A 57,671-nucleotide genomic window follows, 5' to 3' on the forward strand; every position below is an offset into this window, starting at 1 on the left:
ATCTAAAATCATTTCACTTGCGGCAACTAAGGTGTCTTGCCTCAATTGCATAGGTACAGTGCCGGCGTGACCTGCACAACCTGCCAAAGAAAACTTAAATCGCCTCGCGCCAGCGATTGCATTTACAATGCCAACAGGTAGATCGTTTGCCTCTAATACCGGGCCTTGTTCAATGTGTATTTCAAAGTAACCAAGAATATTGTGTGGTGACAACTCGGCGTTTTTTACATTGTCAAATGACAGGCCAAATGTCTGCAATGCTTGGGCGAGTTTAACGTTATGTACATCACGCAGCTCTGCCCATTCTGCTTGCCACTTTCCTGTTAACGCGCGGCTTCCAAGTAGAGTGGATCCAAAACGCGTGCCTTCTTCGTCACCAAAACCAATAACATCAATATGGAATGGAAACTTGATATTCTGCTGGTGACAATATTGTAAGAAAACTAGCGGTAAAACGACGCCCAACATGCCATCATACTTTCCGCCATTAGGCACAGTGTCTAAATGACTGCCAATTAAGAAACGGGGCGCATCTATATCGTCACATGGGTAGCGCGCCCAAAAATTGCCCGCAGTATCCTGCCAAGATTGCATACCTGCATTTCGTGCCCATTGTGCGGAAAGGTCGTTCGCTAGACGATGTTCTTGGCTCAAATAACGCCGGTCAATATAATCAATAGATTGGCTTATTTTGCCTAAGTCATCGCAATAATCCATCACACGCTGAGCTAATTCAGCATAGTGCGTCATTATTTCTCCTCATCTGTGTTTTTTGCTGTTGAATGTTCAGATGCATACACGGCATAAGCGTTGTCAACCGCTTCACCTAGTGGCATCGCGTGTCCATTTCTACGTAATACTGTTTCTAATGATTGTAAAGTTTGATACACAGCATCTGGCCTTGCGTTGTAGCCCATTGTGCCAATTCGCCATATTTTGCCTTGTAGAGGGCCAAAACTTGTACCAATTTCAATATTAAAATCGTGCAGCATTTGATGACGTATAGTTTCGCCGTCTACACAATCAGGTATATATACGCCCACAACATTGTGCATTTTGTGCGCCAAATCACCAAATGGCATTAGGTTTAGCGCTTTTACGCCAGCCAACATAGCGTCGCCAGCGACTTTGTGACGAACGATAGTATTTTCAATGCCTTCTTCAATTAAATTTATTGCGCACTCTCTTGCACAATAGAGCATCGACGCTGCCTCAGTATGGTGATTAAGTCGCTCGCTACCCCAATAATCCATGATCATGGGTAAATCAAAGTAATTTGAGCGGATACGAGAGGATTTTCCATTTTCATGATGACTGCTACGAATGCCAGCTTCGACATGACGACGCTTGCCCACTAACTCTACATAGCGTTCATTTAATGTGATTGGCGCACTACCTGACGGCCCGCCCAGACATTTTTGTAAACCAACAGACACGGCGTCTAGCTGCCATTTGTCAGTTTCGAAAGGGTTGCCGCCAATAGAGGCGGTCGCGTCGCTATAAAACAGTACATCATGGCGCCGACAAATTTCACCCAAATGTTCAAGCGGTTGTAACATGGTGGTTGATGTATCACCTTGCACAATGGCAAGCATTTTTGGCTGAACACGTTTAATCGCGTCTTCAATTTGTTCTGGGGTAAATACTTGTCCCCATTCTACTTCGATAGTGTGGACATCTGCGTCGCAACGCTCGGCGATTTCAGCTAACAAGTGACCAAAGCGTCCAAAAATAGGTACTAGCACTTTGTCGCCAGGTTCGATTGCAGACACCAGTACTGCCTCTATCCCAGCTCTTGAGGTGCCGTCGACCAAAAAGGTTTGTTTGTTTTGCGTCATAAAAACCTGACGATATAAGGCCATCACTTCGTTCATGTATCCGGTCATCACCGGATCATACTGACCAACTAACTGAGTCGACATTGCTGTAAGTACACGCGGGTAACAATTTATGGGGCCGGGTCCCATGAGCAAACGAGGGGGGGGAGATAATGTTTTCATCATTTAGTCCTATAAAAAGAGTTGGCCGAGCATACGTACACCAGTGATCATTAATACCACCGCAAATATTTTCTTTAACTTTTGCGCATCGAGTTTGTTGGCAAGAGAAGCCCCTAACGGCGCAAATAATACAGTCAGTGGCACGATACAAATGAAGCCGATAAGGTTTACTAGGCCAAAGGTGCCAAAAGGTGCGTCGATAGGCGTTGTGCCGACAACTAGCATGGTAAACGCGGCAGGAAGTGAAATAAGTAAACCAACGGCAGCGGCCGTCCCAACCGCTTTGTGCGCGGGGTAATTGCAAAAAGTGAGAATGGGTACAGTTAAGGTACCGCCACCAATACCAACAAGCGAGCTAAATAGCCCGACGTTTGTCGCCATGACGGATTGCCCTGCTGTACCAGGCAACTGTTGTACCAACGGTTTTTTGCTGCCAAATAGCATATTAAGTGCAGACAATGTGGCGATTACGCCAAATAACATGGTTAACCAGTTTCCATCTATGCGTGTCACTAGCCAGCTACCTACAAGCACGCCAGCAAGGATAAATGGTCCCCAGACTTTAAGTAAGCTAAAGTCTACGTTGCCTTTTGCACTATGCGCCTTAATGGAACTAACTGAAGTAGGAACAATTGTCGCTAAAGATGTTGCGGTAGCGATTACCATGGCCGACTCAGGAGATACACCGAAGGCCTGAAACAAAAAATATAATACTGGTACAATTACAATCCCCCCGCCTACACCGAGCAGACCAGCTAATAGACCAGCAAATACGCCGGTGCACATGAGCGCCAGTATGGTTGGGATATTTTCAATAATAAAATCCATTAAAATGCCTTATGTATTCTGCAATGTTGTTTGATTAAGTCCATCAGAGACAATGGCTTTACCATCACTTCGAGGGTCGCTAGCAGCGATAAGTTTGTTGTCGTTGATAGTGGTATCATCTAATCCGCTATCGTTTAAAATAATGGCGCCAGCATGCCCCATTAATTCATTACATTCTTCAACAGTGACGATGTCATGTCCTCTAACACTCAATTCTTTACCTACATACTCAGCTAAGTCACGTTCTACTTTTAAGTTATGTGACGCATCGCCCCAGGTTCTACCAAGTAACCAGCGACCAAGCGCGATAGCCTTGTCTAGTGGTTGGTTATGGTATACGTGTCGCGCAAATAGGGCAGCCTGAGTTTGTGGTTGGCCTTCACCACCCATTGTGCCATATACCATGCGTCTGCCGTCTTTAAGCGCTGCAAACGCTGGGTTTAACGTATGGAAGGGTTTGAGTCCGGGCCTAAGTGCCTGTTTGTTATTTCGGTCCAACGAAAATGAAGTCCCGCGGTTGTTCCAAACAATACCTGTCGACGGACTTACAACGCCGCTACCAAACTCCCAGTAAAGGCTCTGTATATAGCTCACCATTCGCCCGTTCCTATCGCATGCGCCCATCCATATGGTATCGCCATGTTTTGCCTGGTATGGCCAAGGCAGGGCTTTGGATGTATTGATGTTGCTGGCCAATTGTGTGATGTATTCGTCAGTCAATAAAGATTGTAAATCAATTTCCATTCTTGATTGATCCGTGACATATTTATCACGCAAGATAAATGCTTGTTTAGTGCACTCGATTAATAGATGCACCATGTCTGCATCGGACGAGACCTTAGCAACTAGTTTGTCGTAAATCGCAAGGGTTAATAATGACGCAATGCCTTGGGTCGGGGCGGGTAAATTGTATAATTGACCTTTGCTAATCGTTATCGACAAAGGGGTCATGAGGTCCGCTTTATAGTCACGAAAATCTTCAATGGTGATTGGTGAGCCAGCGGCTTGTAAGTCTGCTGCTAGTTTTTCAGCAATTTCGCCGCTATAAAAATCATTTAAACCGTTTTTAGAAAGCGTTTCTAGCGTATTTGACAATGCGCTTAGTTTTAGTATTTTGCCTTTTTTGAGTGCTTTACCTTTAATTAAAAATGGCGAAAAATGTGGGTCAACTGCCAAATCATCAAAGGTCTTAACGCTGGCATCCGACAAGCTCTGTGTGACTTCTATTCCCCATTTTGCCTGGCTAATCGCAGTGTCTAATAGTTTTGATAAAGCAATGGGTGTTTGCCACTCTTTGCTTATGGACAAGGCTTTCTCCCAACCGGCAACCGCACCTGCCATGGTGACAGCAGCGTTTGCACCTCTGGACGGAATTGCATTTTTAATATTCTGGTTAGCGTAGTACTCGATGGTCGCATTTTTAGCGGCTACGCCACATGCGTCAATAGCAATGGGTTGTTTGCCGGGCTCACTAATTAACCAAAATCCGTCGCCGCCTAAGCCATTCATGTGCGGATATTCAACTGCAATAGAGGCTGCTGCAGCAACCATTGCCTCGATTGCTGTACCGCCTTGTACCAATATTTGATTGCCTACACTTGCAGCAGCAAAGTGCGGTGCGGTAAAGGCTACTTTAGATGTCTTCATTATTTAATTCCATCCAGTAATTGCGCCATTTTCATTAGTGTTATATCGCTATGTTTAGGCCCAATAATTGATACGCCACATGGTGCTTCGTTATATATAAATTTGGGGAGATGAATTTGTGGTAAACCTGCCAATCCAGCAAATGCAGTTAAATTGAGTAATGTATTCCGATATGCAGCAAGGCTATCGGCAGACGCATTCAACAACGGCGCTATACCTGGTGTCGTCGGTAATAAAATAAAATCTATGTTTTCAAATGTTTTCGCAAGGTATACGCAAAATGCGTTTTGGCTTATTTTTGCGGCCTTCACTTGCTCGGCAGTGATTGTACTACACCAATCAAAGCGTGACTTGATATCTGGGGCAATATTGGGTTGCTGTTCAGTTAGCCAATTTCCATGTTGTTGCCAAATCTCTGCGCCTTGCAACACTTTAAATGTGTCTGATAACGGATACAAATTTAGATCGATATCGATTGACGAGCATGCAATATTTTTATCTGAGAGTTTGCTTAACCATGTGTTTATCTGATCGCGGTGCTGTGCTGAATCAACGAATGCATCTACGACACCAAATTTAACATTAGTGATATCGGCTTTTATTCGAGCATCGCCAACCTTAGATTTTGTTTGATACTCATCGCTTATTTGAATAATGGCAGTCATTACGTCTTCCAAGACTGCCAATTCCTTACTCATTATGCCGACGGTGTCAAATGATGGCGCTAACGCAACCATGTTATCTGTGGCGATAACGCCATGTGAAGGGCGCATGCCATATAAGCCGTTGTAACTTGACGGTACACGAATAGACCCACCGGTATCTGTGCCTAAGCCAATGTCAGCTTGATTACTGGCAACAGCGACGGCTGAGCCACTCGATGAGCCGCCTGGTAGCCTGTCGGGGTTGCTCGGGTTGCTTGGTGTACCATAATGGATATTTTGACCATTTAAACTGTATGCCAACTCATCTGTCACTGTTTTACCTACATATCGTGCACCTAAACTTAGTAGTTTGAGCACACTACTATGTGTCTGCTGCGGAATGTCATGACTTTTTAACCAATCAGGGTTACCCGCACTAGTTGCTTCTCCGGCCACGTGAAATAAATCTTTGACGGCTAAACGTAAACCATAGAGTGTTTGGTTTTTATCTACGCTGGATGTTTCAAGCGCAGGTGCATGTGTGACAAAAGGAGATGCCATGTTATTTGAGTATCCTACAGTGTTTAGAGTCTGTTAATTGTACTGAATTTGGTACTGCTACTTTTAGTCAAGTAGGCGCAAAGTAAACGTAGAAAACGAAACCTTTAGCATTATATGCATATGAAACAATTGTTTCACTTCAATGTCAAGTGAAACTTGACTGTTTGGTCAATAAAATAATAGCGATGATCATTGCATGAATTCAAAACATGCGTGATGTGTGGACTATGACAACTCGTCAAATTCGTTGTAGAGATCGGATATCGCCGCTGCGCGTTGTTGCCCTTCGCCTGCACAGTATTTAAATACGCGATTGCATATCAACGAAATGACGGCCATCGGCGCAGCGTAACTATCGAATGGCTGAGATTGGCCCAATTGACACACAAACAAGTGAGAGACTTGTTGATTAAATACTTGACCACTTGGATCCGCTAACAACAAGGTAGTTTTGCCATTTAATTGCTCAACCAGCTTAGGAAAAATTCTAGGGCGTCGTCTAAAGCCGAGCAAGATAATAAAGTCATCGTTGGTGAAGCCAACGACATCTTCGGAAATAGTCTGTCCAGGTTGAGGTAACAAAAATACGTTTTCACGCAATTGTTTGAGTTGTTGGCGAAAGTTAATAGCCATCGGATACGAATTCCGATAACCAAATATTATCACACGTTTAGCACTGGATATCTTTCTGGCTACATCGTCAATTTCGTTATCTGATAAGCCTTGAAAGCTGGATTCCAAATTCGCTATTTCTTGAGAGAAACTGTCATTTTTGTTACCCGCTTGAGCGACGGGAAAGCCTTTGTCACGTTTTTGAAGCATGGTGCTTTTTGCATCTTGATGCGATTCGTAACCAAGTTGTCTAAAGAATCTGCTGACCGTTGCTTTTGAGGTTTTGGACGCTGCTGCAATATCGGCAACGGACATAGTAATGACCGCTAAGGGGTTTTGTTGAATAAAGTTAGCGATATTTCGGGCATTGGGTGAAAGGCTTGCATATTGCTTTTCAATTAATTTATTGATGCTCGTTGATTTAGGCAAAGGCTTTCTCTGTCGCAATAATGAAATACTGTTTCATTCTATATAAAAATGAAACAGTATTTCAAGCCATTACTACTCATCAGCGCAATGTATCATTTAAACTAGGCTTATATGCGTTTTATGAATAACTATCTTTTTGTCCTTATATAACTGACCAATAGCCTTTTTGTATGCGTTTTTGCTTACGTTAAAGCGATGTTGAATATCTTCAGGACTACTTTTATCCGTTAAACTTGAAATGCCGTCATGCGCCTGTAAATCATCTAAAATTTGGCTAACAAGATCTTTTCTCCCGCCTTGATCTTGACGCTGTAATTGCAGATCAATCTTACCGTCGCTGCGTATTTGCTTAATGAACCCAGTCATTGATTGACCTATCCGTACTCGTTTGAACAATTCACTTTTATACAGCAAACCAGCATATTTTTGATCGACGATAGCCTTAAATCCAAGGGGGGTTTCTGCGTAAATGAGTAAATCTACTTGTTGTGTGTAGTCCCAGTTTTCGGGTGCATCAGCCAAGTATTTCTCAATTTTGCTGCTTGCGGCTAATTGTTTTTTGTACGGATCATGAAAGAGGGTAACGATCGTTTGCATGTTTTCTTGTACTTTACTGTGTAAATGGTCTCTTGGCATGAAAAGATCAGGCTTAATCCCCCAATCTATAAATGCACCCGCTCGGATAATCGATTTAACCTTTAGGGAAACAAATTGACCCATGCTCAATTTTACGTTGTCGCATGTGCCTTGCAGCTCGCCGTCTTCGTTGTAATATACAAAAGCCTGAATTATTTGGCCTTCAGTATAGCTATCACTAACATACGGAATAAATACCTTGTCTTCTGAATCTTGTTCGTTGTCGATTGCGTATACGCCCATTGGCAGGGTTTCTAGGACTTTCAGTTGGTTATATTTACCGGGAGTTAGCATCTATTTCATCTCATGTTAGTATGCGCGCAGTATATCAATGATTGAGCAAGTAGCCACAATGAAATTAAATGCAGATTTAGGCGAGAACTATGGCAATTGGCAACAAGACGTTGACGCTGATGTCATGCCATATATTGACCAAGCGAATATTGCCTGCGGGTATCATGCTGGCGATGCCAAAACGATGCAGGCTACGCTTTCATTGGCGAAACAATATGGCGTTGATATTGGGGCACATCCATCGTACCCAGATTTGCAAGGGTTTGGGCGACGTAGTATGAGCATTCCAAGAGAAGATTTAGTACCAATTATTCACGCACAAATTGCTACATTAGAAGGGATGGCAAAATGCCAAGGTTTGCATGTTAAATATGTAAAGCCTCATGGCGCTTTGTATAACGATATGATGAAAGATACCGAAGTATTTGAAGATATTGCGGTTGCAATACATGAATACCACACGCAATACCCTCTTATGATTCAGTCGTTAGCTAACAACGATAGGCAAATTGAAATTGCTGAAAAATACAATGTGTCGTTGATGTATGAGGCCTTTGCAGATAGACGGTATACAGCCTCTGGTCGACTGCAATCACGTCAAGGCGCGGGGGCAGTCTTAAATGCGCAACAAACGCTAGCCCAAGCAAAAGCGTTAATAGACTCGGGGACAGTTACCACAAATTCTGGAGAGCAAATACACCTGAAGATAAATAGCCTATGTGTGCATGGGGACAATCCTGAAGCCCTAAGTGTTGTAAAAAAGATCCGCATGTTGTTGAGTGATTAGGGCGTTACATGTTGCACAATGACCTTGAATTGCAGGTAGTAGCAGAAGATGCTTTGTTAGTTTGTTTTGCAAATGCTAAAAGTTGTGTCGGTTTGCCTGAACAGAGCCAACATACGACATTGTCATTGAACGACAAAAATGCCATGATTTCGAGTATATTCAACCATATACTTAACGCTAAACCTACATGGTTAATCGACTTAACGCCAGCATTTGAAACACTCTTAATTACCTATAACATATTTTTGGCTGACCAGTGGCTAGTCAAAACCTATGTTCGCGAAACACTAAATGAATTGAGCAAAATAGGTATGAGTGATACCGGGCGCAGTCCAAATGCTCTCATTCGTCGTATTCCGGTGCTTTATGGTGGTGATGACCCATCGAGACCGCATGACGTAAGTGCTGTATGTGATTTGCATAACATCAGCGAATCTGCCCTCGTAACTTTGCACAATAGCTGTTCCTATAAGGTATATGCCGTTGGCTTTTTGCCTAATTTTGCCTACTTAGGAGAATTATCCGATAAATTGAATACGCCGCGTTTGTCTTCGCCCAGAACTAAGGTGCCGGCAGGTGCGGTGGCGATAGCAGATAAGCAAACGGCAATATATCCACAACAATCTCAAGGGGGATGGCATATTGTTGGCTACACCCCACTTAGTCTAGATTCATCTATTAATAAACAGTCTCATCATCAAAATTTGCATGACCAAGTTGCTAAGATCACCTTTAAAGTGGGAGATACGGTCGAATTTTTTGCAATTGATGACGATGAGTTTGTTGAAATTCAGCAACGAGAGAACACATATTGTGCTGTTAAGTAGCGTTATTCTTTATGTTTAGCATTGAGCAATGTGGTTTTCATATTCAGTTGGTAGACAGCGGACGGAAGTTTTGCCAATTTTTGGGTAACACTCAGTCTGGTCCAATGGATTGGGTCAGTTATCATTTAGCCAACGCGATTGTGAATAATTTACCAGAGGAGAATAGTGCAGCGCTTGAGTGTATAGGCGAGCTTACCCTATTTGCAGAGTCAACAACGACATGCTCGGTCACTGGGGCGTGTGACGACGTTTTCATCAATGACAGAAAACATAAAGCGACAGATTTACTTGAACTTAAGGTAGGTGATAGGTTACGCGTACCCTCTACATCTTTTGGATTACGATATTATGTCGCATTTTCTGGTGGTATAGATGCGCCTAAATATTATGGAAGTGTATGTGATGTGTTTAAAGAACAGACAGGGGGCTTAAGTGGTTTTGGAGAAGGTTTAACCGTTGGAAGCCGTTTCACGCTATTAAAACCTAGCTCAGACCGTCGTTCACATGTTCGCGAGGCCACGTTGAACTCCAGCAAATTGAACGCCAGAAAACGAGACGCGCTTATCTTACAATACTTGAATATGGCAAAACTCTTTTCATCGCCAATAAAAATCCCGTTGATATTGGCTTATCAAGATGCACGTTTTACCTTAGCGCAAAAGAGTTTGTTTTTTAGTGATACTTACCAAGTAAGTCCACAACATAGCAGAATGGGCATTCGCATGTCTGGCAGAGCCCTTCATTATGCTGAAAAATCTTTGTATTCTGAAGGCATAAGTAACGGCAGCGTACAAATTGCTGGAGACGGTCAGCCGATGATTTTATTGGCGGATAGGCAAACCATTGGTGGATACCCTAAAATTGGCAGTGTTGGTGGGTACGGATTAGCTAGACTGGGGCAAGTGAAAACTGGTGATAAGATTATTTTTTATCCAGTAAGTGCTGAAGAATGCCGCCAACAACGCTTAATCAGTATGGAACTACTTCACCAACTTTAAAAAATGCGTATTATGTGCTTAATCACATAACAACGTTTAAGCAATCGTCATGACGGATCAACTTGTATATCTGAATGGTAACTTTGTGCCAAAGACTGAAGCCACTATCTCGCCTATGGACAGAGGCTTTTTATTTGGAGACGGCATCTACGAAGTTATTCCATGTTACGAAGGAAAGCCAGTAGGTTTAGCATTGCATTTGGCGCGTATGCGTCAAGGGTTGGCTGCCTTGGACATAAACTACAGCTTAAACATCAATGAATGGTCAAGCAATATCGACGCGCTGATTGCTCCGTTTGACGGGGATGCAAGTGTATATTTGCATGTGTCTCGTGGTACTGATAACAAACGCTATCACGCTTATCCTTCAAATATACAGCCAACGGTGTTTGCGTATGCTTTTCCTATCGCACCATCTCAACCCTTAGACAAAGACGAAGCAAAGGTGTTTAAAGTAAAAACACAAGAGGATTTGCGCTGGAAGCGCTGCCATATTAAGTCGACGTCTTTGCTTGGCAATGTAATGCATTTTCAGCAAGGGCAGGATTCAGGTGTAGACGAAGTACTTTTATATAACCAGCAAAACGAATTGACCGAAGCGGCAGCATGTAATCTGTATGTTGTGAAAAATAATGTGGTAGCGACACCGCCACTAGACAATCAAATACTGCCAGGTATTACTCGACATATACTGTTGCATGCGATGCGTGACTCAGGTGTCTTAGAGGTGCAAGAGCGTGTTATTAAAAAGGACGAATTGACTGTGGCGGATGAAGTATGGATTTCGAGTTCAAGTAAAGAAGTAGCGGCTGTTGTTGAAGTAGATGGGAAGTTAATTGGTGATGGGCGACCTGGTGATGCATGGCTGGTCGCCCAGAGTATATATAACGACTACAAATTTAAAATGTGACTTAGTTTGTGATGCAAAACCTTAATCGGTATCGTTTTCGCAGTTTACTTTAGTGCATTCACCATAGAGGTACAAACTATGGTTGGTGAGTTTAATGCTATTTTCTTTGGCGATCGATTCTTGTCGCTCTTCAATAACATTGTCTTCGAATTCGATGACTTTCCCACAGGTTAAGCAAACTAGATGGTCGTGATGCGCCTTTTGGCTAATTTCAAACACCGACTTTCCACCTTCAAAGTGGTGGCGATTCAAAATGCCAGCATCATCAAATTGATTTAATACTCGATAGACCGTCGCCAAACCAATTTCTTCTTCCATGTCGATAAGTTTTTTATACACATCTTCTGCACTGATATGCTGATTTTCAGGCTCTTGAAGAATTTCTAAAATCTTTAAACGAGGTAGCGTAACTTTTAGGCCGGCTTTTTTTAATTCTTTGTTTTGGTCCATGAGTGTCCTAAGGTTTTTGGTCTGTTGTCTATTATAAGTAAGATTTAAAGATTTAGCATCATTTGCCGTCAATATAACTTAGAACAATTAGGGCTTGTGATTCATTTCTGCTGCTTTATCACTTCCTTCATGTAGAATAACTACACGACAGTCGTTCTGCATTGCATAAATGAATCACAAACCGCTGCAAAATTGTACAACAAAGATCAACAAGCCCTAATATTTTTTTAAATTAATTCGAGAAAAACCTACAGTTGACTGTCGTTAAAAAAATGGTGGTGGGCTTCGTAATTTTAGCGCTGTCATTCTTGTTGGGTGTAGATACTACTCACCAAGTAAGTGACTAAAATACTATTCAATCAAATTAAATAAGGCCGAGAATGATCGCGGCCTTATTGTTAATTACGCATTCACTTAGTGCGAAAGGTGTGAGCTTATTCTTGCCAAGAAGACAGGCCAATAATTTCACCATTGGGTCCAGTGAAAAAGGTGTATAAATCGTTCACATAATTATCGTTTTCTAATACGTAACCTTCTTCTTTAAGTCTATCGCCGATTGGCCCGATGTCATTCACTCTTAGCATGAAGTGATTATGGTTTGTATTTCCAACGGGGCCTAAAGAACCCATGTGTTGTGGCGGTGTGACCGTCAGCGTCATCATGTAGTCACCCGCTTTTACTTTTAGTACCAGCATGCCTGCTAGTCCACCGCCTAATACTTCGGCATCCACTAGTTCAAAGCCAAGAATTTCTCTGTATAGCTTCATGGTTTTTTCTAGTTCTAGTACGTGTACATTGTTGTAACGTAAACCAATGACTTTCGCTTTCGTTTTACTGCCTTCAGCCTTTGTTTCAGCCATAACGCTTGAACTAAATGCCGATCCCGCTATCAGCGTTACTGCCAAAAGGCAATATCGTAAAAATACTGTCGAGCGAGAATGGTTATTTTTGTTGCGACTATTAAGTGTAATCATAAATATTGTAAATCTCATAAAATAGCGGTTGAGAAAAAGTGTGAGTGTTTTTCCATAAAATGAATCAATACGGACAAATAAACCGTGTTATACGTTTAACTTATTTAAAACGTTCGCTAAGGAGACAACATTTTGTTAACACAAGTCAATAGCTACCTTTTTAAAGATTTTAAATTTCACTGAAAGCCTTGTTATCATTGATGATATCGCTAACATTTATTTTGAGTTTTTAAAACAATGTAAAATGAGTGAGCATGCGTTGAAAATACTGTAACTATATAATTTGCATCACTATTTTTGTAAATTTTTATTTTCTGTAACGGGAGAGCATTCACCTTGTTTGCTCAAAAGTATTCGAGCAAGTTTCAAGGATTGTTCTTGTATATTAATTAATTATATTACTGCAGTTTTAGGGTATAAGCTTGAGGTGTGTGGCAATGATGAATAGTGTAGGTTGAAGTACAACACGATCCGTTTTTAGCGCTGCTAGAAGCTATTATTTCTCAAGCGTTTGGGCTAATTAATACTATATTCAGTTCTATTACGACCTTTGTTCTTTGCCTCATATAACGCAGTGTCGGCCCTTTTCATAATCTGTTCAAACATATTTTTCTTTTTGATATCTCGCGAAGTAAGGTGAGAAACGCCAATACTAATGGTGATATTTGTCTGATAAACAGTTATGTTTTGCATGTTTTTGTGAAGGCGATCGCAAAACTGTACTGTGTTATTCGCATTTGAGTCGTATAAGACAATTAAAAACTCTTCACCTCCCCATCGACAAACAACGTCAGTATCTCTGCAAGATTGACCAAGCACATCAGACACTTGTTTCAATGCGTCGTCTCCCTGAGCATGGCCAAATTTGTCATTTAGTGCCTTAAAGTGATCTATATCAATTAAAATAAATGCCAGAGGAATGAATTTCCGTCGGCTTTTTGAAAGCATATCGTTTATGTCTTCATTTGCCGCTCGTCGGTTAAGTAACTGGGTTAAGGGATCTAAACGGGTTAACACTATTAACTCTTCGGTTTTTTGTTCTAACCGATCTCTCGAATCAATAAGCTCTTGGTATAATTTATCTCTCTCTGTCGCAGAAAAAATTGACCAATGTAAGCAGCCATCTTTTAAAATAATGTTGGCGACTGCAGGCAGCTTTTCATTGAGTCCTTTAATCAAGGTAATTTGTACTTCTATACACTCTCCACTATCTAAAATCAGTGGGCGAATATAGCTTTCAAACAAAATAAGTGTCGCTTTCGATAAAAAATCACTAATAGACTTGTCGAGTACTTCGTTATGTTTCGTGCATAACATTGTTTCAACATATTGATTGCAAGATTTTATCCGATTACTTTCTAAATCTGTTACGAGCAGCAAGCAAGGAAAAGCGTCTAAATTAATGAGTGATCGTTGTTCTCTCAGCAACAAAACGTCCTTATTTTGTCCGCGACAATACTAGGCCTAGTCATATGTAAGCAATGACCATATGCTTGTATTATTTCCATCGTTGATTGCCTGATCTTGTTCTGCATATAATGCCCTATATCGACAGATGCTAAGGAGTCATTACTGCTCTGCAAAATTAGTGTTGGATGTTCAAGTTTGTCCAGAGCACTTCGATGATCTGAAAAGAATGTTGCTTTAGCAAAAGGTTTTGCGAATTTAGGGTCAGTTGAGCAGAAGCTAGATGTCAGTTCCCTGGTCAACTCGGGAGAATTATTGTCGCCCATGACCAAGGGCGCTAAATAATTGGCCCAGCCGATGTAGTTTTTATCCATCAGATTGATGAGCTCTTCTAAATCCTCTCTTTCAAAACCACCAAAGTAGTCTTGAGGAAGGTTTAAGAAGCAGGGGGATGGGCAGATCATGACTAATTTAGAAAACCGCTCTGGTATTTTGTAGGATGCCAGCATGCCAATAACACTGCTTACTGAGTGTCCAACAAAGATAGCATCGACGACATTTAAAGCGCTAAGTATTTCTTCAACGTCCTCTGCATAGCCCGCTAAGTTTTGGTAGCGCTGTTTTTTGTAGGCGGATAAGTCTGACTTCCCGCAACCCACGTAATCAAACAAAACTATACGAAAATCAGCATCCAGTAAAGGCGTTAAAAATCGCCACATGTTTTGGTCACAACCAAAGCCATGCGCTAATATCAAGGTAGTGCTCCCGTTACCAATGACTTTAACATTATTTCGGTGCAGTATTTCTTGAGACGCGCTCATAAGCATATAAATTAGCAAATTTTATGGTTGTGATTAGGTTTGGAGTGTCCTAGGATAACTCGAGTGTACCCATAATGTTTCACCTAAAGAAAGCAATTCACATTGCGCAATAATGACTTTCTTCCATGTCTTACCATTGTCGTCAGAACCATAATGGTTACCTGCAGACACGTCAACTCTAACGCGTTTAGTCATATTGTCGTATGTCGTTCTGGTTGTTAGTTCGTTTTCCAGCGCTTGAAGTGCTTGTTGGCCTTCAGTAGCATTTAAAACTGCTCTTGTCGCCAAAATGGCTGTCTGCTTATCTTTGTATATTGATTTTCCCGCTTCATGGGTGCCGTTAACATGTCGAAAAACGTGGCCCACGTCTTTTGCTCCCGGATATTGAAGGTCTTGGGGTAATGACTTGTCTCGGTGCTTGGGCTTTATGTTTTTCTGAGAAAAGTGTTGATTAGAAATATCGTTTCTTACCATTCTCATTTGATTAATGTTGGCATTGTCGGCTCTGTCTATCGCTGCTTGTGTTTCAGCGATGGTGTAAGTCTTCTTGAGTGGCATTGAGGGTCCCTTACATGAACTATCAAAGATCAACTGCTACTAATAATGCGCTAGATTTTGTATTTCGTCTAGGTTTTGCTCAAATCTATTATGCTAGTATTGTATGGAAGTGATTTATTTAAGCCATTTATTCAGAAAGCCTAAGTGAACTTACTAGTGACAAGAGATAGAGCCAATTAAGGGGTAAAGAACTGTTAAAGAGGGGTAGAGCGTCACGTAACCGATAAGTTTGGCTACGTAACGATAGATATATACAAGTGAAAAGGGAAAGGCGCTTACATTATTCTAATTCAGAAAGGCACATTTCTTCTTTAATTTGTGCGCACCATGCCTTTACTCTGTCGTCAGTGAGTTCAGGTTGTCGATCTTCATCAATCCCCAGGCCGACAAAGTGATCGTCGTCAGCTAAGCCTTTAGATGCTTCAAAATCATAGCTTTCGGTAGGCCATTGGCCGATGAGTATTGCGCCTTTGGGTTCTACGATATCACGCACCATGCCCATGGCATCTAAAAAGTATTCTGCGTAATCTTCTTGGTCGCCACATCCGAAAATGGCGACTAGTTTATCTTCAAAGTCGATTTCTTCTAGATCGGGAAAAAAGTCATCCCAATCACATTGTGCTTCGCCATAATACCAAGTTGGAATGCCAAACATTAGCAAGTCGAATTCAGCGATTTGCTCCTTTGTACTTTTTGCAATGTCATGCACCTCAATTAGGTTTTTACCTAATTCTTTCTGAATCATTTTAGCGACGTGCTCAGTATTACCTGTATCACTACCAAAAAATAATCCAACACTTGCCATTTGATTTACTCCAATTTATGTTTAAACGCCGCTAGACATCCAGAATATTTGAATAAGGCCTTTGGCGACAAAACCCAGAGCACCAAGCCCGAGTACGCCATAAGCGACATAACGCCCAATCATCGGGACGTTATTTTTTTTCATCACATCGTGAACGGCGAAGAACATTAACGCAAATAAAGCCACTAGCGCAAAATTTAATGCTACAGATTCTATTTGTTGAAACGTCTCCGGCGACATTCATTTAACCTCTAAAAATAATTGCGCGAATACTATCATAGTTTGTTGTTGATAATTAAGCCTTCGCCAAGCATTCGAGCATATAGACAGAATAATTAGTTTACACGTAAAAAGTTTGTAATAACCGAGTTAACTATTTGTGGTTTTTGAGCGTGTAACCAATGTCCTGCCTGCACAATTTTCGCTTTTGCGTTGGGAAACATGGGGCTAATCACTGACTGATGCTCAGCCAACAAGTAGTCAGAGTCAGCTCCCTTTATAAACAGAGTGTTGCCTGAATATAGTTCACCTGAATACTGCCAATCACTGAGCAAAGCGTAGTTTTTTTGGATACCTGCCAAGTTAAATCGCCAAGACCATTGCTTGTCTGTATTTTGATATAAACTTTTAAGTAAAAACGCTTGAGTACCGGCATCAAGTACGTGTTCGGCTAATGCCACTTGTGCATCTTTTCTGGAGGAAATACTTGTCAAATCAATATTGTTTAAACCTGCAAACACCTCGTGATGACGAGGGGAATATGCGACAGGAGCGATATCTAGTACGACAAGTGCATTTACTATATGAGGGATTTTGTGGGCGACGGCCATTGCTACCTTGCCACCAAGTGAGTGGCCGAGCAAAATGACGTTTGCCAAGCCATGCAGTTTTAGACATGCAATAACACTGTTGGCATAAATCTCGAAAGAAAAGGTTTTAGTATGAGGCGATAAACCATGGTCTGGTAAATCGATACTGAGTATTTGATAGTCGTTTTCAAAATGTCTGCGAATCATAGACAAGTTGTCGAGATTACCAAATAAACCGTGAATCAACACGATAGTTTGCTTGTTTGAGCTGTTCTCAACGTCATGTTGAACACCGTGTATTACGCTGTTTAATGCTAGTGTTTGCAATCATTTTCCTAAGGTCGTATTTATCTTAGGCATTATAAAACATTTTTGATAGAAAAATCAGATTTGGCAGACATTAACATTTCGACACAAATTTTCAGGTATTTCTTACGGTTATTTAGCGGAAAGACATAGTTTTGTTAGGGGGTTTCGACGTATACTTTTGACCAATAAAAACACAATAATAAGAGTCATCAATGAGAAAAGTAGGCATTCCAGTATTAATTCTCGTTGCCGCGGTGGTTGTCGCAGCAGTGCTAATCAGTATGAAACCGAAGCCAGAGAAAAATGAAGTTGAAACGCCTGAGTTTCTTGTTGAATCAACGCCGATTACGTTTGAAAATGTTGAGTTTCTTGTTTATGCACAAGGCTCGGTTCAACCCAAAAATCGCACGCTTTTAAGTACACAGGTGAGTGGCAGAATAGTTGGTATCGCTTCAAATTTTGTAGAGGGTGGATTTTTTCGTAAAGGCGATGTTTTAGTCACATTAGAAAGTGATGATTACGAGACAGATCTTCTTTTACAAGAAGCTGAGTTAGCAAGAGCTCAGGCCGCATTAGATGAAGAAATAGCCAGAGGCGAAGTGGCTCGAAAAGAATGGAAATCGGTGAATTCTGGCACACCACCAGAGCTCGGTTTACGTAAACCTCAGTTGGCAAGAGAACAAGCAAACGTAAAGGCCGCAAAGGCAAATTTGCAACGCGCAAAACGAAATCTGGGACGTACCAAAATACGCGCCCCTTACGACGGACTGGTAAAGTCTCGCAATATAGATTTAGGCCAATTTTTACCTTTAGGCGGGCAGGTGGGTGAAATTTTTTCTACTGACGTGGCTGAAGTGCGTCTTCCTTTGACTGATAACGATGTCGCCTTTGTTGGTGATATTCGCGCTGAGCAGCCGACGGTTAGTCTTCGCGCGAGTGTTGCTGGTAAACAAACATACTGGCAAGGGCGTTTAGTTAGGGATGAAGCGGTACTCGATGAGAATCGGCGGGTCATTTATGGCGTAGTAGAAGTCAATGACCCTTATAACCTGCAAGGTAATCAACATGATACTCCGCTTAAGTTTGGTCGCTTTGTGAGTGCTGTTATTTCTGGTATTGATGCAGATGATATTGTCAAACTTCCGCGTTACGTGCTGCGTTTGGATGGTACAGTGTTAAGTGTTGATGAAGAAAGTAAGTTACGCATTAATGACGTCGAAGTGGTGCGTACAGATGAAGAATACGTGTACATTAGTGAAGGTTTAAAAGCCAAACATGAAGTGATACTAAGTGCGGTGTCATCGCCCTACGACGGCATGTCTGTTAGACAAGTTGAAGAGCCAAACCAAACTCCTCCTGGGCAAGAAAATGAAGACGAGGGTAGTTTATGAATGATCCTAGTATAGATACTAAATCTGGCATTATATCTTGGTTTGCGCGCAATAGTGTGGCCGCAAACTTACTGATGATTATCATCATCATTGGTGGTTTGTTTGGCGTATTGCAAGTACAAAAACAAGTATTTCCGCAACTTGTATTCAATGCGATATCAATTCAAGTCCCCTATTTAGGTGCTGCGCCACAAGAGGTTGAAGAGGGCGTTGTCCTCAAGGTTGAAGAAGCAATTAAGGATCTTGAAGGTATTAAAAAAATGACCTCGGTGGCTAGAGAAGGTTTGGCGTCTGTATCAATTGAGGTGGAAGATGGGTATGACACGCAAACGCTATTAGACGAAATTAAAGTGCAGGTCGACGCAATTCCTTCTTTTCCTGAAAATACAGAAAAGCCTGTTGTATATAGGGCAAAAGCACAACAGAGCGTACTGTGGTTGTCAGTTTACGGAAGTGTAAGTGAGCGTGAATTAAAAGAAACAGCACAGTCATTACGCGATGATATTGCAAACTTGTCAGGTATTTCGAATGTGAATGTTGTAGGCGATAGGGACTATGAAGTGTCTATCGAAATAGCTGAGCAAGAGTTACAGGCGTATGACTTAACCTTTGACGACCTAGTGAGAGCTGTTAGGCAAAGCTCGGTAGACATACCGGGAGGCTCAATTAAAACTGAAAATGGCGATATATTACTGCGGGCAAAAGGGCAAGCTTACACCGCGTATGAGTTTGCCAGTATCCCGTTAATTAGTCGCCCAGATGGCACGCGCTTATTGGTTGGCGATATTGCAAAGATTTATGACGGTTTTGTTGAAGACAATCAGTTTGCGTCGTTTAATGGCAAACAAGCTATCAGCATACAAGTGCAAGCGGTAGGCGACCAAAACGCGTTAGAAATTTCTAAGTCTGTCAATGCTTATCTCGAAAAGAAAAAATCTGAGTTACCACCTAATATTCAAGCAGATTCGTGGGGCGATTCATCGTTTTACTTGGCGGATAGATTAAATATGATGTTATCAAATATGGTACTTGGTGCCTTACTTGTATTTATCATCCTCACGATATTTTTAAATCTTAAACTCGCTTTTTGGGTGATGGTGGGTTTACCTGTGTGCTTTTTAGGTACATTAATGTTGATGCCACTTGATAATGTTGATGTCTCGATTAATTTGTTGAGCCTGTTCGGGTTTATTCTGGTACTCGGGATAGTGGTGGACGACGCCATTATTATGGGTGAATCTGCGTATGCGGAAATTGACGAAAATGGACACAGTGTTGACAACGTGATCAAAGGTGTGAAAAAAGTGGCAATGCCAGCAACATTTGGCGTCTTAACGACAATTGCTGCATTTTCGCCGATGTTAATGGTTTCAGGTACCTTTGGTGTGATTTGGAAAACGATTGCGATTGTGGTGGTATTTTGCTTGATGTTCTCGCTCGTCGAATCAAAATTAATTTTGCCTGCGCACTTAGCAAACATGAAAGTACCTAAAAAAGGAGAGCGAAAAAAGACAAAACTCCAAGTGTTGCGTGACAGGTTTAATGCAAAGCTTCAGAACTTTATTCACCAAAAATATAAGCCGTTTTTAGCGCGAGCCGTGCAAAATCGATACACCACCTTATCTGTTTTTATTGCCATGATTATCTTAACTATTGGACTATTTAGTGGTGGTATTGTTCGGTTTGTGTTTTTCCCGACAATCCCCAGTGACTTTATGAATGCCCAAGTGGAAATGGAAGCCGGCAGTTCGTTGCAGCAGCGAGATAAGGTGTTAAATGCCTTACTCATTGCAGCAGATCAAATGAACGATGAAACGGCTGAATCTTCAGGTGAAGGGGTTATTAAACATATATTAGCGTTTGACAATGGACCGCTTGCTGGACAAATACTCATTGAGTTGACCAAAGGCGAAACGCGAGAATTGGCAGATACTGACATTCAAGAAATTTGGCGAAAATATATCCCTGAAATGGCCGGTGTTAGATCATTGACGATTGGCAATGCCGGTGGAGGCCCCGGTGGAAACGACCTTGCCTTGGAGTTTAGCTCAAAAGATGTGGATGCACTGCGTGCCGTTAGCCGAGAGTTAAAGGCATATTTAGAAGGTTATGACGGCGTATCAGAAGTTAATGATAGTTTTAGTGGCGGGAGTGACGAAATCCAATTGGCGTTAAAGCCGCAAGCAGAAGCCTTAGGTATTTCGCTCTCACAATTGGCGCAGCAGGTACGCTTTGGATTTTTTGGCGCTGAAGCGCAACGCATTCAACGAGATGATGAAGAAATAAAAGTCATGGTGCGTTATCCAAAAGAAGAACGTAATTCGGTTGGTCATTTAGAGAACATGCGGATAAGGGCGCCAAATGGCGATGATGTCCCGTTTAGTCAAGTAGCTGATATCACCTTAGCTGAAGGATATTCTGCGATTCGTCGAATTGATGGTGAACGTGCTATTACGATCACCGCTAAGCTGAATACTGATATTGTTGAACCTGGTGAAATCATCGGTGAAGTAATGACGAAAGTGGCCCCAGAATTATTGGCCCAATACCCGCAAGTAGATTTTAAGTTGCAAGGTGCTTCAAAAGAACAGCAAGAAGGTTTAGTGTCGTTGCTTCAAGGGTTTATATTTGCCATGCTGGCGATATATGCGCTGATGGCTATCCCACTGAAATCCTATAGCCAACCTATAATCATTATGTCTGTCATTCCTTTTGGTGTCGTTGGCGCCATTATTGGTCATTTAATCTTTGGAAAAGATGTAAGTGTTTTGTCATTGATGGGGATTATTGCTCTATCAGGCGTTGTCGTGAATGACTCATTGATTATGGTTGACTTTGTAAATCGCGCGAGAGCAGAAGGTAAAGCATTACTCGATGCTGTTACTAGTGCCGGTACTCAGCGTTTTAGGGCGATTATTTTGACCTCACTTACTACATTCTTTGGCTTGGTGCCAATTGTATTAGAGAGAAGCCTACAAGCGCAGATTGTGATTCCAATGGCAATTTCATTGGCCTTTGGCATATTGTTTGCGACGGTGATTACCTTACTACTCGTACCTTCGTTGTACATGATTTTAGACGATGTTAAGCGTTTGTTTAAAGGTAAAAAGAGAGAAAATGATGAAATGCGTCCCCGCGATACGCTCAACGATACAACAGATGGCACTGAGACCGTAAGCGACTGATTGCTGCTGCTGTCGAATATTAACTTACTTTGCGCTGTAGACGGCGTAAAGTAAGTTTTCCCATCGCAATCGCATTGCCCACTAATACGAGCAGGACGCCTATTAATGAAGACACTGTCCAGATATAGTTTTCGAAGATCGTCGATATGATAAGCGCCACAATAGGGTAAATAAGGACAACATAAGCGGCTTTGTCTGAGCCTATTTGTTGTACCAAACGCATATATGCACCAAATGCGATAACCGACCCAAAAATCGCTAAATACAACAGTGAATAATAGTAACTTGCCTTATTGGGCACTACGAGTGGCACGTTCGATAGCATGACAATACCTAAGGTCACAACGACACCGTAAAGCATAGCCCAGAAGTTCATTTGCAATACCGACACTTGGGTATCCAATATTTTTTCAGATAAAACGTTACCAATGGCCGCTGAAAAAAACGAGCCTAAGGCAAATAATAGCCCCGCAGCTAATCCTTGTGTTGCTGACATACCTTGTAATTCGGGTACAAAAATTAAACATATTCCGATAAGCCCAACGGTCGCACCAGCAACAACTTCAATGCGTATTGGCTTTTTTAAAACAAAGCGTCTTAAGACAACATTAAAATAGATAACCGCACTACTTAGCACAGCGAGTAGTGCACTGACAATATGCTGTTGAGCCGCATATAATAACGAATAGTCCAAGCAATATAAGAATACACCTGCCATTGCCATTAGTTTATGTTGATGTAGTGTCAGCTTAAATGATCGTTGTTGGATTACACACCAAATACCAATCAACAAAGTGGCAATAGCGAAACGAATACCGACTGAAAGCATTAAGGTTGTTTCGTTTACCTGAAATGTAATGGCGATCCAAGTGGACCCCCATACCAGTACACAAATAGAAAATAGGAGCGCATTCGCGTTTATTAGCGATTTTTGTTGATTTTTCGACGACGATAACAATCTGTTTAACTATCTTTTAGCAATGTTTAAGAACTTGATAGTAAGAATATTACAAAGAGAAAGCCAGTCTTAATATAGGGATTACATTGTTTTGTGCAGATGTATTTCATTTACAAGGTCGATCAACTGGAGAATTTTAATATTAGACAGCTGACGGTAATCAAAATATGGACATATGATTAAGCGCATCTGGTCATTTATTGCAAATTCATGATTTACCCATGTCACGCTTGTGGGCAGTGATAAACTTTTGCCATACGTTTTACCCATTACGATATGTATATCACCATTGGTACGCCTATCAATATTGGTATGTGCGTCGCTATTAGCAACAATTGCTGGCGGTGAATAAAGAAGGGCTGTGTCGCTGTTTGCTTGAAGGAGGGCGTTGTCCCGATAGTCTTGCCAGCTCGAAAAGCGTTGCGTGTTTAACTGTGGCAACGACAGTGCGTATATAAATTTGGCGTAAACGTTAAATACTTTACGCCAACCATTGCCACACGCTTGTCCACATTGGTAAATTTCATTTTTTGTTAACGGATAAATGCCACCTGATTGGTGCTTAAACATAAAATTGGGGGTATTAGCGATGTATATCTTAATGTAAGCATCTTCATCACCAATACCTACCAATTTGCATTTAGCGGTCATGCTGCTGAATAGTTTCCATGAAATCCAAGGGGCAAGTGATAAGGCAGCCAAGCACGTGTGATAGGTCCATCTGATAGCTTCGCAACATTAAAAATGTTAAGGCATGTACGTTTACTCGGCACATGTAAGGCGGTACCAATAAGGTAGCCATTATTTTCATTGTTGTCTTGTGCTATTGGAATGTGTTCTTCCACTATATACTCTTTGCCATAATCGTAACTCTCAACCGTATCATTGTGCCAATCAACGCGGTAAATGCTGTCGCTCCATAAGCCGTCATGCGTGTTACCTACATGGTAGAGATAGCGGTTTTTTAGACCCGTCAAATAGTTACTTACACGAGGAAATTCACTGTTTTCTTTTAGTCTCTGATAGTCAACACTGCCGTTTGCTTTAAGGTGGTAAAGGCAGGTATTGCTCGTTGCTGGTTTTGCGATGTGTTTTCCCTGCATTATGTGACTCATTTCATGTAAGATTTTGACATCGGAATATAAACTTGCGTCGAAGTATATACTGCCATCAGCCTCCTCCCAAGCATTTCCGAAATGAAACGCAAAACCTGGTGGCAATTCGTATTGTCGCGCCAATTTAAGTGTGTTTTTATCTAGTACCATTACCTTCATTGGCTGATGTTTATTAAAACGAATACTCGTAAACATACCATGCGCAGATGCATCCTTTGTAATTGACGGTAAAATCAATAAGATGTGTTTATGTGTAATGAGAAAATCATGCAGCATGCCAGCACGAAAATCGGTGTTGATTAAGCCCACATTTTTTGTTTTGCCTTGAGCAGATAAGTGATACAAGACGATGGTACCGGCAGCATTGTAACCAAAGTTCCAAATATCACCATTTGCTTCAATTTTGGGGTGTGCCGAAAAGGGCAGCCTTTTTAACTTATCTCCGTATTGGCTGTTTTCGCCCAAGTTAGCAAAATTTTTAAAGCTCAATGAGGCTTTGTCAATAACGCTAGCCGACCCTCCTTCCCATAGTGCCCATAAATCATCGCCAACCGGTATGATATTCGTATTTGCGGTATTGATCGTGTCTGCATGAGCAACCGCAGAAGATACTGTTAATTTTGTGTCTGGGCCATCAAACATGAATCGTTTCGCACTTTCTTCGTGTGCGTATTTTGGGGTGTTAACAAACTTCCCAATATGTTTGATTTTTCCTTCGCCAATGGCAAACCGCTGTAACATACCATCGCCTTCAAATAGATGCTGATAGCGTTGTTCACCGCGCTCATGCTTGGCTGGGCCGTTACGATAAAAGTAGCCATGGATATCCTTGGGTAATTTCCCGTCTATCTTTAGGCTCTGTTCTGTATAATTTTGCTGAACGTCGGCTAAACCGATTAACGCATCGTCTTTTTGTATGGCTTGGTTAAACAAGTGTTTTACATTGATAGTATTAGATACTGCCGTTTGTCCGAATACATTCGCATGCGGAAGTGACAAACCGGCTCCTACGGCGGCCATCGCTTTCAATAAATATCGTCTTTGCATGAGTTGCTACCTTAATATTCTCGAAATAGGTGCTAATAGTTCACTGTTGAGCGATTGACTATTTTTGTATTTTCGTCACTAACAGAAAATTTAATATCGCTATAATTTGGTGGCCCAAAGTTAGCTTTCGCGTTATTCGAAAAACCATAACCTTCAGTGGGTATACCTAAAAAATTAGTATCAAATTGACCATCATTGTCTTCGTCATGAAAGTAACGCACTGCATACTCACCTGCGCTTAAGCTGTTAAAGTTCACTGAGACTTGTCCTTCTTTTGCATCAACGATACTCGCTGCGGCAGCAACACCATTCTTGAAATTGTCTTCACCTTTAAATAGTTGAATATAAATTTTCCCTTCATTACTGCTAATGCCAGCAATTTCCACTTGTAAGTCTTGCGCCTGACTTGCAGTAGAAGCGAACACTGCAATGGTTAAGAATGCGGCGGATAACGGTTGTTGAGCTACTTTATTGTCAAAGATGGTGTTAAATGCGCGAGTTAGTTGTATTTTCATTTTTTTGTTTCCTTAGAGGTTTGACTTAAAAGTAACGCCACTAATTGCATGGCGGTACTCGTTTTACGCTGCTAAAGGTAAATTGGAAATTATGTATTTCGAAGCAAACTTTCGTGAATTATGTCAATTTATTCGTGAGTGGTAGACGGCTTGATTGATGTGTATTTCGCGAATCGTGAATTTGTAGTCTTGGAAAGGTAGATGGTAAGGGAGCAAATTATTGGAAGGGCATATAGCAATGCGCTATCTGCCCAAGATAAAAATGTATGCCCAAGATGAAAATGTGTGTCTGTGGCTACTAAGTTGCACCTAACGAGGCAAGTTCACGTGTAGCAGCACTAGCTAAACAACTCACTGATACTATGAATTTGTTCCTGCAATTTTAGGCTGGTTGAATGGGGCATTATGCTTGATTCAATTTTTCCCAGTCTAATTTGCTTCATAACTTCTTTAGCTTCAAAGTCGTAGCCGTAGGTTTTTCTTTCGTCTACAAATTTGTCTACGCAATCATCTCCATCGTATAACTCACAGGTAGTTGCTCGTGAGAAGTGGGGGATAGCGATGATGCCTTTGTCGCCAATGATATGCGCGGCATTCTGTAAATTTGATTTAAAAGACGCTGCAAGAGATGCCTTTGTATCACCACAATCGGCAATAATAATTACGTCTTGGTCTACGCCATTTGGTGCGTTTTCATTAAACACGTGTAAGTTGCTTAAATCCTTCTCCAATAAAAACCAGGCCACTGCTAGTGGATATATTCCCATGTCAAACAAGCAACCGCCGGCAAGCTCTGCGCTGAACTCACGAGAATCGGGTGCGTACGCCATTGGATAGCCAAAATCAATTTTAATATGATGCACTTTGCCAATTCTTCCTTGTGTCAGCCATTCTTTAGCTTTTTGAATGGCAGGCAGAAAATATGTCCACATAGCTTCCATAAGAAATACATTTTTTTCTTTTGCAAGGTCACACAATGTTTTGCATTGAGCTGGTGATACTACTAGAGGTTTTTCACATAGTACGTGTTTACCGGCGAGTATCGCGTCTCTGGCGTTTTCAAAATGTAAGGTGTGTGGTGTACCTATATAGACAACATCGATTTCAGGATCGTCAAACATTGTTTGATATCCTTCGTAGGCCTTTTTTATGCCGTATTGTTTCGCAAATTTTTCTGCACTGTCTAAATTACGAGCCGCGACAGCAACTATCTCTGCATCTTCAACATGTATTAGGTCGCTACAAAATTTGCTACAAATTCTTCCGGCGCTAACAATGCCCCACTTAATTTTTTGCATAGTTTATTTCCCTCAATATGCTTGAGTATTACGTTTAACGTATAGCTATTCGATTGGTTTTTCTTAGATGTTAAATGCCGAATTAACGACAGTTAACATCTCTACGTTGATGAGCAAGTCTCTATATCAGTTTGGCACTGCTTCGGTCGTCGCCTTTTCAGTTTCATTGACTTCAAGCGGCACAGTTAAGGGGCGATTGAAACGTTCAGGATATAATGAAGTATTAAAATCCTTTGCCATGTTTATCATTTCTGGATAAGGGACGTCAGCGGTATTCACAAAGCCGACATTATATGATTCGCCGTCAAAGGCTCTACCGGTTAACGGTGAGTCGATGTACTGAAACCAATGCGCACCGACAAAGTTATCGTGGCCTGAGACACTATCCATATATACACGGTATTTACGCGCTCTGTCAGACTGGTCACTTGCAAATACTAGACCAGGATGGGTCAAACCATTATCACTAATGGCGCCAACATGAAATTCACCGATAACCGCAGGTAAATCCACTTCACGTAAAAACTCCCAATCAAAAGGTTGTAAACCTTCGTCATAAACGTTAAAGCTCAATACGTCAGTGTAAGTCGTTGCCGCTTCAATGGTTTCTTGAGGCATACCCCATGTCGCCATGCGCACTCCCATATACAAATGGTTTGGTAATACTTTTTCCAATGCGTCGTGCACGACTTTAAAATAGCGATTTGAAAGCATTAATAGCATATCAGACAAATCTGCCTCTAGTGCAGCGTTATACTCACTGAAGGTAACGCCTTTCTTTAATGCATCTAAGCTCTCGATCGTGGTTCCCCAGCGTTCATTCATCGTATCAATCGTTTTGTATTTGCCGATTAGATGTTCACTGAAAGCGGCTTTCGCCGGACTTTCTGCTGCATCCATTCCCATTGCAGCCACCGACAAGAAGTAACGACGTTCAACAGGGCCAGTGCGGTATCCCCATGTTTTCTCATTGTCGACAAATACCCCGACACACCATGGTGAACCTTCAATTTCTTTTGCGATTTGCGCAATCGTTAAATCTGCCCGGCGTTCAAATTCAGGGTCGAACACATCTGGCATTGCATGCCATATTTCGTTGCCTGTTTTTATTTCTTTGAAATCACCGATGATCCAACCATTTGCAAAGTAGGGGACTTGTTCGTTGGGGTAGAATGCTGGATCAACCCAGTTTCCCATTGAAGTGAAGCCCCAATCTAACATACGAGTTAAGGTCTTTTCTTGCCAGTCTTTCAAGAACGAATTTTTTGTTGTTTCGCCAAACTTTCTCTCAAGATTTGCGCGGTAAAAACTATACGTTTCACCATGAGGTAAAGGACCACCATGGAACGAACGGCGGTAGCTGTAGTGGTTACCCAGTGGATCATCGTGCTCCGGTAACCAGTTAAACATATTGCGTCGAACATCACTGGCTAAATAACGTGTTGCCAATACCGCTTCAGGAATATCGATAGCGCCAATAGAATCTTCAGGGGTTAATTCTTCTGGATCTCTATAACGAATACTATCATCTTTAAAATCCATACCAGTGACCGTAAACATGTTAGCTAAACGCACATTGGCAATGCCATGCGAGAAAAACAAGTAGCCTTCAGGGTCGACCATCCACCATTTACCCTCTACTTTTTCTGCACGGAAAAAACCAGTTGCGTCTAATTTTGGACCATCTTTCCAGCCCCCAAATCGCGAACGATCTGGCAGTGGTTTACTTTTGTCTAATGCCGCAATTTCTTTGTCATGCACTGACCTGAACTCTTCCATAGAGTGTATTTTTGTGGGGAAATCTACGTTTGCATTTTGCCCATATTCGTCGACAAAATCATGTAAAAACGTTTCATCATATTCTTGATTTTTTCGTAGGCGAATATTGTCAACACGTAAATGTTTGTTAGCCATATTTGTCCGTGTATTCAATGATATACGGGTAACACTGTCATTCGACATAAAATAGTTACCATAGATGAGAATAAACATTAGCTCATCTGTACTCCATGGCTTAGGGTTTTCGCGAAAACCTGAACCAATATTCCAAAACACACCGTCAACTGGCGCAAAAATTGTCATACGTTCACCAGTGGGGATTGCAATATGACGATGCAGTTCAGAACCAGCAGAGTTAATCGAAAGAAACAATTGAATACTTTCATCACCTGTATTTTCAACATCTAGTGCGACATGGTATTCATTATATTTTGTCCAATCCTGAGGCGTTTCGAAATCGAGATGGACACCACTGAATCGGGCAGTGTTTAGGAACTCGATATCTAATTCATTTCCATCTTTGCCTTCGATAACTTTAAAATTAGCATTTTCAGCACTTAAATCTAAATGCACGTCATCAAAATTTGTTAATACAGAAAGGGTTTCATATTCGGGCGTTGAAGAGGATGGTTTATCTATATTTTTTGGCTCAGATGCTTTATCGGAGGAGCACCCGTTCAATAAGAGAACACTTGTCAAAGCGACTACGGGTATAAAGCAACGATTTATTGGTTTCACAAAAATGACTCCGGTTTATCAAATCTAATAAATAACGTAAACATTCAGCGGCTAATTATTGGCAGCAGTGGGCTTACGTATGTACACATAACGAATACAGCAAATACTATTTGCCGTATGTAATTAAATCTGGCAGTAGTTTAAATAACCTCAGTTGAGGTTTTTAAACGCTAATGTAACCAGATGTTAACGTTAATATCTGTCTTCTATTTGTCAATTAGCCTATTAAATTTTGAATAAGAAATCGGAAAAAATTACAACAACATCAAAGTTTTACCTGATGGTTGATAACGGGCTTCTTATTTCATATAACGCAAAACTCAACATTTATATTGACAAGTATGTTTCCTATTTGTAAAAATTAACAACATCTTATGATAGCGTTATCATAGATTTGCATTGAATAAATTGCAATGAATTTTAGTAAGTAAAACAATCTTTATACTTGTTGCATTACAGCAATTCAAGCGTGTTTATTGGCGTTGTACGTAATGTAATCAAATAAAGTAAATGGATGAAAGGTCGCTAAAGGCCTGATGACGTCTGGGTTAATAGAAAATTTAACGTAGATCTCTAACAACGATTTAAAAATACATATAGGTGTTGCATAGCGGCTAGAAGGCGTTTACTCTTTCGGTTAAATGTTAACAATGCGTTTATCGCTTGTTTATTTTTATTTAGTTGTCATTAATTAATGTACACAATCGATTCCCAATATAGGTATCTCAATGAATAAGACTAAGCATTATAAGTTGGCAGTATTATCGACTGCAGTGTCTGCCGCTTTACTTGTCTCTGGTTGTAACACCAGCGAAGTCAGTGAAAAAACGGAAGAAAAGAAATCTCACAAAGAGCACGAAGTATTAGAAATGCTCTATACATTTGATGGTGATTCAATCCCATCCGATGTCAAGTTCACGGATGCAACCGGTGAGCTTGTAGATGATGGTAGCGGTAAGTCAAATGCGCTACGCATAAAAATGGACTCAGCAAGTAAAAAGTACACAAACGTATACTTCCAGCCTGAAACGCCTTGGGATTGGAGCAAATACGATGATTTTAGTATTGCGTTTGATATCAGTAACCAAGGTAAAGTGTCGACACAAGTTTACTTAGACATGTCGGATAAGAATGGCGGTAATTATACACGTTCAGTCGCGATTCCCTTAAGTGACTTATCAGAAAGTAAGACGTTTTATGGAAAAATGCGTGGTCATGACTTAGGTACTCCCGACGGTGACGTGAACGTTGAGCTTAACTTTTTGTCTGGTCTACGTTCTAACCCTGATACATGGGAAGGCTATGACGATGTGCAGTTCATATCAATGTGGGGCCTAAAGAATTTAGATATTAAGGGAATTACGCAAATTTCTTTTAGCGTAACAAACGTCTTGCTCGACAAAGAAATAACCATAGATAACATCCGTCTAATAAAGAACCCACCAAAATCACCTAATTTTCTTGTTGGCTTAGTTGATGAATTTGGTCAAAACGCAAAAGTCGACTTTACCGACAAAATAAGCAGTGAAGCTGAGCTTTTGGCTTACCGTGACGCTGAATTAAAAGAGCTTCAAGACGGTAAGAAAATGCCTGACCGCTCTAAATATAGCGGCTGGTCTGAAGGGCCAAAGCTTGAAGCAACAGGCTATTTTAGAACTGAAAAAATCGGTGGAAAATGGTCACTCGTCACGCCTGACGGATATCTATTCTGGTCGAGCGGTATTGCGAATATTCGTTTAGCGAACACGACGACACTGACAGGTTATGATTTTGATCAGAACTATATTGTGCAACGTGAGCCAGGTGATCTTACGCCAGAAGATTCAATTGGTATGAATAAGGCGAGTGATGAAGCGGTGAAAACACGCTTTGTTGAGTCAGATGTACGTGCAAAAATGTTCGTTGATTTACCGTCATATGATGAGCCAATGGGCGCGCATTATGGGTATCGCCGTGAAGCACATTCTGGTCCACTAGACCGTGGTGAGGTGTATAGTTTTTACCGTGCTAACATCGATAGAAAATATGGTGACATGGGTGATTTTCTTGAGATGTGGCGAAAAGTCACCATCGATCGAATGCTAAATTGGGGCTTCACGTCATTCGGTAATTGGGTTGACCATAAGTTTTACGACGACAACCGCATTCCGTATTTTGCTAACGGTTGGGTAATCGGCGATTTTAAAACTGTATCAAGTGGTAACGACTTTTGGCGGGCACTGCCTGATGTTTTCGATCCGAAGTTTAAAGAGCGTGCAGATGTTACGGTTAGTCAAGTCGCTGAGGAAGTAAATAATAACCCTTGGTGTGTTGGTGTATTCATTGACAACGAGATGAGCTTTGGTCGTTCTGAGACAATTCAAGCGACGTTAGGTATTCCTATTCACACCTTAAAACGTGATGGTGCTGATGTCCCAACAAAAGCTGAATTTACGCGTTTAATGAAAGAAAAATACGAGACAATAGAAGCGCTTAATAAAGCGTGGGACAAGTCAATAGCGAGTTGGGCTGAATTTGACAAAGGCTTCGATTCTACGTTGAACACTAAAGTACAAGAAGAAGATTACTCTGATTTACTGCATGCTTATGCGAGCCAATACTTCAGCGTTATTAGTACTTCAGTTAAACAGTTTATGCCAAACCATATGTATTTAGGCTCTCGCTTCCCTGACTGGGGTATGCCTATAGAGGTGGTGCGTGCTGCGGCCAAATATGCTGATGTGGTAAGTTACAATTCTTATAAAGAAGGCCTAAGCGAAAACACTTGGAAATTCTTGGAAGAAATTGATATGCCGAGCATTATTGGTGAGTATCACATTGGCTCAACTGACTCTGGTTTATACCACCCTGGACTAATTCATGGTGTTGACCAAGAAGACAGAGGGCGTATGTTCAAGGACTACATTCGTAGTGGTATTGATAACCCTTATTTTGTTGGTGTGCATTGGTTCCAGTACTTAGATTCGCCAATTCCTGGCCGTGCCCATGATGGTGAAAACTACAATGTTGGTTTTGTCAGAACGACGGATATTCCATATAAGCCCTTGGTTGACGCGGCAAAAGAAGTACACAGCAATTTATATGAGAGACGCTTTGGCGAACTCAAAAAATAGAGTGATGTGTTAAAACAACGAATAAAAAACGGTCAGCGATAAGCTGGCCGTTTTGTTTTGAAGGCCTTTTTTCCGCATTTTCTGCAATTTCGTTGTTTGCCACTCACATGAGTTGAGATAACATTAGGACAGAAATGGGCAAGTTGTTAATTGTGCGTGGTCAACGAATATGCGTTACACCTCTAATAAGCCCAGCGAATCGGTATTCAGAGTATGTAGTTTCAAAGGGGATCTATTTGTTCGACAAGGATTTGCTATTTAAGAAGTTATTGCATGACCTCGCCATTTTGGTTGGTGTTGGGACGTTTATCGGCTTGTTATCGCCTTTTGGTATGGATGACAACCCGCTTTATTTATCGGTGTTTTATTGGGTAAGTTTGTCCATATTTGGGTATATGCTTTTTGCACCGAGTATTCACGTAAGCGAACATTGTTTAAATAAACACGTCAATTCATATTGGATACGTATTAGTATTGGTGCATTCTTTGCGAGTATTGGCATGAGTTTTTTTGTGCCTATATTGACTTGGTTTTACATGGGTTACCCAATTGACTTGTTTGGTAATTTCTTCCTAATTTTCCCTAATGTGTTAATTATTGGCGCAGTGATTACGCTAATTTATGTGCTGGCTGAAAAATACAAAGATAAAGATGCTGCGTTGACTGTCTCACAGGAAATGCTCCAATCTCAACAACAGGCTTTAAGTGAGGCTAAACAAGAGAATTCGACTCAGCTTATCGAAAAGTTACCAGTGGAAAAACGTGGTGAACTAATTTGTCTAGAAATGTCTGACCACTATGTAAAAGTGTATACCGATAAAGGGCATGAGATGTTGTTGATGCGTTTTAAGGATGCCTTAAATGAATTGAATGGTTATGCCGGTATACAAACGCACCGTTCATGGTGGGTAGCTACTTCCGCAGTTACTGCAAGTGCAAAGCAAAACCGCAAAATAATGCTGACACTAAATAATGGCTTGGAAGTGCCTGTTTCTCGCACATATATAGATAATGTAAAGCGCGTAGGGTTGATTTAAGTTTCAATTGGTCAATTCACACTATCTGCATAATCTTTAGCTTGTTTGAGTAAACGGAGTACGTTGTTTGACCATATGTCGGCTAAATCTTGTTCTGAATATCCTTCATTTAACAGTCGCTCAGTGATTAGTGGCAGGGTAGATATATCCATCATTTCTACAACACCTCCACCGCCATCCCAATCAGCACCAACGCCAACATGTTTAGGTCCTACAACGTTTAGAATATGAAGAAAGTGTTGCATATAATCTTCAAATGAAGCTTTTATAGCAGGATGTTTCTTATCCAGCTGGTAGCGAGCCTGCTTAAGGGCTTGCCATGTTTCTGTGTCAAACGTTGACCAATTGCGCCCAAATTTCTCAAACAGATCTTGATAGGCTTTTTGCCTTTCGGGATTGTTTGGTAGTTTAGTTAAATAGGCGCTATAGGCATTTACATGAATAACGCCACCGCTGTCGGCTAGCTTTTTTAACAATGTATCGTCTATGTTTCGCGGATGGTCATAAATGGTTTTGGTCCCAGTATGCGATAATATTACCGGTGTTTTTGATAGATTAATGAGATCTTCAAGGAGCAGATCATGACCATGCGAGCCGTCGAGTACTATGCCTAAGCGGTTTGCTTCTGCAACCAGTTGTTTGCCTAAAGGGGATAAGCCGCCCCATATACTACCTTGCGGATCAGTAGAACTATCGCCAAATTGATTGTTTTTAAAATGCACAGGCCCAAGCATTCTCAAACCCAGTTTATAAAAGGTGGTAAGTAGTGATAAGTCTTCGCCTAAGGGATAGGCATTCTCCATACTTATATACACTACTTTTTTCCCGATATTGGTAATACGATGCGCATCTTCTGCCACTGTCGCTAGTTCAAAGGTATCTGGATTCACAGAAACCATTGTTTGAATAGCCATTGCGCGTAGTAACGCTGTGTCTCGATTAGATTTGTATGCATCCGCATTGAGTGGCCCTTGAGGCGTGTATATCACCCAAAATCCCCCATCAAGACCGCCTTTTTCCATTCTAGGCCAGTCTACCTGAGAGAAATCGTGGTCATGACTATGCTCTTGCATGATGTCAAAGTCAGGTCTAACTAAGAGGGCAGGAGTATCTAAGTGAGCGTCTAACGTTAGTAGTCTATTGTGGATGTTTACCTTATGTTGCTCAGTGTGGCTTGCGCAAGAGATACATAAAAATACAACTAGCTTAACTATGACAAACTTGAACAAAATACATACTCCTGTTTGTGTAATATGTGACGATATATATTCGCAATGTTGGAGAGCAGCAGTAAACATCGCCGTGATCATAGATGACATAATCAAGAGGTATGCCATAAAGATAGATTACGTTTATTTGGTTGACTAAGTATTCAGTATGATGAACGAAAATAAGTGAATCTGCGGGTGATAGCTGGTGCTATCAAAAATATTTAAGTAGGTAGGCATACTTTAAAGTATTTTTCTTGCGTGAAAAATATCGGTTTTGCGCCAAATGAGGACAATATGACGTTCCTTATCGGTGCAACTAGCAGTATGATTAAATTACGTTGACTCTTGCGGTGTCAAATAACGCTTACGTTTTTTATCAGTTAACATCTCTAAATCGGCAACTATTAGGCCATCAACGCAATATTCGAAGTCTGGATCTACATTAAACGCTGAAAAACTTACACCACCTGGCTTATAAGTTTCGGCATATTGCTTATAAAGGGTTGGAACTGTAACTCCCATTTCGGCGAGCAAACTCTTGAGTAGCGCAAAACCTTCTTTGTATGCTAAGTGTTTAAATGTATTGATAGTTTCAGTAGATACTGCATATTGAATTTTAGGCGCAGCAACGGTTTCTTTGGCAGGAAAGTAATTTGAGTAAAATGCCGCGATTAATTCAATTGCGGTGTTTGGGTACCTATTACTAATAGATACTGGGCCGAACAAATACCTAAATTCAGGATGTTTACGTACGAATGCGCCTAAACCTTGCCACAGGTAGTCTAAACTGCGTTTTCCCCAGTATTTTTTTTGAACAAAACTGCGACCAAGTTCTAAACCATTTACCAGGTATTTTTCCATTTGGTCGTTGTAGTCAAACAATGAAGAGGAATAAAGCTTATTCACATCTTGAATGCCTTTCACATGACCAAATCGGTATGCACCTGCTATTTCTAAGTCCTTTTCATCCCATAACACTAGGTGATAATAATCTTTGTCGAATTTATCGATGTCTCGTCGCTTATTGGTCCCTTCGCCTACCGCTCTAAAGGTAATTTCTCTTAAACGTCCAAGTTCTCGCATGATTACCGAGCCTTGCTGATACCTAAATAAAAATATTGATTTACCGTCACCGGTTTTACCGAGCATTTCTGCTTCGTGTTCAAATGCTTTTACTAGTAATCGTCGATCTTCTGGCAGCGCAATTGCCGCTTGTGTCGGCATTAATGGCGATTTGTTTTTTGCCAGGCGATAAAGATGACGTTTAAACAGTTTTACTTGCTCTTTTAAACTTAGTTTAAGGCCAGCGTATCCTTCATGTGGAATTACTTCACCAATTTTCATTGGTATACTTTTTTCTTTCTGATGCCACATTTGTTTTACCAGGAGCGCGGTTGCTGCTGGTTTAAACAACATGGATACACCATAAAATAGAGGTGAATTTTTTGCGTCAATAAATACTGGAAGAATAGGACTTTGATTAGCTTTTGCAATGCGTAAAAAGCCGGTATGCCATTTTGTATCGCGTATACCTTGCGGACGGAGTCTTGATACTTCCCCAGCTGGGAAAATAATGACGACACCTTCATTTTGCAAATGTAAGTCGATATTTTGAAGATTCTCTTTTTTTGTGCTGCCAGACATGTTGTTAACAGGCAATAAAATATCATGTAAAGCATCGATGGCCATCAACATGTCGTTGGCTATGACTTTTATGTCGTTTCGCGTTTCACGAATTAGTTTGATAAGTGCTAAGCCATCCAATGAACCAATAGGGTGGTTGGCGACGATTACTAATCTGCCAGATTGTGGTATGCGCTCTCTGTGATTGTCTGATACCGAATAACCAAAGCTAAAATACTCTAGCACTTGTTCTACAAAATCAAATCCTACGAAATGAGGGTACTGTGCCGTAAAGTCATTAATTTCCTTTTCACACAATAGACGTTTTAGTACCGCAGTAGTTGGTTTATTAAGTAGCTTGTTTTGTGCCACCTTGGGAAAATGTTGTTCGATGACTTCTTGCGTGTTTAACATTCAATCCACCTCTTGGTTGCGCCTATTATGCTGGCTAGGGTAGGTGAATAAGGTGACAGTTACTTGATCAATTGGTGAAGCTAATATGACAAATGCATTGCAAATTTATTGCAATGCATTTGAGTCTTTAGTTTAGGTCGTGTTTTGTGAGTGTATTATTTACTATACAGTTGCATTTACAATACAGTCGCAATTGCTTGTGCAAGTGCTTCAACATTCTGCTTGTTGATACCTGCAATATTGACGCGACTTGAATCCACAAAATATACACTTTTATCATTTCGCAAGGCTTGCACTTGTTCTGGCGCAATACATAAAAAGGAGAACATACCTTTTTGTCTATTGATAAAGCTGAAGTCTTTGTCAACGCCCTGAGCAGCAAGATTTGATACTAACAATTGACGAAGCGTAATCATACGTTCGCGCATTTCTGTTACTTCAGCGTTCCATTGTGTGTATAACGATGGCGTATTTAAAATAATGTCTACAAGCGCACCACCATAAGACGGCGGCATAGAATAAATACCACGCGCAACAGATTGAATTTGCGATTGGGCGATACGTTTAGTTTCTGGATTTTTAGTAATAATAGCGGCTAAACCAACGCGCTCACGGTATAAGCCAAAGTTTTTACTGCATGAGGCTGCAATGACCATTTCGTCGACGGAATCTGCTAACAAACGTAATCCGTAAGCATCTTCATCAAGGCCTTCACCAAACCCTTGATACGCAATATCAACAAACGGAATAAAGCCTGTTTTTTGCGCCAATTCAGCAACGGCTTGCCATTGAGACTGTGTGAGATCTGCACCTGTTGGGTTGTGACAGCAACCATGTAATAACACGACGTCACCGGCTTTAACCTCTGTCAAACAGTCCATCATTTCATCAAATTTAATACTTGCTGACGCCTTATCAAAGTATGGATAGGTTTTAAGCGTTAAACCAGCATTACCCAATAATGGAATATGGTTTGCCCAAGTTGGATCGCTTACCCACACAACGGTATCTTTGTTACAGCGCATGAACAATTCAGCTAGGATACGCAAGGCACCGCATCCGCCCGGCGCTTGAACAGCAGCGACTCGTTGATCGGATAGCACTTTACTAGAAGCGCCTAGCAATAGGGTCAACATACCATCAATAAAGCCCTGATGACCTTGCGGCGTAATATACACCTTAGAGCTTTCTTTTTCCTGTAAAATGGTTTGAGCTGCTTTTACTGCGTCGAGAATAGGTGTATTGCCATTTTCATCCTTGTAAACACCAACGCCTAAGTCAATCTTATTTGAATTAGTGTCTTGCTTGAATGCCGCTGATAATCCAAGAATTGGGTCTGGAGCAAGAGGAGATAAAGTCTCGAACACGGTAGTCTATCCTTCATAATGTGAGGTTAATAAAAACGTGCACATTATGCCTGAAACTACCAAGAATTCGAGGTTTTTTATGATGAATATTGCTGATTTAACATAGAAGAATTAGCGCTTGTATATATTCCTTTTAATGGCAAATTGAAAATCACATCGATTGGTTTCAATACCATCAGGAGCAAACGTTCTTTCTTGCCAGTAAACGTCTTTGTTGTTGTCAATGAGCAATACAGTGCTTGAACGTGTGCCGTAATCGACTGATTTGATAAATATTGAGGATAATAGTCGTTCTCGTTCGAGCGGTACTCCAGTTTTAGGTAGGATTTCGTCTTCGGCTGGGCGGTCATTTTTCAATAGCTCGAAGAGGTGCTCAACGTTGAGTGGCGTTGGCGCGGAACAATAATCTGCAAGCGCTTGTTTTCCTTTATCAATCTTGGGCCAAGGCGTGTTAAGCATTGCATTTGATAAACCATATACGCCTTTGTTTAGGGACTCATGATGGTCTTCGTAGTTGTTATATACATGCAGGTTATCTAGTTCACCATATAGCAAGTTAAACCCATTGTAAGCGTCTTTGTTCGCAGAAATTTTGGCTAGGTAATTGTCGCTGCTATAATCTTGTTGCAAATAATCGATAACGAGCTCGCCGCGGGTAACAGCATCACTTCGGTCTCTTCCTGGGGCTCGAATATTTGTAAGTGCGGCAATTTTTCCGGTGTGGGTAATGCCCATCCAGCTGCCATTTGCACTTACATCTTTGCCTGCAAGCAATTGATTTTCGGGCGCCCAAAAAGTAGACGCTAAGGTTGGTCGTTGATGAAATTCATCTCTATTTGCGGCTATGATAAGGGGATAATCAGGGTGCTGTTGTACGGCTATAAACAATATACACATTAGTTTTACGTTGGCTTTTTTACAATAAGATATGTCATTTGGCTGGGTATACAATAAGGATTAGTTCGGCTAACATCAAATCAAATTTTTATCACAAATATATCACCACAGGATTTTAAGAGTGAAGCAGTACGCTTTAGATACACACCTAGTACATACCGACCGACTAGTTAACTCGCCTGAAGACGGCGCAGTGCATACCCCTACGTCAAATTCAGTGTTATTTGAGTTTGAAGACGTAGCGGATTTAGAAGCGGTTTTTCAAGGTAAAAAAGCGGGGCATGTTTATTCTCGTTCGTCCTCTGGTTCGGCGGTCGCCTTACAAAATTTGCTCAATGAGCTTGAAGGCGGTGTTGCCGCAACGGTTTTTTCTACCGGAATGGCGGCCATCAGCGCCACATTCTTTAGTTTATTGCGCGCAGGTGACCACATCGTTGTGAGTCAGTTTTTATTTGGTAACACGCGAAGTTTTATGCAGGCACTTGAAGGTTTTGGTATCGAGATAAGCTTTGTCGATATTAGTGATGCTGATAGTGTCGAAAAGGCAATGAAAGAAAATACAAAACTAGTGTTTTGCGAGACGATTGCAAACCCAGTGACGCAAGTTGCCGCAATGTATGAAATTGGTGATATTTGCGAACGAAAAAACGTTCTTTTGATTGTCGACAATACGATGACACCTTTCGTGATGTTTAACTCGAAAGCGGTAAAATCTAGTTTAGTCATTACGTCACTAACTAAATACATTGCTGGCCATGGCAGTGTACTGGGTGGCGTGGTAGTAGACACTGGACTTTACAATTGGGAAAATTACTCAAACATAAGTGAAAAATACAAAGTACCTGATAGCAACTTGTGGGGCATGACCCAAATTCGTAAACGTGGTTTACGAGATATGGGCGCGACGCTAGCTCCGAGTTCTGCTCATGCGATATCTGTTGGTTTAGAAACGCTTAAGCTCAGAATGCAAAAATCTTGTGAGAACGCAATGGCGATCGCGCAATATATGCAATCATCAGATGAATTTAAACGCGTTCATTATCCCGGGTTAAATGTCCATCCCCATCATACGCGCGCGGCTGATATTTTTGGTGGGCAATTTGGCGCCATTTTAAGTTTTGAATTAGCTGACGGTTTAGATTTTAGAGCGTATCTAAATAAATTGAATCTGGTGATTAACGCGACTCATTTAGGCGACACTAGAACCTTAGCCCTGCCAGTGTCTACCACTATATTTTATGAAAATGGCCTGACGCAACGACAGCAAATGGGGATTTCGGAGAATTTAATTCGTTTATCCGTTGGCATAGAGGACACCAATGATTTATTGGCAGATTTTAAGGCTGCTTTTTCATAGGTTTTTTTATAAATAGCTATATTATTTATCAATAAAATCAAATGTTAACCAACAAATAAACAAAATCAGTAAAATATATTTAGATTTTTAATGAACTAATTGGTTAGGTAATGGTACTAATAACTACATCTGATTGATGCTTCCTATCATTAATCAGGGTGTGTTCCTAGTTGAGTGTGTTGATGGCCCCGCGAAAGCGGGGCTTTTTTATGGCTGACTTAAAAATCACTTGGGATTAATTGCTTGATTTATATCTTTTATGAAGTCATCGTCCAAGGGCTTAACTCGGCTCCCGTAATGACCAACAATTTTACCCGTTTTACTCATTAAAAATTTATTGAAATTCCATGAAGGCGACTTTCCAGTCTCGCGTCGTAGCTGCAAGTAGAGTGGGTCTGCATCATCACCACGGACTGATATTGGTTCAAACATAGGGAAGTTCACGCCATAAGTAAGCTCGCAGACTTCAGCCGTTTTTGTCTCATCACTATATTCTTGTGCAAAGTCATTTGACGGAAAACCTAAGATAACCAAACCTTTGTTCTTATAAGATGAATACAATCTTTCTAAGCCTTCAAACTGCGGTGTAAAACCACATTTACTGGCAGTATTAACAAACAAAACAGCCTTACCCTTATATGCATCACAAAAATTAACAGTCTCTTGAGAATTTAATTTTCTTTTCATATGCTTTAATACGTCTGGACAATCTGAGGCTTTCGATGAGTTGGCCTGCGCAATTGAACTTGCCAATAATAATAGTAAGAGATTAGTCGCCATCAGAAATTTCATTACTGTTCCTTGTGTTAGTTAAATCGATTGTTTTAGTAAATATTTTAAAACCCAGGGTTTATGTCAGTTGACATAGGTTTCCATCCTGCTTAAATGCATAGTTGTGCTATTTAGATCACTAGTACGTACCATCAATAAATAATAAAACAAACGACAAGAACTCGATACATGAAAAAAACAAACAATATAAAAAGCGCGATTAAAAGTACTGGGATTACCGCCACAGTGATTTTGCTTGGCGCTTGTGCCGGCTCTCAAGTGACCGCGCCTGATAAACGTGCAACAACGTTGCCAGTTGCACCTATTATTACACAAGTTTCAAGTAACCCTACGCCTGAGGTTAAGCAAGCCGTTTCACTTACCTTGGAACAAATAATGTCTGATCCAGATTGGTTGGGGCGACAGCCGCAGAATCCGAAATTTTCACCAAGCTCACAATCGATTGTATATGAACGCAAAAGGGATGATTCTGTTGTGAAAGATTGGTTTGTTACCAGCGCAGATGGTGGCAATGGGGAAAAAGCCCCGTTAGCTGATTTGCACAAGTTTACATACGACGAATACATCGACGATAAAGATATGCCCTTTGTCGCCTGGACTTTTGAAGGGAATGTATTTGCTAAAGTGCGAGGCAGCGACAGCATTGTGCAATATACAAGAGATACTTATCCCGTTTCCAATATTGCTTACTTAAACAATGACGCGATTTCATTTCAAGTCGGGAATAGCTTTTATTCAGTAAATGTGTCTAGTGGAATATTAACGCAGTTAGTGACTTGGGTGTTTGATGACGAACCAAAAGCGGTCGAAATGCCCGATGATTACATCATGCGTGAGCAATTAAAATTAATTCAATATGAAAATGTTCAGCGTAAAAATAGAGAGGATAGATTTTCACAAAAGCAGGCATTAGCGAGAGGAAATGCATCGATAATGTCCTCAAAAGTGTTTTTAGATAAAACACATGAAACTGTATTAGCAAGCCTTTCGCCAGATGGTAAATGGGTAATTTTGGCTACACGTAAAGCTGAAGAGCGCCGTGACGATACGGATATTATGCCTGATTACATTGAAGAAAATGGGCGTATTGCAGCAAAACCGGTGCGACAACGTGTCGCGGACGCAAAGCCCGAATCACATCAAATTTATCTTATTGATGTCGATTCACATGACCTTTCTAAAGTTTCTTACACAACACTGCCGGGATACAACGACGATGTACTTGCTGACGTGAAGCGTGAAAACGCTGAAAGAAATGGTGAGACTTATACCGATAATCGATTACCTCGAGATATCGGTTTATTATTTGATTGGTATGCGACGGAGGCACCGATAAAGTGGCATGATTCTAGTGAGCAAGTCGCGCTAATGTTGGAAGCTTGGGATAATAAGGATCGTTGGATTGTTACACTTGATCCAAACTCTAAGCAGTTAAGCATGCAGCATCGCATGCATGATAGCGCGTGGGTAAATTATCGTTATAATCAATTTGGCTGGTTCGAAGATTCATTGACCCTGTTTTTATTAAGTGAAGAGTCGGGGTATTCGCAGCTTTATACCAAGCCAATAAACGGTGAGTTAAGGCAAATTACAGAAGGGAAGTTTGTCGTTGATGATGTTTATTTATCCAAGAATGACAACTATTTTTATTATAAAGCGAATAAAAAGCACCCGGGCATTTATGAAATTTATAGAACACATGCGGATACCGGAGAAACCCAAGCGTTAACTGATCTAAATGGTATGACGGATTTTGAAATGAGTCCTGATGAATCACAATTACTATTGACTCATAGTAAATTAAGCATGCCGCCTGAACTTTATAGTGTCTCTTTGCATTCAGAAGCTCCTTTGACCGCCAAAAAAATAACCTCTACGGTGAGTGATGCATTTTTATCTATCGATTGGACCTTGCCAAGCATCATTGCAATGCCGTCGAGTCATGTCGATGCGCCTATTTTTGCTAGGCTATATACACCTAAGGATGTTGATGCGCAAAAGCGCCGTGCCGTAGTTTTTAATCATGGTGCTGGCTATCTGCAAAATGCGCACATGGGCTGGTCTAACTATTTTCGTGAGTTTATGTTTCATAGTCTATTGGTGTCAAAAGGTTATGTTGTACTTGATATGGATTATCGAGCTTCAGCGGGTTATGGCCGTGATTGGCGCACTGCAATATATCGTCATATGGGAAAAGCTGAAATAGAAGACAACATCGATGGCGTCAACTGGTTGGTCGAAAATGCAAATGTGGATCCCAATAGAGTAGGGACTTATGGCGGGTCGTATGGTGGTTTTTTGACCTTTATGGCATTGTTTACTGAGCCAGATTTATATCAAGCGGGTGCTGCATTAAGACCAGTATCTGATTGGGCTCACTACAATACACCGTATACAGCAAACATTCTCAATACACCATCTGTAGACCCAATAGCGTATGAACGTAGTTCACCTATATATTTTGCTGAAGGCCTTAAAAAGCCACTACTTATTAACGCTCCGATGGTAGACAACAATGTATTTTTTGTGGATGTCGTGCGCTTGGTTCAACGTATGATTGAATTAGAAAAAGAAAATTTTGAAACGGCAATTTATCCAGTAGAACCGCATGGGTTTGTGCAACCTAGTTCTTGGTTAGATGAATATCGTCGAATATACAAATTATTTGAAGAAAACTTATAAAAATCAACTGCGACCTAGTGAGTGTCGACTAGGTCGCGTTGTTTATTTGGCGATTTTTCTGTCGGGATAATGTCAAGGTAATTAGGCCAGCTACGAGACCTAACATTGAACCAATAGCATGGCTTTCTGTTGCAACGGAAATACCGATTAATGCTTCGGTTGTACCTGCTTGGTAGAATCCAAGCTCATATACTATTTTGATGATTAAACCTGCTAACAATATATACGTCGTTTTTCGTTTGCTTTGCATATCGACGATGACCGACCACGCAAACAAAAAATGTAGATAGGCTGACATTCCAAGATAGGTCTCTTTTTCATAAAAAAAGACCATAAGTAAACTAATAGAGATGCTGCCAACAAGAAACAAAATATACTGATTCTTTGCAGAAAAATATTCAAAAAACAACAATATAATCACTACTAGGCCCATCATATTCAATAGGTAATGATTTACATTGGAGTGAGTAAGATGGCCGGTAACAAGACGATAATACGGAAATTCCAATACGATCGTTTTTTTAAAAGCAAACATATCAATAAACGCTTCACCAAAAAACATGCCAATGCCGGCGAATGCGGCAATTGCAATCAATGGCCAAATGTTTTTCAAGCGCATTTGTATTTTTGAAATCACTGCTTTTTAAGGATTTATTTGAATATTCAACATAGCGGTAATTACAACATAAAGTTACGCCCGATGTTTATTATTTGTGTATAGTTAATATTGGTTTGTCACAATAAGAGTCATAAGTCTATGATTTCAATTGAATTAAAAGATGATGTACTTGCTATTACCATTAGGCGGCCTGAAAAGAAAAATGCACTTTTACCGGTCATGTACAAAGATATGGCAATCGCGTTAGAAAGTGTTTTAGCGCAAGAGGCGAAGGTAGTATTAATACAAGGGTGTAACGGCGTATTTACCTCAGGTAACGACCTTAGTTCTTTTGCCCATGCGACTGAGCAAGCGGACATTGAAGACACGCATCGTTTTATGATGGCGCTCATGGATTGTCCGATACCCGTGGTGGCAAAAGTACAAGGTCTCGCTATAGGGATAGGGACTACCATGTTGTTACATTGCGACTTTGTTTTCGCGAACTCAAATACAAAATTCGCGATGCCTTTTATCAATTTAGCCTTAGTGCCAGAGTATGCATCTAGCTTTATTTTGCCAAAAATTTCCGGGCGTTTGTTGGCCAATAAATTGCTTATGCTAGGGGATGTTTTTGATGCAAACACTGCAAAAGATGCCGGTTTAGTTTCAGAGCTTATTGATGATGGCATCGACGAGCAAGTCGATGTATTATTAAAATGTATCGCGTCTAAGCCACAACAAGCAATGGTGCAAACCAAAAAGTTACTAAATAGCGAAGTGGAAAAAGTACGCGAACATATCAATCGTGAACTCGCGCTATTTATTCGTGCAATGAATTCTGCACCAGCTAAAGAGGCCTTTTCTGCATTTTTAGAGAAACGACCGGTAGACCACAGTATTTTTAGATAAACGTAAAATATAGAGAAGAATAATTTATGAAGCGAATGTTATCAGTACTGCTTATCGCCATGGCGCCAGTCATTACTATTCATCAAGCGATTGCACAACAGAATAGCTTGGAGGATAGGGAGCCCGAAGCTGCCACCGGTGTTAGCCTTAAGCAGGCTGTCACAACGAATGAATTTATGGTATCTGCGGCAAACCCTTATGCTTCATGGGCGGGTAAAAATGTGCTCGAAAAAGGCGGGAGTGCAATTGACGCGGCTGTTGCTGTACAAGCTATGTTAACGCTGGTAGAGCCTCAGTCATCGGGTATTGGCGGTGGCGCATTTATATTGTATTGGGATAACAAGCGCAAACGGTTAAGTACGTACGATGGCAGAGAAGTCGCTGGTGCAGCTGTTACACCAGATTTATTTGTGATTGATGGTAAACCAATGTCTTGGCGTGATGCTGTGGTTGGCGGAAAATCTGTCGGCGTGCCAGGTGTGCTAAGAGCCTTAGAAATGGCGCATAAAGCACACGGAAATTTGAATTGGGATGCGCTATTTGACGATGCCATTAAGCAGTCCAATGATGGTTTTAAGGTGTCTCCGCGTCTGGAGCGCTTATTATCATTGGATTACCATCCTGGTTTAAATACGTTTTCCAAATCAAAAGCCTACTTTAAACCGCAAGGTCAGGCGTTGACGGCCGGCACAATTAAGAAAAACCCTGAATTAGCAGCGTCGTTAATTAAAATTGCATCAGAAGGTGCTGATTATTTTTATGAGGGAAAATTAGCTAAGCAAATTGTTGAGACTGTCAATGGTGCGCAAATAAATCCAGGCTTACTCAGTACCTCAGATTTATCAGGTTATAAAGCGCTGAAAAGAAGTCCTATATGTGGTCGTTACAATAGCTATACTGTATGTGGTATGGCGCCCCCAAGCTCTGGCGGGGTAAGTGTATTACAGATTCTGAAAGGCTTAGAAAAGCATAATATTAAGAAGTATGGCCCGCAAAGTGCTGAATTTATTCATTTATTTACTCAATCAAGTGCCTTAGCGTTTGCAGACCGAGAAGAGTACATTGCCGACTTAGATTTTGTTGGTATGTCTGCTGTGCCCTTAGTGAATCCAAGATATCTTTCTGAGCGCGCAAGCCAAGTCAAACTATCGAATGATTGGCGCAAAGCTAGCGCGGGTAAGCCTTATCCAACGTTGGCATTCGCGAAAGACGATGCGTATGAACTGAATAGTACGAGTCATATTAGTATTGTAGATAAAGAAGGTAATGCAGTCTCTATGACCACTAGCATTGAGTTTATGTTTGGTTCGGGCCTGATGGTGGGCGGGTTTTTACTCAATAATCAAATGACTGATTTCTCTATATCACCAACGCGTGATGGTAAGCAAGTGCTTAACGCAGTTGCGGCGAATAAGCGCCCTAGGAGCGCTATGTCGCCCACTATTGTTTTGGACAAAGACAGAAATTTACACTTAGTTGTGGGGTCGCCTGGCGGAAGCCGAATAATTAATTACGTCGCGCAAACCATTGTTAATGTGCTTGATTTCGGTATGGATGTACAATCAGCCATTAGTGCGCCACGGATTTCCAATCGAAATGTGTACACTGCACTCGAAAAGGGTACGCCTTTGGCAGAACAAAAGGCGTCTCTGGAAGCCTTAGGGCATACTGTGAAGGTCGTTGACCTCAATAGCGGTATACACGCGATTCATGTTAAAGACAATAAACTCATGGGTGGCGCTGATCCACGCAGAGAGGGTGTGGCTATTGGGCAATAAGATACTGTTCTAGAAAAGTATTGCAGCGCTTAAGCATCAATTGCCTCTATCTCTTTGATAGAGGTAATTGATACCTTACGGCACAGTATTTTGTACTTTAGCAACTTTCCAATTGCCTTTAACTTTTACCATTAACAAGGTTTTTAATTCAGTTACTTTGTTTTTTTGATACTCGCCGATGATTTTGATTTCGATTTCTGCTTCATCTTGCGCATCAGATAGCAATAGAGCGCCACCGGATACTGGTTCCGCTAGCATTGAATCTAGTCGCAGATTAAATATTTGACGCTGTACAGTTTTCGGAGTGTAGTAGGCTAGTAAAATTTTACTAAAGCGATCAGTTGAGAGCGATACCGCTTGGTCAAGTGTTTCATCTGAGTAAATAGCATTCATGAACATGACAGCAGCATATTGAGGTGTTTCCTCGCCCATCATACCATAGCGGCCTGCCCGAATCTCATCGTCATCTGAGCTACAAGCAGTCATGAAAACAATCGAGAATAGCATCAGTGTTATTCTTTTTAACATAAAACATTACTCCTTAAATCGATTATATTATCGGCAAAGAAACTGACAACTGAATAGCTTAGAAGGTATATTTTAAAACTAAAGTCGAAATTTAAAGTTCACTCCTTTGTTCATATATGGATTAGGATGGTTTGAGTGTAATAGATATTTAACGTTTGGAGGTGCATTGTGCCGATTAGTTGCCAACAATATGATTATGTAGAAATTGCTTGTATGTACAAATATTTACTCGAAGTAAGGTTACAGTCAGGTAAATTGCTTGTTGGTAAGGCCTGCGATACTGCAAAAAATACTGATCGTAATGAGTGCATTAAGCTGGATATAAGCGGTGAATATGTCCTTACTGAACTCGATGAAATACATTCGTTTCGCGCATTGGTCAAAAATCCGCATTTTTCCGAGATAATATTTGATTGAAATTCACCAGAAGAATGACCCAGTGCCTAAGTGACATTGGGTTTCTTCGCTTATACGTTCATTTTCTTGTTTACATTATTGAGAAATGCTCGGTGATCAGGTAGTTTTTTTACTTCACTTTGAATCGCGACAAACACATTTTTAAAAAACTGCGTGGCAAGGTCTTGAGGTATTTGAGGATTTTCAAATGCTTTGTAATCATCCAAGTATTTTTGCCCAACGAGTATTTGAACCCAACTTTCAAAACTAAATAAATCACTCGGATCGAGCTTAATCCTCCCAGTTTGTTTAAATTCTGCAAGCTTGTTTACAAGTTCTGACGGCAAGGTCATTGTTTGGCAATCTCGCCAAAAAGGTAAGTTGTCCTTCTTGTTAATGTGATAATGCATGACTAAAAAATCACGAATGCGCTCAGTTTTATAGCTAAAAAGCTTGTTAAACGCATCGCTATCATTCCAGTTGCCATCATCTAAATTTTTTCTCAATTGCAGTGCGAAAGTATAAATTAAGTGAATACTAGTGGATTCCATCGGTTCCATAAAACCGCTAGATAGACCGATTGCAACGCAGTTTTTTACCCAGGGCCTCGCAAGACAACCGGTTTTAAATGGGATCAATCTTGGCTCACTTATTGGCGTCCCATCCACAGCAGCAAGTAGTTCCGCTTTTGCTTCTTCATCAGATAAATATTTACTGCAATATACGTAACCATTACCGGTTCTACTTTGTAGCGGTATTTGCCAACGCCATCCCGCATTCATCGCTATCGCTTTTGTATAGGAAGGGAGTGGATTTTCATCACTTTTAGTTTGCACTGCGACCGCGCGGTCACAAGGCAGATAATCTGACCAATCCTCGATTTCTTGTTTTAGTTCTTTTTTAATAAGGCGCCCTCGCTCTCCAGAACAGTCTACAAATAGGCTTCCTTTAATCGTTTCGTCGTTATCTAAGGTTAGGCTGCTAATATGTCCTTTTTTTGCTAACGTCACCTCTGTTACGGTTGCATTTATGTGTTTTACGCCGTTGGCAACTGCGTACTCCTTGAGGTAATTAGCCATTAAAGTCGCGTCAAAATGTAAGGCATACGATAGATTACATAGTGGATAGAATGCCTTCGGAGGTGAACCTTTAGGTCTCGGCGCTGGCGGAGAAAATTTGTTGTTATATGCGGCAACTGCTGTCGGAAAGAACGGCGTTAGCGCGTCTATACCTGTGCGATTTGCGCTGGCAAACCAAAAATCTAGAAATGGAATATCTTTGTAAGGTGTGCCTAGTTCCCCAAATGCATGCATATACGATTCACCGGGCTTGGACCAGTTCTCGAAATGAATCCCGTACTTTAGACTGCCATCCACTTTTGACAGTAAGTCACTGTCGTCTATTTCTAGGTATTCAATAAGCGAATAAATCGGTGGGATGCTTGCTTCCCCAACGCCTACTGGTGCAATTTTATCTGACTCGATGATTGTTACTTTGTAAGGTGCGTCTTTTAAGTTTTTTGACAAGATCGATGCAGTTACCCATCCAGATGTTCCGCCACCTAATATGACAATGTGTTTTTTTCTAGTTGACAAAGAAATTCCTCTACACTTACAACGTTTATAGTCCAAATATCAGATAGATAATTTACAATTATGTAACGCTTAGAAATATAAAATTAACGTTTAGTGAGTTTAATGAATACCTTCTGGCTTGCAAGTGTTTTGCATGTTTTCGTAAAAGGCAGGTGTTCTAAAATAATAGTAATTTGATTTTGTTACTTTAGATAATTAAGACTAAGGTCGATATTTTAGTGTGTTTTATTCAATACCTTAAGTTTTTAAGGCTTAAGTATTTGCGTATAAAACGAATACGTTTTGAAAGGATATTAGGAAGATAAGTAATATGAGCATGAAAGCTCCGGTTAGAAAGCTAAGTTAACTATTCTGATATGGAGATGTTGTCTCGCGATGCGTCGAAACCAAATAACGTTAAATAACGAAGTGTTTTTTGATGAAAATCAAGAATTAACATCGACCAATGATACGCGTGGTGTGATTACCTATGCAAATGATGCATTTTGTGAGGTTGCTGGTTACTCAAAGCAAGAATTGGAAGGCAATAATCACAATATTGTTCGTCATCCAGACATGCCTAAGGCAGCTTTTAAAGATATGTGGACGCATTTGCAGGCAAGGGAGTCATGGCAAGGTATCGTAAAAAATAGATGTAAAGTCGGCAGTTATTATTGGGTCGACAAAATGCGCCAAAGTCGAAATGACGCAAACAAAAGCGCATCTCAAGCAGAACAATCGGCTGAATCTATACAGCAGATTTACAGTATGATTGAAACAGTCTCGACCCATTTAAATGACATTGTAGATTCTGCGGAGTCGCAAGATGGAAAGTGCAAAGAAATTGACGGTGCCGTGAGTAACATGCTTGAAACAACCAATTCGAGCGCAGAACTTGCAGAAGAAATGGAAGATAATGCACGTATATTAACCGGTAATATTCGCCGTTTAGTTGGTATGAGTAATACATTCAGTGTTAAATAAGATCTAAGGTGTGAAGATCAGATGCCGACTTTTACACTTGAATAGTTTAGTTGGCGGAACTGCGCGTTCAAAGCAATAATGGGCAATTGCTGGCATTAAATGAACTTTGTAATTTGACGGATATTTGTCAACGCTTATTCGCGTTATGACGCCAGCTACGGTAAACTTCAGCCTGCATTATTAAACCAAGCTAATATTCACGGGACTGTGCCAAGTAAATGGACGTTGTAGTAGCAATAATATCCTCAGCATCACTTTTTTTAGTTGCGCTTATCGCAGCGCATTTTATATCTAAAAACAAAGCATTTTCGTTTTTACAGGCCAGAACACAACGATATGGATGCATAGATGGTTTGCGAGGATATTTGGCCTTGGCTGTATTTCTGCATCATTTCGTTATTACTTGGTATTGGAAAGTAAACGGTTGGTGGGATAGACCGCCAGAAGTATATTTTCAAAATGCGGGCAGAGTTGGTGTGGCTCTTTTCTTTATGATAACTGGCTTTTTGTTTATTTCTAAAGTACTCAGAGATGCTGGAAAGACGGATTGGCTTAAGTTATTTGAATCTCGTTTTTTTCGTATTGTCCCTCTCTACTTTTTTGCAGTTGTATGTATTAGCGTGATTGTTTTCACTGCCACAAACTTTCAGCTCAATGTATCCCCATATGAACTGGTAAAACAGTATTTTAAATGGGCAACATTTCGCGGATATGAAATCAATGGCTTTGAAGATACTAGACTTATTATTGCAGCAGTAGATTGGACGCTAAAGTATGAATGGTTTTTTTATCTGTCCTTACCAGTCATTTCACTATTTATTATAAATGGAAAGCGTTTAGGCGGGGCATGTTTATCACTCCTCACCATACTACTCTATATTTTTCCTATTACTGCATTGGGGATGAACAGTATTTACTTGATTGTTTTCACTGTTGGGGGGATTTCGGCTTACATTATCAAACAGTACCCAGTCGATTACGCTTATTTTCGCAAAACGTGGGTTTCAATTATTGCGGTATTGGCCTTGTGCATATCGATACTTCATCCGAATACAATGTCGATAACACATATTTTATGTATGTCTATATTTTTCGTATTGGTTGTATGTGGGAATGATTTATTTGGATTACTATCATTAAGATCTTCTGTATTACTGGGTGAAATTAGCTACAGTATATATTTGCTCCACGGATTAGTGCTTTACCTGATTTTTTCATTTTTTAATTTTGTCGATTTGTCGGTATTGTCGTTATCTGAAGCATTTGCGCTAATGCCTCTAATTGGTGGCCTCGTTGTTGTTGTGTCAGTACTAACGTTTATTCTTGTTGAAAAACATGGGATCACGTTTGGACGAAAATACAAAGTATCTCAGTTCCTACGTGCTAAAATTGGATATCGACGCAAGTAATCGATTTATTCTATAAGGCGTAAATTAGACAAATTGTGCTTCTCTAATCTATAAAAGCACCTAATTAGGGGGGGAACCAACTAGGTGCTTACTCATTACTTTTAACTACTGAACTTCTTCTAACTCAGAAAACTCACCTGCAAACAAAGGGCTACTTAGGTAACGCTCTGTGCCACTTGCTAGCAATACAACAACTGTTTTGTCCTTGTTTTCAGGCTTTTCAGCAAAACGTTTCGCTGCAACAACTGCGGCGCCAGACGATATACCGGCTAATATACCTTCTTCTTTCATTAAGCGACGAGCCATTTCCATACACTCTTCGTTAGACACACGTTCAACTTCATCAATAATGTCTAAGTCTAAGTTACCTGGAATAAAACCTGCACCGATGCCTTGAATCTTATGCGGAGCTGGTGTCAGATCTTCACCTGCTAATGCTTGAGTAATTACTGGTGAATCTACAGGCTCTACTGCAATGGCGGTTATTGCTTTGCCTTTTGTGTTTTTAATATAACGTGATGTACCTGTGATTGTGCCGCCAGTACCTACGCCTGCCACAAACGCGTCTATCTTTCCGTCAGTACCTTCCCAAATTTCCGGGCCTGTAGTTTGCTCATGAATTTCAGGGTTCGCTGGGTTATCAAATTGATTCATTGGTACATATTTACCTGGATTTGCATCTATCAATTCTTGCACTTTTGCAACAGCGCCTTTCATGCCTTTAGGTGGCTCAGTAAGTACTAAAGTTGCACCGAGGGCTTTAAGCAACTTTCTGCGTTCAAGACTCATACTACTTGGCATAGTAAGGGTTATTTTATAGCCACGTGACGCTGCAACAAACGCTAAAGCAATGCCCGTGTTTCCACTCGTTGCTTCAATAATTTCTTTGTCTTTTGTTAGGGCGCCGCTTTTCTCCGCATCCCAAATCATATTTGCACCAATACGACATTTCACACTAAAGCTTGGGTTACGACTTTCAATTTTGGCATAGACGTTACCGCCAACAATGCGGTTTAGTTTTACTAGCGGTGTGTTACCAATAGATAGTGATGCATCATCGAATACGCTCATTTCTTTTCTGTCCTTTCTTTTATTTGGCAATAGACTCTTCTTACAGCTTCACTGTAGTAAAAGCACAAAATGTTTTAATAAATAGTGTTACTTTTAATTGTACAATTATAAGCTTAGGCGCAAACGTAAAAAACTAAAGTGTTTTTTTGCTATAAGTTATTAACATAACTACTGAAATTTTTGAGCGTTTATATGAGATTAACTGATACGGAAAGTAACATTGCTAACAATGACTAACAGGAAACAAGCAAGAATCTTTCCCCAATTATGATTTACCTTGAATGAGATAAATGAAAAATCTAGAAGCAGAAAACGTTAAAATACCCGCTGATACTGCAGACATCGAAAGAAACACCACTGACGTCGCCGGTAAATATTCCGGTTTTTGGCTTGAGTTCAAAAAGTTAAGTGTACTTGCGTGGCCGTTACTTATTGCGCAAGTGACGCAAACGCTCATGGGAGTGTCTGACACAATAATGGCTGGCCACTATAACTCATTGGATATGGCCGCTGTTGCCATTGGTTATGGCTCTACAATGCCGCTATTGATATTTTTACAGGGGATTTGTTTAGCACTTTCACCTCAAGTAGCAAGGCTTGATGGGGCGAAAAATGCCAATAAAGTCGCATCGTGGGTTCAGCAATGCTTTTATTTAGTGGTAACGATTGGTTTTATTTTCATGATGATCTTTCCGTTCGTGCCGTCATTACTCGCTAAAGTGAATATGGCGGCTGAACTTCGAAACGAAACAAGCCAGTATATACAATTTATATTACTTGCGGCGCCGGGCTTCGCAATCTATCAAACATTGAGAAACTATTGTGAAGGTCTTTCGAGCACTCGGCCAACGATGATAATCATGTTGATTGGTTTATGTATCAACGTTCCTGCAAATTATCTATTTATCAATGGTATTGAGGTAAATGGTGTGCAGTGGATACCTGAAATGGGCGGGGCGGGCTGCGGTCTTGCAACGATGTTAGTCATATACGGCATGGCGTTATCTACGTTTATTTATACTCGCAAGCAAACGTCGCTTAAAAAATATGATTTGTACTCAAATTGGACAGCGCCCGCGCTTAACAATATTAAGACGCTATTGGTATTGGGCTTACCCATTGCGTTTACGCTCTTGGCGGAAGTGACGTTGTTTTCAATCAGCGCCATATTGCTTTCACCTTTTGGAGCACTGACCGTGGCATCGCATCAAGTCGCGTTAAATTTTAGTGCATTAATATTTATGTTGCCGTTGAGTATTGGGATGGCCGTAGCAATTAGGATCGGTTATGTAATAGGTGAAGGGCATAATTACAAAGCAGCGCTGGCATATCGTGCAGCGCTTGTTTTGGCGATAAGTACGGTATTTTTTACAACCAGTTTCACGGTAATTAATGCGTCATGGATTGTGCGTCTCTATACCCCTGAAGTTGAAGTGATAACGGCCGCTATAGGTTTACTAATACTTGCTGCAATCTTCCAGTTTCCCGACGCCATACAAGTCGTAGGTGCAAATTCTTTACGCGGGTATAAAGATAATAAAGCGATGCTGCTTATTTCTTTGTTTGCTTACTGGGGAATAGGGTTTCCTACCGCAATTGTACTTGGGTTAACGGATATTATCGTCCCTAAAATGGCGGCCAAAGGTTTTTGGATAGGGTTTATACTAGGTTTGAGTTCGGCGGCCATTATGATGACCGCACGGGTATTGATCATTCAACAACGAGTTAAGTCCGAGAGTAGCGCCTTCTAATACCTACTATAAGCATAGCTAATAGCGTCAAAATCGAAGTTGTACCGCCACCGCTGCTCGACGGTGGAGGGGCATTATTCTTAACTACTATTGATAGCGTTTGTTTTGAGGTTTGCTCAAATGCATCCGTTGCCGTTATTTCATACGTAAGCGTTTCATCTTCGCTCACGGTCGGTGCAATAAGTCGTGTACCGTTTTCGTCTTGAACAATCTCGACTGCCGTGCCTGACGTTTGCAGCCAAACTACAGAGACAGCATCATCATTTGGATCAACCACTGATATAGGTATATTCAATGTGAGTGTTTCTATTACTTCCAATGTGTTATTCGATGTACCTGAGATATTGATTTCCGGTGGGCCTTCCACTTGTATTTTAGTAAACGCAGGCGGTGATAAAATACTTTCGTACGGTCTGTTGAGCAATTCGCTGTTTATATTAAGTGTTACGGGACCGGGCGCTTTATCGTTTGCGATAACGACATCGAAATTAATACGCGAAGGTAGAGATTCTCGCGCCGCTTTTGTTACCAACCACACGAGCTCATCTGAGCTGATGACGGCATTGCTTGAATTTCCTATTTGCGCAAAACTTGTGCCATCAGGCACTGGTACAACGATTCTATAGTCGCGAGCTTCATCCGTATCATTTCCTTCAACTTCAATACCAACAGATGCAATGTCTCCAGCATTTAGACGAGTAGGGGATGCAACAAAGTTAGTATCTAGTGTATCTATTGTGATATCCAGTTCAATGATACCTAATTTGTCTTTCGTCTCGGTATCGTTACTTAACCCAATTATGCCAAAGAATTCATCGCCGATTGAGGCATCCGGTAATTGATGAATAACATTAATATCAAATGGGACATCTTGTTCTATACTACTAGGCGCAATAATTTGTATAGAATCGTCTTCTTCATTTGTCACGAGCGCAAAACGTAATTCAAAATCGTCAGGCTGATTAGCTGAACCCGTAAAACTTTGTACTGCGATAACGTATTCACCTGCGTCAGGAAAGTTAACACCTATCTCTTCGATTGAGTTTGCTGATGTGCTACGCGCGATTTCTTCTGCACTAGTTAACTCGCCGTCGCCATTTGCATCAAATAAAAGAAATAAATCCAAATCAGGTGCGTCAGCATCAACGATTTTCGTAATCAGCCGTTTGGTGCCGCTTGGGACGGTAATCGGAAACGTAACAACGCCGTCTTCTAAGTCGTCTAAGTAGTCATCGTTATCACTGTCTTCTTCAATTTGATTGTTAATAATTGTTGCTTTGGTAAATGCAAAAGGTGTAACAACAAACTCAGGAATAGAGATAGACTTTATATTTTCGATGCTTACCTTATCAACTGGCCGTGTTGCGTTTGCCTCGACAGACGTAGGCACTTCGCCTAAAGTAGATAAGACGCTGATTGGTAAGTGTAAATCGGGACTACTATCGGAACGTAAGTTAAGCCTGCCGAATACGAACTGTGTTTTTGTGGCTGACAAGCTATTAATGGTCACCACAACATCTTGGGATTCACCCGCCTGAATAGTAAAATTGTTTGGCGATACTTGAATTAATGTGTCGCTATCGAAAGATTCAGCGTCTATATCCCAACTCCCCGCTTTAGTGGCGGTAAATGTTCTTGTCCAAGTACAAATTCCTTTGCACTCAGAATCTGTAATGCTAGGTATATTAAGCGCGCGAGGGTCTCCGCCGATATCGGGATTTGCATCACGGTATTCAACAAATGTTTCATTAAGTAATAATCCAACTTGTGCTGCGCGGTCAAGTTGTATTCTGCCGGCACCCATGTCAAAAAAATCTGCGGCTGTTGTAGCGTCTTCTTTTTGCACTGATGTCGTTGCTGTCATTGACAAAGCTGAGCGAATATTGTCCGGTGTCCATGTAGGATGGAGCGCTTTTAACAGCGCGGCGGCTCCTGCAACATGAGGACTAGACATTGAAGTGCCTGACAAATAACTAAAGTCACCAGCGGCAGGATCACTTCCGTCTTGCCCGAATTGTTGGTCAGCATACGCTGAAAATATGTCGACGCCTGGCGCGGTTAATGTTGGTGTTAAGGTACTATTTGTTGCGTTAGGTCCTCTGGAAGAGAAACGTGCAAGTACATCTATTCTTTCCGGGTCAATGGCTTGATTTGGCATTCCTGCTGTAATTGTAGCTCGATGATTACTGCCAGTAGATAACCAATTTTTTAATGCATTGCCATTTTCTGCAGTTATTTGTATGCCTGGAACGACATACTGATCATTGGCTAAAAATGAGTCCCCGCCATCGACATTGGCGAGCACGTATCCTCCAGCGCCACCGGATTGCACATTCACCGCTTTATCGACTCGCGCGATTGCACCTCTATCACACACCACAATTTCGCCATCAAAGGTATTGGCTGGGAACGGCTCTAGACATTGTGCAGGGTCACCGCCAGAATCATTAGGGTTTGAAAAATCTCCTGCGTAAACAATGTTAGCTGTAATACCACCGGTATTGCTTTGCCCCGATATTGTCGTTGGCGGCGTTGTCGCTCCGCCACTTAGGTCTTCTAAGGTTTTTACAAAAGCATTTTGACGCCCATGTTCAGAGGCTGCTACCGACGTATACCAGGGGGCGTTCTTGTCCGTTGATTCTGGGTTAGGGCCGCTATTTCCAGCAGATGTTGCAACAAATATTCCTGCGTTTTGTGCGGACAAAAAAGCAAGTTCAGCGGTATCATCCCAAGGATCGTCTCCACCACTAATAGAAAAATTAATAATGTCTACGCCATCAGCAATTGCAGAATCTATCCCCGCAGAAATTGCTGCACTAGGGCAATCTGCGTACGTATCACCGTC

At 41.0% G+C, this 57,671-nt stretch carries 46 protein-coding genes and 1 pseudogene (2 of these 47 cut by a window edge); 16 read left to right on the forward strand and 31 right to left on the reverse strand.

Annotated features, from left to right (window positions below; all coding sequences use genetic code 11):
• The 7 genes from QQK00_RS03850 to QQK00_RS03880 all read right to left on the reverse strand — a co-directional run.
• Positions 1 to 750, reverse strand: the 5' portion of a protein-coding gene (locus QQK00_RS03850) for an allantoate amidohydrolase (protein ID WP_284216158.1). Its footprint begins 510 nt before the window's first position; 750 of the gene's 1,260 nt are visible here — the first part of the coding sequence; it begins with the start codon at positions 748 to 750; the stop codon falls past the left edge of the window.
• On the reverse strand, positions 750 to 2,000 hold the full coding sequence (locus tag QQK00_RS03855; protein WP_284216159.1) for a pyridoxal-phosphate-dependent aminotransferase family protein: 1,251 nt from the start codon (positions 1,998 to 2,000) through the stop codon (positions 750 to 752). Before QQK00_RS03855 ends, QQK00_RS03850 begins: the two co-directional genes overlap by 1 nt.
• 9 nt (positions 2,001 to 2,009) lie before the next feature.
• Entirely contained in the window at positions 2,010 to 2,828 is an 819-nt protein-coding gene (locus tag QQK00_RS03860) for a sulfite exporter TauE/SafE family protein (RefSeq protein WP_284216160.1), read from the reverse strand.
• A gap of 9 nt (positions 2,829 to 2,837) precedes the next feature.
• The gene (locus tag QQK00_RS03865) at positions 2,838 to 4,478 is read right to left on the reverse strand and encodes a gamma-glutamyltransferase family protein (protein WP_431307730.1); all 1,641 of its coding nucleotides are present in this window, start codon (positions 4,476 to 4,478) and stop codon (positions 2,838 to 2,840) included.
• Complete coding sequence (locus tag QQK00_RS03870; RefSeq protein WP_284216162.1) at positions 4,475 to 5,680, reverse strand: amidase; 1,206 nt, start codon at positions 5,678 to 5,680, stop codon at positions 4,475 to 4,477. Before QQK00_RS03870 ends, QQK00_RS03865 begins: the two co-directional genes overlap by 4 nt.
• Positions 5,681 to 5,905: 225 nt before the next feature.
• Positions 5,906 to 6,721 (reverse strand): MurR/RpiR family transcriptional regulator, encoded by an 816-nt coding sequence (locus tag QQK00_RS03875; RefSeq protein ID WP_284216163.1) that lies wholly within the window; start codon positions 6,719 to 6,721, stop codon positions 5,906 to 5,908.
• A 96-nt stretch (positions 6,722 to 6,817) separates the two neighbouring features.
• Entirely contained in the window at positions 6,818 to 7,651 is an 834-nt protein-coding gene (locus tag QQK00_RS03880; RefSeq protein ID WP_284216164.1) for a CvfB family protein, read from the reverse strand.
• Positions 7,652 to 7,709: 58 nt separating this feature from the next.
• Between QQK00_RS03880 and QQK00_RS03885 the strand changes: the two genes are divergently transcribed.
• Genes QQK00_RS03885 through QQK00_RS03900 form a run of 4 tightly spaced genes read left to right on the forward strand, consistent with a single transcriptional unit; the run spans position 7,710 to position 11,173 of the window.
• Positions 7,710 to 8,438 (forward strand): 5-oxoprolinase subunit PxpA, encoded by a 729-nt coding sequence (locus QQK00_RS03885; RefSeq protein WP_284217557.1) that lies wholly within the window; start codon positions 7,710 to 7,712, stop codon positions 8,436 to 8,438.
• An 8-nt stretch (positions 8,439 to 8,446) separates the two neighbouring features.
• A complete protein-coding gene (locus QQK00_RS03890) occupies positions 8,447 to 9,265 on the forward strand; it encodes a 5-oxoprolinase subunit B family protein (protein ID WP_284216166.1) in 819 nt (272 codons plus the stop codon).
• 11 nt (positions 9,266 to 9,276) lie between these two features.
• Positions 9,277 to 10,263, forward strand: coding sequence for a 5-oxoprolinase subunit C family protein (locus tag QQK00_RS03895; protein ID WP_284216167.1), 987 nt, complete (start codon positions 9,277 to 9,279; stop codon positions 10,261 to 10,263).
• A gap of 49 nt (positions 10,264 to 10,312) precedes the next feature.
• Positions 10,313 to 11,173 (forward strand): aminotransferase class IV, encoded by an 861-nt coding sequence (locus QQK00_RS03900; protein WP_284216168.1) that lies wholly within the window; start codon positions 10,313 to 10,315, stop codon positions 11,171 to 11,173.
• Between the two features lie 21 nt (positions 11,174 to 11,194).
• On the opposite strand, the gene fur is transcribed toward QQK00_RS03900, so the two are convergent.
• The 8 genes from fur to QQK00_RS03940 form a co-directional block, all read right to left on the reverse strand.
• Positions 11,195 to 11,623, reverse strand: coding sequence for a ferric iron uptake transcriptional regulator (fur, locus tag QQK00_RS03905; protein ID WP_284216169.1), 429 nt, complete (start codon positions 11,621 to 11,623; stop codon positions 11,195 to 11,197).
• A gap of 434 nt (positions 11,624 to 12,057) precedes the next feature.
• Positions 12,058 to 12,597: a VOC family protein gene (locus tag QQK00_RS03910; RefSeq protein ID WP_284216170.1), complete on the reverse strand. Its 540-nt coding sequence runs from the start codon at positions 12,595 to 12,597 to the stop codon at positions 12,058 to 12,060.
• 516 nt (positions 12,598 to 13,113) lie between these two features.
• Positions 13,114 to 14,025 (reverse strand): GGDEF domain-containing protein, encoded by a 912-nt coding sequence (locus QQK00_RS03915; protein ID WP_284216171.1) that lies wholly within the window; start codon positions 14,023 to 14,025, stop codon positions 13,114 to 13,116.
• A complete protein-coding gene (locus QQK00_RS03920) occupies positions 14,019 to 14,825 on the reverse strand; it encodes an alpha/beta fold hydrolase (RefSeq protein ID WP_284216172.1) in 807 nt (268 codons plus the stop codon). Before QQK00_RS03920 ends, QQK00_RS03915 begins: the two co-directional genes overlap by 7 nt.
• A 33-nt stretch (positions 14,826 to 14,858) precedes the next feature.
• Complete coding sequence (locus QQK00_RS03925) at positions 14,859 to 15,383, reverse strand: hypothetical protein (protein WP_284216173.1); 525 nt, start codon at positions 15,381 to 15,383, stop codon at positions 14,859 to 14,861.
• Positions 15,384 to 15,663: 280 nt separating this feature from the next.
• Positions 15,664 to 16,188, reverse strand: a complete 525-nt coding sequence (gene fldA, locus QQK00_RS03930) for a flavodoxin FldA (protein ID WP_284216174.1) — start codon at positions 16,186 to 16,188, stop codon at positions 15,664 to 15,666.
• Between the two features lie 21 nt (positions 16,189 to 16,209).
• Positions 16,210 to 16,428 (reverse strand): DUF2788 domain-containing protein, encoded by a 219-nt coding sequence (locus QQK00_RS03935; RefSeq protein ID WP_284216175.1) that lies wholly within the window; start codon positions 16,426 to 16,428, stop codon positions 16,210 to 16,212.
• Positions 16,429 to 16,523: 95 nt separating this feature from the next.
• Complete coding sequence (locus QQK00_RS03940; RefSeq protein ID WP_284216176.1) at positions 16,524 to 17,324, reverse strand: alpha/beta fold hydrolase; 801 nt, start codon at positions 17,322 to 17,324, stop codon at positions 16,524 to 16,526.
• A 194-nt stretch (positions 17,325 to 17,518) separates the two neighbouring features.
• Between QQK00_RS03940 and QQK00_RS03945 the strand changes: the two genes are divergently transcribed.
• Together QQK00_RS03945 and QQK00_RS03950 are read left to right on the forward strand one after the other, a co-directional pair.
• Positions 17,519 to 18,697 (forward strand): efflux RND transporter periplasmic adaptor subunit, encoded by a 1,179-nt coding sequence (locus tag QQK00_RS03945; RefSeq protein WP_284216177.1) that lies wholly within the window; start codon positions 17,519 to 17,521, stop codon positions 18,695 to 18,697.
• Positions 18,694 to 21,882 carry an efflux RND transporter permease subunit gene (locus QQK00_RS03950; RefSeq protein ID WP_284216178.1) on the forward strand — a complete coding sequence of 1,063 codons (3,189 nt, stop codon included), beginning with the start codon at positions 18,694 to 18,696 and terminating at the stop codon, positions 21,880 to 21,882. Before QQK00_RS03945 ends, QQK00_RS03950 begins: the two co-directional genes overlap by 4 nt.
• Positions 21,883 to 21,901: 19 nt before the next feature.
• Here QQK00_RS03950 and QQK00_RS03955 read toward each other — a convergent pair whose 3' ends face one another.
• The 6 genes from QQK00_RS03955 to QQK00_RS03980 all read right to left on the reverse strand — a co-directional run bounded on the left by QQK00_RS03955 (position 21,902) and on the right by QQK00_RS03980 (position 29,332).
• Complete coding sequence (locus QQK00_RS03955) at positions 21,902 to 22,804, reverse strand: DMT family transporter (RefSeq protein ID WP_284217558.1); 903 nt, start codon at positions 22,802 to 22,804, stop codon at positions 21,902 to 21,904.
• 117 nt (positions 22,805 to 22,921) lie between these two features.
• On the reverse strand, positions 22,922 to 23,491 hold the full coding sequence (locus tag QQK00_RS03960; RefSeq protein ID WP_284216179.1) for a DUF6942 family protein: 570 nt from the start codon (positions 23,489 to 23,491) through the stop codon (positions 22,922 to 22,924).
• Entirely contained in the window at positions 23,488 to 25,002 is a 1,515-nt protein-coding gene (locus tag QQK00_RS03965) for a carotenoid oxygenase family protein (RefSeq protein WP_284216180.1), read from the reverse strand. Before QQK00_RS03965 ends, QQK00_RS03960 begins: the two co-directional genes overlap by 4 nt.
• Positions 25,003 to 25,034: 32 nt before the next feature.
• Complete coding sequence (locus QQK00_RS03970) at positions 25,035 to 25,517, reverse strand: DUF2141 domain-containing protein (RefSeq protein ID WP_284216181.1); 483 nt, start codon at positions 25,515 to 25,517, stop codon at positions 25,035 to 25,037.
• A 338-nt stretch (positions 25,518 to 25,855) separates the two neighbouring features.
• A complete protein-coding gene (locus tag QQK00_RS03975; RefSeq protein ID WP_284216182.1) occupies positions 25,856 to 26,815 on the reverse strand; it encodes a Gfo/Idh/MocA family protein in 960 nt (319 codons plus the stop codon).
• Positions 26,816 to 26,941: 126 nt separating this feature from the next.
• On the reverse strand, positions 26,942 to 29,332 hold the full coding sequence (locus QQK00_RS03980; RefSeq protein WP_284216183.1) for an agarase: 2,391 nt from the start codon (positions 29,330 to 29,332) through the stop codon (positions 26,942 to 26,944).
• A gap of 728 nt (positions 29,333 to 30,060) precedes the next feature.
• On the opposite strand from QQK00_RS03980, the gene QQK00_RS03985 reads away from it, so the two are divergent.
• Together QQK00_RS03985 and QQK00_RS03990 are read left to right on the forward strand one after the other, a co-directional pair.
• Positions 30,061 to 32,445, forward strand: a complete 2,385-nt coding sequence (locus QQK00_RS03985) for a beta-galactosidase (protein WP_284216184.1) — start codon at positions 30,061 to 30,063, stop codon at positions 32,443 to 32,445.
• 134 nt (positions 32,446 to 32,579) lie between these two features.
• Positions 32,580 to 33,482, forward strand: coding sequence for a LytTR family DNA-binding domain-containing protein (locus QQK00_RS03990; protein ID WP_284216185.1), 903 nt, complete (start codon positions 32,580 to 32,582; stop codon positions 33,480 to 33,482).
• 11 nt (positions 33,483 to 33,493) lie between these two features.
• Here QQK00_RS03990 and QQK00_RS03995 read toward each other — a convergent pair whose 3' ends face one another.
• From QQK00_RS03995 to QQK00_RS04010, 4 genes are all read right to left on the reverse strand, one after another.
• Positions 33,494 to 34,669 carry a dipeptidase gene (locus tag QQK00_RS03995; protein WP_284217559.1) on the reverse strand — a complete coding sequence of 392 codons (1,176 nt, stop codon included), beginning with the start codon at positions 34,667 to 34,669 and terminating at the stop codon, positions 33,494 to 33,496.
• A 357-nt stretch (positions 34,670 to 35,026) separates the two neighbouring features.
• Entirely contained in the window at positions 35,027 to 36,730 is a 1,704-nt protein-coding gene (gene olsF / locus QQK00_RS04000; protein WP_284216186.1) for a bifunctional ornithine lipid synthase OlsF, read from the reverse strand.
• Positions 36,731 to 36,906: 176 nt separating this feature from the next.
• On the reverse strand, positions 36,907 to 38,097 hold the full coding sequence (locus tag QQK00_RS04005; protein WP_284216187.1) for an amino acid aminotransferase: 1,191 nt from the start codon (positions 38,095 to 38,097) through the stop codon (positions 36,907 to 36,909).
• Between the two features lie 111 nt (positions 38,098 to 38,208).
• Positions 38,209 to 38,994 (reverse strand): NRDE family protein, encoded by a 786-nt coding sequence (locus QQK00_RS04010; protein ID WP_284216188.1) that lies wholly within the window; start codon positions 38,992 to 38,994, stop codon positions 38,209 to 38,211.
• A gap of 121 nt (positions 38,995 to 39,115) precedes the next feature.
• Here QQK00_RS04010 and QQK00_RS04015 point away from each other — a divergent pair, with 121 nt between their 5' ends.
• Positions 39,116 to 40,351 (forward strand): cystathionine gamma-synthase family protein, encoded by a 1,236-nt coding sequence (locus QQK00_RS04015; RefSeq protein WP_284216189.1) that lies wholly within the window; start codon positions 39,116 to 39,118, stop codon positions 40,349 to 40,351.
• A gap of 225 nt (positions 40,352 to 40,576) precedes the next feature.
• Here QQK00_RS04015 and QQK00_RS04020 read toward each other — a convergent pair whose 3' ends face one another.
• The gene (locus QQK00_RS04020; RefSeq protein WP_431307720.1) at positions 40,577 to 41,143 is read right to left on the reverse strand and encodes a glutathione peroxidase; all 567 of its coding nucleotides are present in this window, start codon (positions 41,141 to 41,143) and stop codon (positions 40,577 to 40,579) included.
• A gap of 168 nt (positions 41,144 to 41,311) precedes the next feature.
• Here QQK00_RS04020 and QQK00_RS04025 point away from each other — a divergent pair, with 168 nt between their 5' ends.
• Positions 41,312 to 43,825 carry a S9 family peptidase gene (locus tag QQK00_RS04025; RefSeq protein ID WP_284216190.1) on the forward strand — a complete coding sequence of 838 codons (2,514 nt, stop codon included), beginning with the start codon at positions 41,312 to 41,314 and terminating at the stop codon, positions 43,823 to 43,825.
• A gap of 28 nt (positions 43,826 to 43,853) precedes the next feature.
• On the opposite strand, the gene rrtA is transcribed toward QQK00_RS04025, so the two are convergent.
• The gene (rrtA, locus tag QQK00_RS04030) at positions 43,854 to 44,438 is read right to left on the reverse strand and encodes a rhombosortase (protein ID WP_284216191.1); all 585 of its coding nucleotides are present in this window, start codon (positions 44,436 to 44,438) and stop codon (positions 43,854 to 43,856) included.
• A gap of 144 nt (positions 44,439 to 44,582) precedes the next feature.
• On the opposite strand from rrtA, the gene QQK00_RS04035 reads away from it, so the two are divergent.
• Positions 44,583 to 45,335, forward strand: a complete 753-nt coding sequence (locus QQK00_RS04035) for an enoyl-CoA hydratase-related protein (RefSeq protein WP_284216192.1) — start codon at positions 44,583 to 44,585, stop codon at positions 45,333 to 45,335.
• Between the two features lie 26 nt (positions 45,336 to 45,361).
• Positions 45,362 to 47,113: a gamma-glutamyltransferase gene (ggt, locus tag QQK00_RS04040; RefSeq protein ID WP_284216193.1), complete on the forward strand. Its 1,752-nt coding sequence runs from the start codon at positions 45,362 to 45,364 to the stop codon at positions 47,111 to 47,113.
• 75 nt (positions 47,114 to 47,188) lie between these two features.
• On the opposite strand, the gene QQK00_RS04045 is transcribed toward ggt, so the two are convergent.
• Entirely contained in the window at positions 47,189 to 47,641 is a 453-nt protein-coding gene (locus QQK00_RS04045) for a hypothetical protein (protein WP_284216194.1), read from the reverse strand.
• A 168-nt stretch (positions 47,642 to 47,809) separates the two neighbouring features.
• On the opposite strand from QQK00_RS04045, the gene QQK00_RS04050 reads away from it, so the two are divergent.
• Positions 47,810 to 48,058, forward strand: coding sequence for a Rho-binding antiterminator (locus QQK00_RS04050; protein WP_284216195.1), 249 nt, complete (start codon positions 47,810 to 47,812; stop codon positions 48,056 to 48,058).
• Between the two features lie 50 nt (positions 48,059 to 48,108).
• On the opposite strand, the gene QQK00_RS04055 is transcribed toward QQK00_RS04050, so the two are convergent.
• Positions 48,109 to 49,632, reverse strand: a complete 1,524-nt coding sequence (locus tag QQK00_RS04055; RefSeq protein WP_284216196.1) for a tryptophan halogenase family protein — start codon at positions 49,630 to 49,632, stop codon at positions 48,109 to 48,111.
• 375 nt (positions 49,633 to 50,007) lie between these two features.
• Here QQK00_RS04055 and QQK00_RS20480 point away from each other — a divergent pair.
• Positions 50,008 to 50,328: pseudogene (locus QQK00_RS20480) on the forward strand (PAS domain-containing protein); the annotation flags it as partial.
• Positions 50,329 to 50,813: 485 nt separating this feature from the next.
• Entirely contained in the window at positions 50,814 to 52,004 is a 1,191-nt protein-coding gene (locus QQK00_RS04065) for an acyltransferase family protein (RefSeq protein WP_284216198.1), read from the forward strand.
• Between the two features lie 105 nt (positions 52,005 to 52,109).
• Here QQK00_RS04065 and cysK read toward each other — a convergent pair whose 3' ends face one another.
• Positions 52,110 to 53,075, reverse strand: coding sequence for a cysteine synthase A (gene cysK / locus QQK00_RS04070; protein ID WP_284216199.1), 966 nt, complete (start codon positions 53,073 to 53,075; stop codon positions 52,110 to 52,112).
• A gap of 290 nt (positions 53,076 to 53,365) precedes the next feature.
• Between cysK and QQK00_RS04075 the strand changes: the two genes are divergently transcribed.
• A complete protein-coding gene (locus QQK00_RS04075) occupies positions 53,366 to 54,826 on the forward strand; it encodes an MATE family efflux transporter (RefSeq protein ID WP_284216200.1) in 1,461 nt (486 codons plus the stop codon).
• On the opposite strand, the gene QQK00_RS04080 is transcribed toward QQK00_RS04075, so the two are convergent.
• Positions 54,801 to 57,671, reverse strand: partial view of a S8 family serine peptidase gene (locus QQK00_RS04080; protein WP_284216201.1) — the 3' portion only. 1,044 nt of this gene lie beyond the right edge of the window; only the last 2,871 of its 3,915 coding nucleotides appear in the window; its start codon lies off the right edge, out of view; it ends in the stop codon at positions 54,801 to 54,803. The two genes, QQK00_RS04075 and QQK00_RS04080, sit on opposite strands and share 26 nt — an antisense overlap.

This window comes from Agaribacter marinus (assembly GCF_030160655.1).
Classification (GTDB): Bacteria; Pseudomonadota; Gammaproteobacteria; order Enterobacterales; family Alteromonadaceae; genus Glaciecola; species Glaciecola marina.

Coding starts and splice junctions, on each gene's coding strand:
- QQK00_RS03855 (WP_284216159.1), bottom strand. CDS start 2,000: ATGAAAACATTATCTCCCCCCCCTCGTTTGCTCATGGGACCCGGCCCC.
- QQK00_RS03860 (WP_284216160.1), bottom strand. CDS start 2,828: ATGGATTTTATTATTGAAAATATCCCAACCATACTGGCGCTCATGTGC.
- QQK00_RS03870 (WP_284216162.1), bottom strand. CDS start 5,680: ATGGCATCTCCTTTTGTCACACATGCACCTGCGCTTGAAACATCCAGC.
- QQK00_RS03880 (WP_284216164.1), bottom strand. CDS start 7,651: ATGCTAACTCCCGGTAAATATAACCAACTGAAAGTCCTAGAAACCCTG.
- QQK00_RS03885 (WP_284217557.1), top strand. CDS start 7,710: ATGAAATTAAATGCAGATTTAGGCGAGAACTATGGCAATTGGCAACAA.
- QQK00_RS03890 (WP_284216166.1), top strand. CDS start 8,447: ATGTTGCACAATGACCTTGAATTGCAGGTAGTAGCAGAAGATGCTTTG.
- QQK00_RS03895 (WP_284216167.1), top strand. CDS start 9,277: ATGTTTAGCATTGAGCAATGTGGTTTTCATATTCAGTTGGTAGACAGC.
- QQK00_RS03900 (WP_284216168.1), top strand. CDS start 10,313: ATGACGGATCAACTTGTATATCTGAATGGTAACTTTGTGCCAAAGACT.
- fur (WP_284216169.1), bottom strand. CDS start 11,623: ATGGACCAAAACAAAGAATTAAAAAAAGCCGGCCTAAAAGTTACGCTA.
- QQK00_RS03910 (WP_284216170.1), bottom strand. CDS start 12,597: ATGATTACACTTAATAGTCGCAACAAAAATAACCATTCTCGCTCGACA.
- QQK00_RS03920 (WP_284216172.1), bottom strand. CDS start 14,825: ATGAGCGCGTCTCAAGAAATACTGCACCGAAATAATGTTAAAGTCATT.
- QQK00_RS03925 (WP_284216173.1), bottom strand. CDS start 15,383: ATGCCACTCAAGAAGACTTACACCATCGCTGAAACACAAGCAGCGATA.
- fldA (WP_284216174.1), bottom strand. CDS start 16,188: ATGGCAAGTGTTGGATTATTTTTTGGTAGTGATACAGGTAATACTGAG.
- QQK00_RS03935 (WP_284216175.1), bottom strand. CDS start 16,428: ATGTCGCCGGAGACGTTTCAACAAATAGAATCTGTAGCATTAAATTTT.
- QQK00_RS03945 (WP_284216177.1), top strand. CDS start 17,519: ATGAGAAAAGTAGGCATTCCAGTATTAATTCTCGTTGCCGCGGTGGTT.
- QQK00_RS03950 (WP_284216178.1), top strand. CDS start 18,694: ATGAATGATCCTAGTATAGATACTAAATCTGGCATTATATCTTGGTTT.
- QQK00_RS03960 (WP_284216179.1), bottom strand. CDS start 23,491: ATGACCGCTAAATGCAAATTGGTAGGTATTGGTGATGAAGATGCTTAC.
- QQK00_RS03965 (WP_284216180.1), bottom strand. CDS start 25,002: ATGCAAAGACGATATTTATTGAAAGCGATGGCCGCCGTAGGAGCCGGT.
- QQK00_RS03970 (WP_284216181.1), bottom strand. CDS start 25,517: ATGAAAATACAACTAACTCGCGCATTTAACACCATCTTTGACAATAAA.
- QQK00_RS03975 (WP_284216182.1), bottom strand. CDS start 26,815: ATGCAAAAAATTAAGTGGGGCATTGTTAGCGCCGGAAGAATTTGTAGC.
- QQK00_RS03985 (WP_284216184.1), top strand. CDS start 30,061: ATGAATAAGACTAAGCATTATAAGTTGGCAGTATTATCGACTGCAGTG.
- QQK00_RS03990 (WP_284216185.1), top strand. CDS start 32,580: ATGGGCAAGTTGTTAATTGTGCGTGGTCAACGAATATGCGTTACACCT.
- olsF (WP_284216186.1), bottom strand. CDS start 36,730: ATGTTAAACACGCAAGAAGTCATCGAACAACATTTTCCCAAGGTGGCA.
- QQK00_RS04010 (WP_284216188.1), bottom strand. CDS start 38,994: ATGTGTATATTGTTTATAGCCGTACAACAGCACCCTGATTATCCCCTT.
- QQK00_RS04020 (WP_431307720.1), bottom strand. CDS start 41,143: ATGAAATTTCTGATGGCGACTAATCTCTTACTATTATTATTGGCAAGT.
- QQK00_RS04025 (WP_284216190.1), top strand. CDS start 41,312: ATGAAAAAAACAAACAATATAAAAAGCGCGATTAAAAGTACTGGGATT.
- QQK00_RS04035 (WP_284216192.1), top strand. CDS start 44,583: ATGATTTCAATTGAATTAAAAGATGATGTACTTGCTATTACCATTAGG.
- ggt (WP_284216193.1), top strand. CDS start 45,362: ATGAAGCGAATGTTATCAGTACTGCTTATCGCCATGGCGCCAGTCATT.
- QQK00_RS04045 (WP_284216194.1), bottom strand. CDS start 47,641: ATGTTAAAAAGAATAACACTGATGCTATTCTCGATTGTTTTCATGACT.
- QQK00_RS04065 (WP_284216198.1), top strand. CDS start 50,814: ATGGACGTTGTAGTAGCAATAATATCCTCAGCATCACTTTTTTTAGTT.
- cysK (WP_284216199.1), bottom strand. CDS start 53,075: ATGAGCGTATTCGATGATGCATCACTATCTATTGGTAACACACCGCTA.
- QQK00_RS04075 (WP_284216200.1), top strand. CDS start 53,366: ATGAAAAATCTAGAAGCAGAAAACGTTAAAATACCCGCTGATACTGCA.